The following is a 57,671-nucleotide window of genomic DNA, read 5'->3' as shown; positions in this document are numbered from 1 at the left end:
CGGGCCCACGGGGCTGGCTGGACGAGTATTGCGAGTGGTCGATTGTCCGCGATGCCAATGGCGACATGCGCAAAATCACCTTCACCAGCGAAAACCCGGCGTACTTCCTGGCCATGTGGCGCATCGACCCGAATGCCGTGCTGGGACTGTATCGCGACTACATCGACCCGAACGTCCAACTCGAAGACCTCTACCTGCGCTACGCCACCAACTGCCCGACCGGCAATGCCGGGGATCCGGTGATTGACCCGACCACGGGCCTGCCCGCCTACGACACTGTCAACAAATGGAACGCCGGCACCGCCTGTACGCCCGGCCAGTTCGGCGGCGCGATGCACCTGACGTCCGGCCCCAACACCCTCAGCGCCGAGGTGTACCTGGCGGCGGCGGCCACGATCATGCGGCCCCTGAAAAGCAGCCAGAACCCTCAGTCGCTGATCTGCTGCGCGCAATATGGGCAGAACTATCGCAACTCCGACCCGCATATCGGTTTTGCGGCCAATGAGGCGGCCATCAGCAACCGTATCTCCCTGACCAATCCCATCGCCCTGTACCTGCAGCAACCGACCAACTTCAGCGCGTGGAAAGGCCCGCAGGGGCAGGATGTGAGTCAGTACTGGCGCATTACCCGCGGCACCGCCAAATCGGCGATCAACGGCTCCGACCAGATCCTCCAGGCGGTGTTCGAGGTGCCGCAAAGCGCGGGGTTCTCGATCAATGACATCACCATCAACGGCCAGGCCGTGGACTATGTGTGGGTGATTGCCCAACAACTGCTGGTGGGCCTGAGTGTGACCGTCATGCCGAGCACCACGGCGGCGCCGTCTCCTTGCGTACAAGACCGGGTCAATGGCCTGCAACCCTGGCCGGTGCAGTTATTGCCGCTGGACCTGTTCTACGGCCAGTCGCCTACCGACCTGCCGGCCTGGCTGGCCCCTGGCAGCAGCGGGCAGTTTGTCCTGGTGGTGCAAGGCGCCGATCTGCAGACCACCGCCGCCACGGCGAGGATCCAGTTCAGCAATCCGGGGGTGACGGCACAGGTCACGAAGTTCATGCCCGATGCCTCGGCCATTCCCGGCCAGACCAACGCGGGCGGCACCCAGGGTTACATCATGACCATCAGCGTCGCGGCGAACGCGGCGCCGGGGCTGGTGACGGTACGCGCGCTCAACCCGGGCGAGGCGGATAACGTCAGCGCGGCGGACCACCCGTGGGAATCCGGGCTGGCGCTGGTGCCATCCACCTAAGCCCCCCCTGTGGCGAGGGTGCAAGCCCCTCGCCACAACAAGCCCCCCTCATTTCTGCAAGGAGCGCGATGATGTCCAGGTTTCGCTTGAGTCGTCTGCTGCTGGTCAGCACCCTGCTGTCACTGTTTATCCTGCCCTTGGCCCACGCGTCCGATGCCGATAACTGCGTCCAGCAGCAACTGGTGTTCAACCCCAAGAGCGGCGGGTTTATGCCGGTCAACAACTTCAACACCACCGGCCAGAGCTTTATGAATTGCTTTGGCTGGCAATTGTTCATCGCCCTGAACTGGCCGGTGGACCCCGGCTGGCCGGCCAATGCCAGCCTGGCGGGCGAGCCGGACAGAACCATCACCGTCGCGCAATTCGGCGTGCCCACCACCGCCGGACAGCCCATGAGCGTGGCGCCGGTATGGGCCAGCTACAAAGACGCCAATGAGATTTTCCTGCCCGGCGCACCCAAGCCCAGCGGTTGGGGGGTGCAAACCCTGGTGCCGCCCAATTGCAGCAGCCAGGACAGCCTCCAGGCCCTGTCGGTAGGGGCGCGTAAATTTATGAATGCCACCTCGGAAAGCGCGACCAACGCCAGGCATCGCTTCCACTTGTCCAGCGGCACCCTGGCGTCGATTCCCGACCCGATCATGGAAGCCGCCGGTGGCTGGCTCACGGACCAGACCGGCAACCTGGTGTATTTCGAACGCAAGGTGGGCAAGGCCGAGTTCGACTACATCGTCGACAACGGTCTGTACGATGCCGCCAATCAACTGATCGTCGCGCAAAACAGCGATGGCAAACACCCAGCCGGCCTGTCGCTGCCCGCCGGTGAGCTGATGCGCTCGATGCACCACCCCGCTACCCCAGGAACAACTGGGCGCCCTGGAACTCAAGGCCGCCTGGCGCATCCTCACCGGCCAGCCCCAGCTCTACGGGCGCTACCTGACCACTGTGGCCTGGCTCAAGAACCCCGGCCACCCTGCAATGCACCCAACAGGTGGTGGGCCTGGTGGGCCTGCATATCATCAACAAGACCCAGAGCTCACCGAACTTTATCTGGACTACCTTCGAGCACGTGGACAACGTACCGGAACCGGGCCAGGTGCCCGCGCAACAGCTGCCCCCGGACGGCTACACCTTCAACAATCCCAACTGCACCGGCGGCCCCGATGTGTGTACGCCGAACGTGGCGCGCATCCAGTGCAAACAGCACCACCCGGATCGCGAATGCACCGAACCCTATCCACGGGACCAACCGGTGCAGACCACCCGCGAACACCCACTGTCGTCGGACATGCAGGCGCTCAACGGCGCAGTGCAGGCCAGCTTCGCCCAACAGACCAACGGCCAGTCGGTGTTCCAGTACTACAAGCTGATCAATGTACTGTGGATCACCGCCCCGACGCCGCCCGACCCCGAGCCGGGCCCGAATGCGAAGGTTCCCCTGTCCTACGGTGCTTTTATCAGCGACAGCAACGTACCCGTGGCCAACACCACCCTGGAGACCTACGTCCAGGGCATGAACTGCAATGACTGCCATCAGCAAGCGACCATTGCCGGCAGCGCCACCCTGGCCTCGGACTTCTCGTTCCTGTTCAACAACGCCGATTCGGCCAGGCAAACGAGCCTGATCAAACGCGTACATGCCTTCGAAACCCTCAAGGACGGCCAACCATGAAACGCTCCCTCGCCACCCTGCTGCTCACCCTGTCAATGGCCCTCGCCCCCCAGGCCTTTGCCCATTCGGCCCATGAACTGCACGCCCTGAACAACGGCGCCGATGCCGATGCACCGGGCAACCACGGCATGTTCATGGTCGGATCGCAGACCCTGTTCCTGGTGCACATGCCGATGTTCACCACGGAAAAGCACATGTACCAGATCGTCCTGCAGGCCAGCCTGCCGGCTGACGTAATGGCCAAGTACCAGGCCCTGCGCGCGGCCAACCCGAGCAAGCCGTATAACCTGATCAACGTCGATAACGACACCTTCACCCTGCCCCAACTCAAGGCCGGCGAAGTGACCGCGTTCAAGGCGACGATCTATGACGGCTACTCCAATGATGGCGGCGGCACCCCGGGGCCGGTGCTGTTTGACAACGTGCCGGTGACGGTCGAGGCGGTGGTGATCTACCGGCCGTTCAACCTGGGGATCGAGCGGCCCAAACAGATGGTGTACACCCTGTTTGGCCGGGGTAATGAGGCGCACCTGACGCACTACATCGCCCAGGATCCGGACTTCCAGGAAATCATCACCCTGCCTGGGCCACCGGCGCCGTTTTCGGCGGCGCAATTGGTGTCTACGGTGGATTTGAATTTCACCACGGTGCAGTCGTTGCCGATTGTGTGTCAGTCGCCGCTCAAGCCTGGGGTCTATCCGACCTTGCTGGAGGGGCGTGTGGATGCGCCGGTGGCGCTGGACCTGGGGCCGGCGGCGCAGCGTGTGTGGTATTCGACGGGGAATTTGTTGAACAGGACCGATCCTTGCCAGCCTTGAGTGGGTATAAGGCAGCTTCCACATTTGATGTGTGATGTGGCAGGGGTTTTTCTGCTTCGCCCGGGTCGCGGTGGGAGCGGGCTTGCCCGCGATGGCGGTGGGTCAGCGGCATCGCGGCATAGGTATCTACACAGCTCTTTTCTGGGGTTGTGTACATATCCGTTGCTGCGGTCACGGCCACTTAGGGTTCCGCCCTTACGGCGGCTCACTTTGGAAGAGCGCCAAAGTAAGCAAAGCGCTCTTGCCCCACCACTCGGTGCCTCGCCTAGGCTCGGCATGCCCGCAGTCAGGCATTGCTCCGTGGGCCCGCCGCGATCGGCCATCCATGGCCGTGTCGCGGCTACCCCGGCATCCATGCCGGGGTGCCCACTGCGCAATACCTGCTTGCGGCCAGCGTGGTTTAACGGGGCGCCTGAGATCAAGATCAAAAGCCAGATCAAAAGCAGAGCAACAGCAACAGCAAAGCCGGGGCGCGAAGCTGCATTCCCCCCTGTGGGAGCTGGCTTGCCTGCGATGGCGGTGTATCAGTCGATAAATGTATTGGCTGATGCACCGTCATCGCAGGCAAGCCAGCTCCCACAGGGGTACGCACACGCTTCGACGATCAGGTCGGCTGTCAGGCCGCCTCGCTTTGCTTTTGATCTGAGGCGCCCCGTTAAACCACGCTGGCCGTCATCCGATATTGATTTGGGGGGTAAACCGGCAGGACGCCGGTTTAGCCGCGCTGGGCCATGGATGGCCCATCGCGGCGGCCCCCCAAATCAATGTCGGATGACGGGCACACCGAGCCTGGGCGAGGTGCCGAGTGGTGGGGCAAGAGCCCTTTTGGTTACTTTTGGCTGGGCCGGCACTCCGGGCTCTTTTCCAAAAGTGACCCGCTGTAAGAGCGGAACCAATAGCCGCCGTTACCGCAGCAACGGATATGTACACAAACCTAGAAGGTTGTGTAGCTACCTATGCCCATCGCAGACAAGCCCACCGTGTGAACCTTACAAACTGATCTGCCCCCGCTCCTCATCCGTCAACCGTGCCTTGGCCTGTTCGCTCAACGGCCCCGCCCCCAGCACCTGCACCGGGCTGTCGGGGTTGTAGGTCGGCGCCCGGCGTGCTTCTTCCTCCCGGCGTTGCACCGGCTCGGTGCCAAACCCCAGCACTTCCACCGTGACGATCGACGCCCGGCCCTGGCGCGCTGCAGCCTGTTGGTTGCGGGCCGCGTCTTCGGCGGCCTGGGATGCCGCTGCCCCCGCCGCGCTGGCTGAGCTCATGGCCGCGGTGTTGACCGCCGCCGACACCGGCACCCCCGACGATTTACCCTGGGTCTGGATATTCGCCGCGTTGACCACCCGCAGCGCGGCAATGTTGATATTGCCCGACACACGAATCCCCGCTTCACCGGCGTCGATGGTACCCAACGGCGCAATCAGGTCGATATCCCCTGCCGGCACTTCCGGGATCGGGTTTAGCGTGGCGATCCCCGCACCGGTACTCGGCACCGACGGCGACAGGCTGACGTTGCCCCAGTTGTCATACACACGCCGTGGCGGGGTGTAGACCACGGTGGTCTTGGAACCCCGCCCGGCGTTGATATCGCCTGCGGCGGACCAGCCCATGATCGAGCCGCCAAAGGTGGTCATAATCCGGCTCTGGCCCAGCAGGATGCTGTCCAGGGAATACAGCTGGATATCCCCCGCGCCCTGGGTAATGACCCCGGCGGTGGACGGCGGTGCCGCCCCCTCGATGCCGAATGTCTGGCCACCACCCGGGGTGAGCATCTGGATCGAGCCACCGAAATTGGTGTGCACCCCGGCACCGCCGAACAGGGTGATATCGCCCTTGTAGGCGATGGCATTGCCGGCCACGTCCTTGTCCGGGAACAACCCGGCAATCGCCGCCCGCCCCCGCACATAGCTGCCCTCGCGCACGCCGCCAGCCTGGTTGTATTCGCGACCGGCGGCCTTGAGTTCGGCAAAGTACACCTCACGGGCAAACACCCGCTGCTGCTGCGCCGACAGCGCCGCGTAGTAGGCGCGGGCCTGTTCACTGTCACCGACAAACCCGAAGCGCTCGGCCAGCCACCCGGCCAGTTCGCGTTCGTAGGTCTTGGCGACTTTGCCTCCCAGCAGCGTCAAAGGCTCGCCCGTCTGCAGTTGGTTCTCAGGATTCAGGTAAGTCTCGACAAAGCGCCGGTAGTCCGGACCGTTGGGGCCAACACCCGCCAGCATGACGATGCTCGCGCCGGGACGGCTGTCACCTGCGGCCACGGCGCCAAGGCTGTTGACGCTGACCTTGTCCTCCATAAGGAGGTTGCGCCCTGCCGTCAACTCCAGGGTGCCGGGCCCTGCGACATTGAAGCTGCTGTAGAGCATGTCGCGCCCGGCACTGACAATGGAGATGTCAGTCAGGCCGTTATGCACGAACAGGTTGGCGTCGAAGGCATATTCACCGGTATCCACTTCGCCACCGCTGGCGCCCCCCAGGCGCGTGCCGCTGCTGACGATGTCACGCCCCGCCCGCATCCAGACCGGGCCTGCGCCCTCATAAAACGTTTGCCCCACACGCGGGTCTCCGGCGCTGGTGATGGTCAGGGCACGCCCACTGTTGACGCCCAGCAGGTCACCGCTCAACGCATAAAAACGCGCAGGTTCCAGGGTATCGCCCCACGACGTGCTGGCCGTGTTGGCACCGAAGGTGAACAGCGGGGAAAGCCCCAGGCGTGCAATGTTGCTATCGCCGGAAAGGTTGCCGCTGCCCGCGATGGGCAGGGAGTTGACGAAGCCCAGGAACGCCGGGTTGAGGATCGTCGCCATGCTGTCCGGCGCGGCGCTGGAACGGCTGACGGTGAGGTCGCCGCCATAGATCGAATCCCCAGCCAGCAATTGCAATTGACCGTTGGCCGATGGCGCCAGCACCAGTGCCGCCAGCGGTGGCAGCGAGCCAGGGTTGGCGGTCGCGGCACGCCCGTAATACAGGCTGCCGCTGGCGGCCACCGCACGCAATGTGGCGGGATAGACCGCCGCCATATCCGTCTCCAGCGTTTGCGTCAGCGGCGTAAGGTTGCCACCGGCCGAAAACAGGTCCACTGCCGTGTTGCGGGTCCACAGGCTGAACCAGCTCTGCCCGACGCCGTTGACCCCGTCGTTAACGTAGGCCAAGGCATTTGTCTGTGCGACGCGCCCTGGATCGGCCACATCCTGCAGCACCAGGTCGCCACGGGTGGCCAGGTTGAAGGTGGCATCACCGGGTAACAGGCTCAAGCCACCGGCCGCCGCGGCTGACGTGGCGCGCAGTGGATCATAGGCGCGGACTTCGCCGGGGCTCTGGTCGATCACCCGGCTGCCATAACGCAAGGTCAGGCTGCCCAGGGCGCCGCCGGTCAGTTGCACGTGCCCACGCAGGTTCACCAGCGTGCCGTTGAGGTGGTCCTGGGTAATCTGACTACCTGGATTCACGGCACCGCCGACCCGCAGGTTCAAGTCGCCACCGCCGGTCAGTTGCAGGCTGCCGTCAGCCGCCACGCGCCCGGTGCTGCCCACCGCCAACACCAACCCCTGGCTGCGCAAGTTCACCGCCTGGGGCACATAACCGGCAGCCAATGGCCGGATGATCCCGGCATCGCCGCCCACGTCGACATTCAGGTTGCCCCCGCCCAACGTACCGAAGCCGGTGAAGCCGACCATCTGGTCGGCGCCCCCCGCCAGGGCGAGGTTGCTGGCGTAGGTACCAAAATTGATCCACCAGGCCGTCGCTTGTGCCGCCGAGCCACTCAAACCATTGCCCTGGCGCCATAACCAGTTGCCGACATTCGCCGAATCCTGGCCGCGATCGTTGCGGACCGGACGCCCCGAGGCACTGAGTGACGGGCTGGTGATGTTACCGGTCAGGTTCCCACCCACTTTCAACGACAGGTTGCCGCCTGCCTCCGGATACCAGGCGCGGTACACACTGTCTGCGCCGCCATTGACCAGTTTCTCGTTGCCACCCACGCTATTGCCCAGCACCTTGGCGTTTTCGCCAAGCGCCCGCGGCAGGTTGTAGGGGTCGTTGGCCGAGGTACCCGTGGAAGAACTGCCAGCGGTGTAGACCCCGTACAGCGACTCCATGCTCAGATTGCCAGCGGCCAACAAGTCCAGGTCAGCGGCCCCGGTGCGCACCACACTGAAACGGCTACTGCCCCCCGCCACCAGGCTGTAGGCATCGCCGCCCGACTCACAGGAACCGGGGTAGTCCGTGCAGGTTCCAAGGTTGCCAGGGCTCACGGGCTCGCCGACCATGCTGGTGTCGCCGTAATTGTCGATGGAGCCCTGCTCGGTCCAGACCAGCACGCCCTGGGCGAACATGCCGTAATGGCTGTCGGCCAGACGCAGGTTGCCGGTCACTGGAGAAACTTGCAGCCTGCTACTGTCGGCCGCCTGGGTGTCGGCCCCGGCCACCAGGCGGATCGCCCACGCCTGGGAGCCTTCCGTCAGCATCGGCGCAACGCCCCAGTTCTTGCCCTGGCGGCCGGCCTCCTCGACCCGCAATTTCACCGACTTCGCATTGCCTGCCAACTTCACATTGGTGCCGGCCGGCAACAAGGCGCCACGGGGCAGTGCCTTGCTGCCATTGAGGGTCACGAACGCAGTGCTGCCCAGACGCCCGGGCAATGGCACGCCCTTGGGCCAGATCATCGCCCTGACACTGGTGTTGCTGGTCAACAGGGTACCGGCCCCCAGAACCGTGCCGGCCTCCAGGGTCTGGCTCTGGCTCAGCAGCGTCCCTGCCGCGAACAGCTGCGTGCCCGAGCCGTCGAGTATCGCCGCCGCCAGTACCGTACCGGCAGGCAGTACCAGGGGCTGGCTGAGGGTCACCGGCACCGGCAACCGCGTACCGTTCGCCAGGCTCAGGGCCTTGATCGACACATCGAAGTTGAGGATCGCGCCCGCCGGAAACCTGGTGCCGTCGGCCAGGGTCACGCCCGTGCCCGGCACTACTTGGGTGCCGCCGGTGTAATTGATCCCGGGGAGCAGCACCCAGCCGTTGTCATCGTCGCTCGGCGGTGGCGGGGTAAAGCCGTCGTTGATGCTGCCGTAGATATTCAAGTCGCCGCCGGCGCGCAGGGTCAGGCGGCCGACTTCGCCGGAACCATACACATCCGGGTTTTTCTGGGTATGTGGGTTGAGGCTGGCGTAGCGATAACCGGACAGGTCCAGGTCGCCCTGCACCACCAGGTCACCCTGGGGCGTCTTGCTGACAATCTCTACCCCCGGCCGCAGATGCAAGGCGTCGGCGTACGTGGCGTTATTCAGGCCCGCGAGCTTGTTATTCAGTAGGTCGTGGTTGCTGAGGGCTGCGTTGATAAACAGCACGCTCAGCTCATGTTTTTTGTCCAGGTACTTCTGGTCGATCACCTGGTACGGACGCCCACTGGCCGTGGCATCGGTCTTGGTCGGCGCATCGTCGTAGCTGATCATGCCGTTGAGGGCAATCGAGCGCGCGCCCTGGATATCCAGGCGGCCACGGGCATCAATGGCAATGTCATCACTGTTCAGGCGCGGAGCATTGAGCTCCAGGGTGCCACGGCTGCGACCGTCATGGCCCACGCCCCCATCGGTCCCGTGACGCAGGTCGATACGCGCGCCATCGGCCAGGGTCAACTGGCCCTGGCCCGAACCCAGCACCACCATGGCGCGGTTCGGCGCGTCGATGATCTGGCCATGGCTGTCCACCCGCAACTGGCTGCCATGGGCATCGAGCACGGCGCTGCCGTCCAGGGTCAGGCCGGTCTTGGCCGTCAGGTTGATGCTGCCCACCCGCTCGCCACTGGCATCCACCCGCCCGGTGACGCGCAGGCTGCCGTTGTCCAGCGAGACACTGACGCTGTTGGCCTTGACCTCATTGCCGATGCTCAGGTCGCCCTGCTTGAGCTGGAAGCTGCGCGCCCCAAACACCTGGCCCTGGTTGAGCCGTTGGTTGAGGGCGGCAAACTGTTCGTCCAGGATGCCGCTGGTGCCCAGGCGCTGGGCCTGGATCTCCACCGCACCGGCCAGGTACGGCACCCGAGTGCCACCGGCATCGTAATAACCGCTGCTGCCGGCCAGAAGCTTGCCTGCCAGGTCAACCACACCGCCTGTGTCCCCCACGGCCACTGCCCGCAGCGTGCCCGCCTGGTTATGCTGCGCCGACAGGTCGATGGTTGAGCCGGTGGCCTGCAGCACATTGCCTTCGCGGCTTTGCAGCGATACCTCACCCCCCGCGCCATATTTGGTCAGGTCGTTGAAGACGATGGCGCGACCGGCCACATCAATCAGTGAGTCATCGGTCAACACCACGTCGCCACGGGCGTCGAGGGTGACCTTGCCGCTGGGCAGCACCACCGCGCTGGCCAGGCGAATGCTGTCGCCCTGCAGCGACAGCTCGCCGCCCAGGCCCTCGACCTTGCCCCGGGCCCCCGCCGAGGCGCCGATATCCAGGGTGCCGCCGGCGGTGATGCGGTTTACCGAGCCCGCCTCGCCGGTCAGCAGTGGCGTGAGAATGCTCAAGTCGCCGCCGGTATAGGCAAAACCCTTGAGCGGATCATAGGCCCCCTGGCGCTGATAGACCGACAGGCTGCCCTTGTGGTTGGCGGTGATGCGCTCGCTGGCACTGAGGTTGACGTGGGCAAACCCCAGCGCCAGGCGATCGAAGCGCTTGGTCGTGCTCGGCTGGGCAAAGTCGCCATAGCCGAATTCGATGCGTTCGGCCTGGATATCCAGGCGCCCATTACCGCTGCCAGCGCCGCCGTCGATGGCGGCAACGGCCGGCGTTTCAGCGCCGAGCCAGATCAGGTTGGCGGTGTGGATGCTCGCCACATCACTGGCGCTGCCGGCGCCGTAGATCGCCGGGGCAGACAGCATCAGGCGGCTGAGCAACGACTTGCCGGTCACCGCGTCATAGGTGTCGAGGGCACTGGAGCCATAGAAGTTGAAGCTGTCGCGGGCCGAGAGTTGCAGGGTTTCCAGGGCCGGCGCGCCGAACTGCGTGTCACCACGCAACAAGCGGTCCAGCACCTGCTGGGTCAGGGTCATGCCGGCCGGCAGGCGATTGCCGGCCGCCGCTGCAGCCAGGGCTTCAGGGCTGCCGACGTTAATGCTCGCCAGCCCCAGGTTGAGGTGACGGGTGCCGTAGCGCACCTCATCCCCCATCTGCAATGTCTTGTCGGTCAGGGCGACGATACTGCCCTCGGAATACAGGGCAGTCTGGCCGCTACAGGGCGCGCTGTTGCACGCCCCCAGATTGATCCCGCCACTGGCGGCGCCGCCCGCTTGCACAGCGTTGACCACGTTGAGCAAACCGTTGGAGACCGCCAGCATATTCGCCACCTGGTAGACGAAACCGTCCCGTGCGTCATAACTGGCCTTGCCCCGGCCAAGGGTATTGATCGAGGCGCCCTGCTCCATGACGATCTCGCCGGTGGAACTCACCAGGAACACTTCCGGTGCGGCCAGGCTCGCCCCTTCACGCAAGGTAATAGAGCTACTGTTGGCGCCGACCACGTTGATGTAGTTGCCGCTCTGGCCATACGAAACCTGGGTCATCCCGCCAATCATCAGGCGTGCCGCGCCCAGCGCATTGAGGCTGGCTGCCCCCACGCTGACGCCCTCGAACCCCTCCGTGGCGGCCTTGCCTGGCGCCATTACTTCGATCCCGCCGGTTCCCATGTTCATCACTGCAACAGTGCCGGCAAAACCGTCGGTGGCCGCCTCAAAGCGGCCGATACCGGCGAACGAAAAGGCGTTCGCCCCACCACCGGGGTGCAACGCCAGTTTCAGGGTCTTGGCATCCACCGGCAGCAACGCCCGTGGCACGCCGAGCTTGGCCGCATCAGCCACGGCGAACTGCGCATAGCCGGTTTCGTTGTACTGGGAGTAGCGGCGCAGGGTGTCGGCCGAGGTCAGGATTACCTGGCTGGCGACCCGGTTACTGATCCCGGTGTTGACGATGGACAAGCGCCCGGCAGCCGACCAGGAGCCATTGCGCAGCGCCTGTGGCACCTCTTCGGTGCCGCGCCCCGCGAGGCCGTTGATTTCGACACGGAACGCCCCCGGCATCAGCGCATAGGTGGAGGGCATCAGGGTATAGGTGCCTGCGGCCAGCCCCGGGACGCCAGCGTCCAGGGTGATTTGCTGGCCGAGCAACGGATCGACTGCGCCCCCCTCCGGGGCCACCGGGGCATAACCCGGTTGCGCGCCGGGCACGATGGCGTACACCGGGTTACTGCCCAGGCCCGGCAGGACAAAGCCGCCGTGGGTGCCGACCTGCATCAGTGGGTTATAACGCGCATCGGTGGAGCCGCCACGGCCGGAAATAAACCCGGCACCGAGCAGTTCGCCGCCGCCGGACAGGTCCAGCGTGGCCTCTGGCAGCACCGCCACCGATTGCCCACCGAGGATTACCCCCACGTTGAGATCGCCATTGAGGTTGGCAATCGCCCCCTGGCCGAGGAACGACACGGTCTCGCCGTTGTACTGGTAGACCTGGCCATCCACCGTGCCGCCGTAGGGCAGCACCAGGCCCTTGCCGCTCACCGAAGTCAGGCTGCCGGGCAGCAGTTCGACCTTGTGGGTGCCCAGGATGCCGACCTCGATCAACCCCAGGGGCGCACGCACCACCCCGCCCTGCCTGATGCTCGGGCCGCCCAGTTGCAGGCGACCGAAGGCCGAGTAAGGCACCGCGCCCGTCTCGTTGCCGGCACGGGCGATGGTCAGGGTGCGCGTCGGGTCGTAACCGTCAACCCCATCCAGGTAACCGGCCAGCACCCGCGCGCCGACTTCGGTGGCCGGGTACAACTGCGCGGCCTGCAGGGTCATGTCGCCCCGGGTCATGATCTGCGTACTGATCCCCTGGGCGACCGCATCGGCGCTGGCCCCCGCGAGAAAACGCAGGTCGCCCTGGCTGCTCAGCTGCACGTCATCGAAACCACGGCGGTCGACGCTCAACTGGCTGTTGTCGGCCTGGGTCAGGTTGCTCTTGTTGCCGAACAACACATTGCCGCGCACCTCCAGCAGATTGGCACTGGCAGTGAACTGCGCCTGGCTGGCGCGTTGCGACATGGCGCTGGTCAACACCGGATGCTGGTATTGGTCCTTGGCCTCCAAGGGCGCAAGGATGCCCGCCAGCAGCAGGTGCGGTGCCGACAGATTGACCCGGGCATTCTGCGCAGCCTGCTCACTCAGCCCCAGAGCGCCACTGTACAGACGCAGGCTCTGGCCCATGTGCAGCGACAGATCACCGTCAACACTCAGCAGACCATTGCTCAGCAAGGCCAGGTTGTCGAACCCGCCGGCGCTGACCTGGTCCACGCCCAGGCGAGCATGCCCGTACTCCAGCTCCGCAGCCGCGGCCTCGGCAGTGCCCGCCAGCGTGCTGGGCTGGTGGGTCTGGCTGAGTAACAGCTCCCGCGCCTTGAGCACGCGGTCGCTGACCGCGCTCCTGAGGTAGTAAGGGCTTTCCAGGGCCAGGGCCAGGCTGCCGCCCGAGGCCCCGGCACCACCGGCCCGGGCCACAAAGCGCCCGTCCAGGTACAGGCCATTGTTGGAGGCAAGGCTGATACTGCCGCCATTGCTGGCCACCGGTACCCGGCCCTGGCCCGGCAGGTCCAGGTCCGCCTGGGCCCCGGACGCCTCCAGGCGCGCACCGTCACGCACCACCACAAACACATCACTGGCCTGGGCAATGCCGGTAGCGAGGTTGATCGTGCCACCGAGGCTGATACTGCCGCCATTGCGTACCAGGCCATAGTGGCGGCCACGATTGTCCACGGCGCTTGCCGCCCGCGCCGCCACGTCGATCAGCGCCTGCTCGCCGACCCAGATCGAACGCCCATGACCTGCGGCATTCACCGCCTCGGAACTGGCCACGTTCAGCCCGCCCAGGCTGACGCTACCGCCCCAGGCGTTGAGCGAACCGTTGACGGTCAACTGGCCGACGCTGCGCAAATTGATGGCCTGGCCCGGATCGACCGTGATAACCGCGCCCTGGCCGACGCTCAGCGCGGTGCTGGCCAATTGCGCAGCGCTGGAGTCGAGGTGCCCGGCCGTGAGGCTCAAGCTGGCACCGCGCCGCTGGCTCAGCACGCTCTTGAGCGCGTCCTGCTGATACAACTCAGGTGTCCACACCTGCATCAGACTCGCCGGATCAGTGCCGCTCGGCAGCGTCTGCACCTGCTCGCCAACCCGGTACACCGGCACCTCGACCCCGACCTGGGTGCCGTCAGCAACAATCAACCCTTCGTTGCCGGTGATGTCATACGCCGAGAACCCTTTCTTGAAAAAGTCCCCCGCCAGGTGCAGGGTGCCCGCGTCCAGGCTGCCTGCATCGCCGATCAGTACCTGGCGCGACTGCAACGCCAGAGTGCCGCCACCGCTGACGCCATAACCGCGAATCTCACCGCCCAACACCAGGGCGCCCTGCGCGCCCAACGTCACGCTGCCGCCCTTGCCACCGCTGACCTTGCCATCCTGGCCGACCGTAGCGCCCGAAGACACCTGCACCAGGCTCTGTGCCCCCAGGCTCACATCGCCGGTGCCACGCAGCGCCACCTTGCCGCCATTGGCGTAAGCCACACCCTCGGTGAGCGACGGCTGCAGGGCCAGGTTGTTCCAACGCCCGGACGCATCCAGCACCACCCCGGCGGCCACCGCGACGTGCCCGCTGCCCGCCAGAATCACCTCTTCAACGGCATTCTGCCGATCGAGGTTGACCTGACTGAGCACGTTGCCGGCGTGGAGGCTGCCACCGTGGGCGGTCAGATTGGCGTTGACCGCCACCTGGGGCCCGTACAGGGTGATATCGCCACCGTCGGCCACCGACAACCCACCATTGACCGTAATCTGCTGCTTGGCGCCGACCTTGATCGCGCCCAACTGGAAGCCGTTGAGTTGCGCGCTGTCGAGCACCAGCGTGCCCTGGCGCCCGGCCGGCAGCGCGGTGCCCAGGTCGAGGCCGGCGGCGATTTTTTGTGTGCCGCCTTCGATCAGCACCTGCTCCATACCCGGCGTCAGGGCGTAACGCAGAGTGCCGGTGCTTTTGTTGAAGATCGGCGTGTACTGGCCAATGATCAGTTGCGCACGTTGGGCCTGGGCCTTCTGCGACTGCTGGTAACCGTCGAGGTTGATGTTCGGCGCCTGGGTCTGGCGCTCGCCCTGGAACACATCACTGATCAACTGCCCTTCAAGCACCGCATTGCCGGTACCGATCACCAGCTTGCCGGCATCGCGGCCCACGGTATAACCAGCCTCGAAACGTCGCTGGGGAGCGATCAGCGGGTTGTAGTACAGATCGGTACGGCCCCAGCGTTCGCTGGTGTCTGCAAAGCCTTTGTAAAGCCCGGTGTAGAGAATATCGCCCGGTGCCTTCGACAGCTCATACAAGCGCCCGTCCGGGCCCTTGAGCCAGGTTTGCTGGACATAACCGCCCTGCACATCCACGGTGCCGCCCGACAGATTGATCTGCGCGCCCTGCTGGGTTACCACATCATCCCCCGTGAACGTCACGGTACCGCCCTGGGCCATCCACTCGCCCACCGAGTGCCCTTGCGTGCCCAGATAGCCACCGACTTCCAGCAGGCCGCCGGCGGTGTACCAGCGGTCCGTCGCGTAGCCGTTGGTACCCGCCGGTACAAACACCAACTCGCGCAGATCGACCCACACATCGTTGTTGATCAATTGCCCGCCATCGCGGTTGACCGGCGCATCGCGCTGCTCGTTGCCCTGCACGTTGATCTTGATGTTGTTGGCTTGCATCGCCACCTTGACGCCGATGGCGCCGGACACGTCGATCATCGCCCCCTCGCGCACCAGGCTGCGCTGGCCGGCGCTGACCGCGACCTGGCCACCGGTGGCGAGGGTTATCGAGCCTTTCTGGAAGTCCACGGTGCCGCCGCTGACGATCTCGATGCGCGACTGATCGGTACGGTCGGCCACCCTGCCCAGGTTATTGAACTGCCCGCTGGCCTGGGGGTTCACCAGACCGTCGAGATTGACCAGGCCATTTTCGCGCTGGTTGTTGAGCGCGGTGGTGCCGCTGCTGTCGAGCAGGATCGCAGTGGTGCTGCCTTCGCCCAGGCTGACGCTGCCGGTGGTGTCGCTGGCCGAGTTGAGTAAGTGAAGGGTGCCACGGGTGTCCACCGACGTGCTGGCCAGGGCTACGCCGTTTTGCTGCACGGTGTGCCCGGTCAGGGTGATGTCGCCGGTAGCGGCCATGATCAGCCCGCTGTTGGTCACGCTGCCCGCGCTGCTGCCGGCCTTGAGGCTGCTGGCGACTTCATTGCCGCGTGTGGTGGAACGGGCATTGCCGGCGGTACCCACGCCCTTGCGGATGTAAAAACTGTCGCCGGCGGCCAGGGTCGTCTGGCCTTTGGCGGTGATGAGGGTGCCGGCGTTTTCCACTTCCGTACCCAACAGCAAGGCATAGCCACCGGCATCGGTGGACGTCGCCGCGTCATGGGTCTGGATCAGCGCCCCCCGCTGCACCTGGACCTTGCCCGCGGCATCGGTGAACGTTGGCTGGGTGCCAGTGGCGTCGAAGTAGATCCCGCGCTGGGTGAATTGCTCGTCGGTGATCGCCGCCGCCGCCGCCACCAGGTTGCGCACGTTGACCTGGCTGCTGCCGCTGAACACCACGCCATTGCGGTTGATGATCATCACGGTGCCAGCGCCCTTGATCTGGCCCTGGATTTCACTGGGGCGCGCGTTGGGGTCATTGACGCGGTTGAGCAAGGCCCAGTTGGACTGCTGCTGGAAGTCGACGGTGGTGTTGCGCCCGACGTTAAAGGTCTCCCAATTGAGGATGGCCTTGTCGGCGGTCTGTTCGATGCTCACCGTGGTCTGGCCACCGGCCTGGCTTTGGGTCGGGCCCTTGGCGTTGATCCAGCCTTGGGTCAGGCTGTTATCGACCTGCAAACCGCCCTTGCCCAAGCCGTCGGGAATCGTCGAGACCTGGCCCAACGCGGCCTGGCGCCCGGCCGCCTGGGCAGCCTGCTGGGCAGCAATCGCCGCGACGCTGTTGTTGAGGGTGCTCAGTGAGCGCTGCATCTGCTGGTTGACCCGCGCCTGCTGGGACAACGGCGGCGGCATCCCCGGTACCTGCGCCCCCGGCCGCGCCGCCGTGGCTGCCTGGGACGCGCCCTTGGCGGCAAACCAGCCGGAACTGAACGCCGTAGCCCCCTGGGCACTGCCCGCCACCAGCAACAAGGCAATGGCATGGGCCAGCGGCTTGAGGCGCAAGACAGTCTGGCCGCTCGGGCCGCGGGCATTCAGGTTTACCGGTGGTTTGCAGCGGACCATCTGGAATCATCCTTCTGTGTGGAGATGCACATCACGTATGGGAGGTAGGCGGTTGGCGAGGGGCAGCACTGAACTTCTGTCATGGAAAATTCATCTGAGGCTCGGCAGCGGCTACGGGGTGAGCCAATAAAAAATCAGCAACGGCACAGGCCGTTGCTGATCAGGGGTTGCAGGTCGAGGAACGCGGGCGTTACAGCGGACGACCGATACCGTTGCAGACGTCGGTCTTACCGATGCTCAGCGGGTTGCTGGCGGTCAGGAAGCTGCTGCGGATCGCGCTTTTCCAGGAGTCTGGCAGTGGCACGAAACGGTTGGCGCGGATGGCGTCATCGTTGTTCACGGTCTCGCCGTAGTGCTGGGCAAAGAAGTCACGGACCTGGTTGGACTGGGTGCCGTTGATATAGCACTGGCTGAAGATCAGGTTGGTGAAGCCCAGGATCGGGTAGCCCGACGTTGGGTAAGGCACCACGCCGGCCACGCCGTTTTTACCGAACACAGGTACCCACTTGTCCGGGTTGCCACGGTCAGCCACGGCGGGCACCGAAACGTTATCAATCGCCTCGGAAACGTTATCCGGAGCAGGCGATACACCTTCGGTGTTGCTTGCCACGTCCTTGCCGACGCGAGCGACCTTGGTCGCGTCGTCCAGGCCTTCCAGGGTGGTGGCCGCGTAGTCAGGGCTCATGTAGGTGATACGGCCTTCGGCGACAGTCGTATCGTTCAAGGCATTCATCACGCCCTGGCTGCCGGCAGCCGCAACGGCACCGGCCGGCAGGCCACCGCTGTAGCTGTTGGCAAAGGTGGTGGTAACGGCGAAGCTGCCGGTTTCAGCGCACTTGGCGTTCAGGAAGCGCGTGAACAGTTCGGTGGTGCCGCTGCTTTCGCTGCGGTAAACCACGGTGATTGCACCGCTACGGCCAGCGCCGGTGATCTGGCTCCAGTTGTTGATACGCCCGGAGAACACACCGCACAGCTCGTTGACGCTCAGGTCAACCGCATTGGCACCGCTCTTGCGGAAAGGAATGGCCACCGAAGTGGCCACCGACGGCACCTGGATCAGCTTGCCCCAGCCTGGCTGCTTGGCAGAGGCATAGGTGGACAATTCAGTGGCGCTGAGCTTGGAGTCGCTGCCGGCCCAGTGCACGTTCTTGGTGGTCACGCCGGGTACGAGCTTGTCGTATTTGTTTTCCAGGAACGCGGCCTTGCCGTTGCCGCTGCCGACACCGATGTAGGCGGCGAAACCGGCAGTCAGTACGCCGGGCGTCTGGTACAGCGGCTGTGGCAGGGTTGCGCCACCGCCGTTGACATCAGCGAATGCAGCCTGGGCCGAGCAGAGGGCCGCGAGGGTCATGGATACCGCGAGAACGTTGCGCTTAAACATGAAGAAGCTCCTTTCGTCGTATTCATACGTTGAGGTAGATGGCTCTTGCATGACGCCATGGCACTCGGTTCACACGCCGTGATCCAGCGGGCTTGCGGGGCGAGGCCATGGACACGAAGGTCGCAGTTTCCGATGACAGATAAGGGAAAAAACCTCGGGAGGAACAGCTTGATTTTTAAAAAGATTCTCGGGTGTTTTGGCAATGATTGTGGCTTTTATCGGGGTGGGTGACAGCGAGGTTTCAGGGAGTGTTTCGACGATGGCGGGCGGGCCGTGCGCAGGGGGGCAAAGATGACGCAATGACGAACCCGAGGCGGGGTGATGGGCGGGTCGGGTAATTGACTTGCAGCCAGTCACCACCGATACAAATGTGGGAGCTGGCTTGCCTGCGATAGCGGTGGTTCAGTCACTGTTTCTGCCGGCTGATACGCCGCCATCGCAGGCAAGCCAGCGCCCACATTTGCACCGGCGCAGTCTTCACAGGTCAGGTAACCAATTGGTTGATCTCGATGATCGGCAACAGCACCGCCATCACGATCACCAGCACCACCGCGCCCATCACCACGATCATCAACGGCTCCAGCAATGCAGTCATGCCCATGGCCCGCCGTTCGATATCCCGCGACAGGGTCTGCGCCGCCCGCTCCAGCATCGGCGGCAGGGCGCCGGTTTTTTCGCCGCTGGCGATCAGGTGGATCAGTACCGGCGGGAAGACCTTTTCCACCGCCAGGGCCGGCGCCAGGTTAACCCCTTCGCGAACCTTGGCCGTGGCATCGCTGACACACTGGCTCAGACGGTCGTTGGACAGGGTCTGGCGCGCCGCTTCCAGGGCGCGCAGCAAGGGCACGCCGGCACCGCCGAGGATGGCCAGGGTCGAGGCGAAACGCGCGGTGTTGAGCCCCAGCACAAACCGCCCGAGCAGCGGCAGGCGCAAGACCCGGCTGTGCCAGTTCAAGCGCGCCACGGGGTTGCGCAGGTACAGGCGCCAACTCCAGAAGCCCGCGACCAGCCCGGTAAAACACAGCCAGCCCCAGGCGCGGATAAAGTCACTGGCGTTGAGCATTGCCAGGGTCAGCCCCGGCAGGTCCTGGCGCGCCTGGGAAAAGGCGCTGACCACCTGCGGCACCACGTAGCTCAGGAGGAAAATCACAATGCCGATGGATACCAACCCCACCACCCCTGGATAGATAAAGGCCGTGAGAATCTTGCCCCGCAGGTTGTTGCGCTCTTCGATGTAGTCGGCCAGGCGCTCCATGACCTGGGCCAGGTCGCCGGACTCCTCCCCCGCCGCAATCAACGCCCGGTAAATCGATGGGAAGTCCCGTGGCCGCGCAGCCAATGCATCGGCCAGGCGCATGCCGCTGCGCACATCGGCGCGCACTGCGCTGAGGGTCTGGGCGATATGCTTTTTTTCCGCCTGCTCCACTGTGGCACTCAGCGCCGCCTCCAGGGGCAGGCTAGCACCGAGCAGGCTGGCCAGTTGGCGGGTGGCCCAGGCCAGGTCGTTGTCCGACAGCTTGGCACTGAACAGGCTGCTGCCTGCCACGTTGGCGTTGCCTTCGAGCTGCACCAGCAACGCGGTCAGACCACGACTGCGCAGGCTGGCAAAGGCCGCGCCCTGGCTCTCGGCCTCGAGGTGCCCGGCTTCCAGTTTGCCGCTGGCATCGGCGGCCTCATAGCGATAGCGATTCATCAGGCGTCCCGTGTTACACGCAAGATTTCTTCCGGCGCAGTGGCACCGCTGCGCACCCAACGCTCGCCGTCTTCACGCATGCTGAACATTCCGGCGTGGCGTGCCGCGACGCGTATCTGCTGCTCGCCGGCCCCCTGGTGGATCAGGCCGCGCACCGCGTCATCGACGCAGAACAATTCATGGATGCCGGTGCGGCCGCTGTACCCGACCTGGTTGCACTGGCCACACCCCACCGGGCGCCAGGTGCCGGGGGCCGCCGGGTCAGGCTGTTTGCAGTGCGGGCACAGGCGGCGCACCAGGCGCTGGGCCAATACACCGAGCAGCGACGAGGCCAGCAGGAACGGCTCGACCCCCATGTCGATCAGGCGATTGACCGCCGACACCGCGTCATTGGTGTGCAACGTGGCCAGCACCAGGTGCCCGGTGAGTGAAGCCTGCACGGCGATCTGCGCGGTCTCCAGGTCGCGGATTTCGCCGATCATGATGATGTCCGGGTCCTGGCGCAGGATCGCACGCAGGGCCAGGGCGAAGGTCATGTCGATCTTGGCGTTGACCTGGATCTGGCTGATCCCCGGCAGGTCGTATTCCACCGGGTCTTCCACGGTGAGGATATTGCTCGTGCTGGCGTCCAGGCGCGCCAGGGCGGCGTAGAGGCTGGTGGTCTTGCCGCTGCCAGTGGGCCCAGTGACCAGCACGATGCCGTGGGGCTGGCGAATCAGGCCATCGAGACGCGCCAGCAGCTGCGGGTCCATACCCAGGGTTTCCAGTTGCAGGCGCCCGGCCTGTTTGTCGAGCAGGCGCATCACCACCCGTTCGCCATGGCCGGTGGGCACCGTCGACACCCGTATATCAATCGGCCGCCCGGCAACCCGCAGGGCGATGCGTCCATCCTGGGGCAGGCGTTTTTCGGCGATATCGAGCTGGGCCATGATCTTGATCCGCGACACCAGCGCGCCATGCAGGGCTTTGCGCGGCGACACCACATCGCGCAGGGTGCCGTCGACGCGGTAGCGCACCACGGAGTGGGTTTCGAAGGGTTCGATATGGATGTCACTGGCCTCGTCGCGGGCGGCCTGGGTCAGCAAGGCGTTGATCATGCGAATCACCGGGGCGCCGTCCTGGGTGTCGAGCAGGTCGGTGATTTCCGGGATGTCCTGCATCAGGCGGTCGAGGTCGACTTCGTTTTCGGCGGCGCCGACCACGGCGGCGGCACTGCCGGTATCGGCGTAGGCGCTGGCCAGCAGGCCGTCGAGCTCATCGTCGCGCACCTGCTCGATGGCGGCCTCGCCGAATTGCCGGTGGACCTCGCTGATCGACCAGCCGGGGGTCGAGGGGCAGATGGTCAGGCGTGGGCCTTCGGGGGTGGGCTGCAAGAGGATGCGTTGGGATTTGGCCCAGGCGTAGGGGAGCAGGCTCATAGGGACCCGCCCTTGCGGCGGCTCAGCGCACAGTAAGCCAGGGCTGCGCCCATGCTCGGCAGCCCGATTCTCGAGGCGACCGCATCCCCCTGTGGGAGCTGTCGAGCCCCACAGGGGGAGTGGGTGCGACTCACGGGCGTGTACTCCCCGGCATCGCCTTCTCCACCGCCGGCAACTGCGGCGCCTGCACATCCGGCAGTGCCCAGCTGTGCTGCGGCTGCAAGCCACCCTGGGCGCGGCGCATAAAGTCGTAGCGATTGCGCGTAATGCTGCGCCCCGCGCCGCTGTCGCGAATGATGTAGGGCCGCAGGAACACCATCAGGTTGGTCTTGTTCACACTGCGCGACTCGTTGCGAAACAGTGCGCCCAATCCCGGGATGTCTGATAGCCACGGCACTGCGTCGTTGCTCTGGGTATAGCCATCCTGCAACAGCCCGCCCAGCACCATGATCTGCCCGTCATCCAGCAAGATGCTGGTATCAATCGCGCGCTTGTTGGTCACCGTGCGCGCATCCCCCGACGCCCGGGTATCGACGCTGCTGACTTCCTGGTAGATATCCAGCTTCACCGTACCGCCCTCGGAGATCTGTGGCCGTACGTTCAACTTGAGCCCCACTTCCTCACGCTGCACGGTCTGGAACGGGTTATTGCTGGTGCCGCCCCCGCCGGTCACGTAGCTGCCGGTGATGAAGGGAATGGTCTGGCCGACGAAGATACTCGCCGCCTCATTGTCCAGGGTCAGCAGGTTCGGCGTGGATAACACATTGGTCCCGCCCTTGCTCTTCAACGCCCGCGCCAGGACTTTGAGGTCCAGCACCCGGCCGATCCCTGGAATATCCACGGTGCCGTCCACCAGGCCGATGTTCAGGCCCTTGGGCAGCACGTCGATGCTGGTCTTGCTGGTGGGGGTGCCGTTGATCCCGCTGCCGCCCAGGTTGACACCGCCAAAACCACCCTTGCCCCCCAGGTTGCCGGCCTGCCACTGCACGCCGAATTCGCTGGCATCGTCTTCGTTGACTTCGACGATCAGGCTTTCGATCACCACCTGGGCGCGGCGCTGGTCGAGCATGTCGATGACTTCGCGCAGGTTGCGGTACAGCGGATCCGGGGCGGATATCAGCAGGGTATTGGTGGTCGCATCGGCCTGGATCGTCACACCGCCGGCACTGAAGGCGGTGCTCTGCTCACTGCCGGCAGTGCTTGCGCCGGAGCTGTCCTTGGCATAACCGCTGGATGGCGCCGCGCTGGCGGTCGGCGTGCCGCTGCTGTTCTGGGTGCTGCCCTGGCTGGTGCTACCCGCGCCGCCCATCGCACTCAACTTGGAGCGGGCCTCGTCACTGACGCCACTTTCGCTCTCACCGGTCAGCATGCCGCGCAGGGATTGGGCCAGCTTGCCGGCCTGGGCGTTGCGCAGGTACACCACATGCATGTTGCTGGGGTTGCTCTGGGCATTGTCGAGCTTGTAGATCAGGTTGCGCGCCAGCTCCGTGCGCTCCGGGCTGCCGGCACGGATGATGATCGAGTTGGAACGCGGGTCGCCGATCACGGCGATTTTCTGGGTCTGGTCGTTGCCCTGGGTTTCCAGCAACTCGGCGACCATTGCCGCGATATCCACGGCGATGCCGTTTTGCACCGGCACCACGTCGGTGTCGATGGCGCTTGGGGTGTCGATGCCGTCGATGATTTGCCCTACCCGTGCGAGGTTTTCCGCGTAGTCGGTGATGACGATGCTGTTGTTGCCGGGGTAGGCGTTGATCGGGTTGTTCGGCGAAACGATGGGGCGCAACACCGGAATCAGGTTCACCGCGTTTTCGTATTGCAGGCGGAAGGTGCGGGTCTGCATGCCGTTGCCACTGGGGCTGGCGGCGTTGTAGATCGGCCCGCCCAGCAGTTTGGCGTCGGCTTCCGGGACCACCTGGGCCACGCCCCCCACGTCGACCACGCTGAAGCCCTGCATGCGCAGCGCCGCCAGCAGCATGTCGTAGGCCTGGTGCGCCGGGACCTGGCCTTCGCTGACCAGGGTCAGGTTGCCCTTGACCCGGGGGTCTACCAGGAACTGCTGGCCGGTGGCGCGGGACAAGGCGCGTACCACCGCCTGGATCTCGGCGTCGACGAAGTTCAATTGCACCGGCTGGTCACCCAGCGGGTTGCGCACCTTGGCCGGCGCGGCGACCGGGCCACGGGCGCGGTTGCTCAGCGGGTGCTGGACCCGCGGCTGGGGGCTGATTTCGCGCTGGCGATCGGGCAACGGCACGCCATTGCGCCGGGTGTCGGCCAGGGGCTGGCCGAGTTCGCTGTCCACCAGCAAGGGCGCAGGTGTGGGCGCCGGGGTGTGGCTGCAGGCACTGAGCGCCAGCAACAGCAGCGGCGCCACCTGGCGAAACGGCGCTGAACGGGGAAGTGACCACTTCATGAAGCTTCCTTAGCGCCAGGCGCCTGATCCATGCGAACGGTCCCGGACACGCTGCCGGCCGGGTTTTCTGGGGTATCGCCCACACGCTGCAAGCGCGCGTGGGACACCTCCAGGGAAAATGCGCGCGGGCTGGCGAGCAGCCAACCGACCAGCGCATCCGCCGGCGCGTCGGTAAAAGTCAGGCGCCAACCGGCAGGCGCCACGCCCTGCAACTGATAGCGGTCTTTAAGTCCGGCAGCGTCGAGCGCCTGGCGCAGCGCGCCTTCCAGGTCTTGCCCGGCGCGCGCACCGGCACTGGCGCCCTGCAGCAGCACCTGCAAGGTGGCGGCCTGGGTGCGCAGCTTGGGGGTTTCGGCCTGCCAGAAATCAATCTGCTGCAAGGGCGGCTCAATCAGCAGCAACCACACCAAAAAGCCCGCCAGTACCGCCCCGCTGCCGCCCAGCAGGCGCTTTTCGCGCAGGGCCAGGCCGCTCCAGAATCCCTGGAGCTGGCCGCGCAGGTACGGATAGCCGAACTTACTCATCGGCGCCTCCCGTGTTGTCGAGCGGCCCGAGGGTCCAGCCGTGCTCATCGCGGGTGGCAGCGAAACCCGCCTCGGTCAACGCCGCCTGCCACTCCCCTGGGGCGGCCGGGCTGCGACTGTCGGGCAACAGCTCCAGGTGCAACCGGCCTTGATCAAATGCCAACGCCTGGACGCTGCCGACCATAAACGGCAGGTGGTTGCCCGCCAGTTGCAACAGGCTGCTGAAACGCTGGCCGGGATCGGCGGTGGCGCCTTGACCGGCGGCCAGTTGCTGCCGGGCCTGTTGCAGCGGATTGAGGATCACTGGCAAGTGCGGGAAGGCCTGCTTGACCTGGGCAATCATCCGCGCTTTGAGCTGTTGCCCTTCGTCCACCTGGCGCGCGGCATACAGGTTCAGGCCCAGGGTCCAGACCGCCACCGCCAGGGCACTGAGCCCCAGCGCCCGGCCCCAGCCACCGCTGCTGGCGCGCTTGAGGTGGCCATGCAAGCCCCAGGCGGGGACCACACCCTGCCAGCGCGCGGGCGTGTGTTCATCGACCTGATGCAACTGCGCGCCAGCCTGCACCAGTTCCGCCAGGGCCTGTGGCCCCAGGGGGTGCAAGGCGCTCTGGTGCAGGCTCTGGCGCAGCAGCAGATGCCCGTCGACGCAGGCCACGCTCAAATGCCCCGCCGGCGGCACAGGCAAGGCATAGGGCGCCGGGTACAGGCCGCGCAAACTGATAGGCACCTGGGCCAGGACCCGCTGCAGGTGTTCCAGGCCAGCCGTCGGCAGCCAGCCCACTTGCACCTGGCCGTTGCTCTGCCGTGGGCTGTGGACCACCTGCATTTGCGCGACCGGGCCGAGGATCAGCGCCTGGGCCGCGCAGGCCACGGCTGCCGCCACTTTAGCGGGCGGCAGTTGCGGCAACTCCAGGCTGCTCAGCAAACTGTCCCGGGGATGCAGGAAACACTCGGCTGCCAGGCTCTTGCGCGGTTGCGCCAACTGCCCAAGGCTGGCCTGACCTTGCCGGCTGACCTGCCCGGCGCGGTCCAACCAGGCGTAGTGCACCAGGCTCTCGGCGCTCAGTTGGGCCAGCGGCGGCAAGGCAATGCGCAAGCGCGTCATGCGCCCACCCGCCACCAGATCACTTGGGGTTGCCGGTCTTCAGGGCGATACAACAATGCTTCGACTGCCACCCGCCGCTGCTCGCGCCGCGCGCGGCCGTGCCAGCGGAACCACTCACTGGTGATTCCCACCTGCACCGAGTCCACCAACAACTGCGGCATACGCAAGCGGTTGACGAAATCCCCGCGGTTGATAAACCAGCGCCCGCTGTCCCGCTCGGCCACCAGCCCCTGGGCCTGGGACAGGCTGAGCCCCGGCACCACCGCACTGAGCACTTCGGCGCTGGCCGTATTGCCATTGACCCAGGTGTTGTCGGGCAACACGCTGACATAGGCCGCCAGGCGTTGCTGCACACCCGGCTCAAGGGCAAGGTCGTCAAGACTTCGCAACATCGGCGCCCTGGCCGGCAGCAAAGTCTGCGCGGCCTCAGGCGAGGTGCTACGCAGGCTGCTCACGTCACTGCCACCCGCACGCTGCGCATAGGAGGCAAGCACCCGTTGGCTGATGAGCTGGCTGACGCTGGGGTCGATGCCGAGCAACTGGCACAGACGTTGGAAACTCTGCAACTGCGCCACATCCGGCTGCTGCTGGCTGACCAGATTGCGCAGGTTGAACTTGCCCTGCTCGTCATCCAGGCGCCCTTCGACCACCCCGGCAAAGGGGCGCGCCCAGGGCTGGTCGAGACGGGTCAGCACCTCTTTGCGCCGCGCGTCCCACAACTGTTGCCGGCTGGCCTGCAGCGCGCCCTGCAACAACCAACTGCCCTGGACCCGCAGTTGTTCGGCCTCAAGGCTGCGGGTGAACACGCTCTGGCGGGTGAGCATGGCCCCGGCAAGCACCGCCACCACGGCGGCGATCAGCAACGCGCTGATAATCGCCATGCCGCGCTGCTTCGCCGCTCTGGGCAAATGGCTGTTCATGGCGCGCCTTACAACTGCCAGGAGCCGATATCGGCATTCACGCCCTCACCGTCCGGTTGGCCGTCGGCGCCCAGGGAGAACACATCGACTTCACCGTTGGCGCCAGGGTTGAGGTACTGATACGGGCGGCCCCAGGGGTCGTTGGGCAAGCGTTCGAGGTAGGCGCGCCAATTGCTGTTCTTCCCATCGGCCGGGCGCTCGACCAGGACCTTGAGACCCTGGGTCAGGTTCGGATAGCTGCCGTGGTCCAGGCGGTAGAGTTTCAGCGCCTGCATCAGGCCACCGATGTCTTGCCGGGCAGCCGTGGCCCGCGCCTGGTCGGGGCGGTCGAGCACCTTGGGCACCACCATGGCGGCGAGGATCCCGAGAATGACCACCACCACCATGATCTCGATCAGGGTAAAGCCACGCTGGCCACGAGCGCCTCGCGGGGTGGATGTGAAGTGCGCGATATCCATCTCGACATTCCTTGGCTTGAGTGCTTTTCGTCGCGCAGTGTTGCAAGACAACATGTCAGGCGTATTGAAAATCCTCGGGAGCTTTGGTCGCCAATCGGTCAAGTGCAGGGGCTAGTCTGCGGGCCTGTTTCCCGGCATTGAGCAAGCCATGCGCGCCCGCAATAGGAACCAAGGTTTCACCCTGATCGAGGTGCTGGTGGCCCTGGCGATTATCGCCGTGGCCATGGCGGCGGCTGTGCGGGTGGCGGGGTTGATGACCCAGAGCAATGGCCTGTTGCGCGACAAATCCATCGCCATGCTGGCGGCCCAGAGTCGCCTGGCGCAACTGCGTCTGGAGGGCCGCGCCAGCCCCGGGCGCAAGACGTACGAGTGCGACCAGGGCCGCTTGAAACTGCGCTGTGAACAGGTGGTGGCAGGCGCTGGCGACCTCTGGAGAGTCAGCGTGCAAGTGCTGGACGCCACACTCGAGGCGCCGCCCCTGGCGCGCCTTGAGACCCTGGTGGCCCGCGCGCCGGCGTTAAAGCAGGTTACGGCCGAGTGAGCCGGGGCAAGGCCGGGGCATCGGGCAACTTGTCGAGGTTGACCCGGACCTTTTCAGCGCCGCGCTCGATCACCACCCCGTCGCCCTCGATGGCCGCCAGGCGCACGCCGGGACTGAGGCGTTCACCCGCTAGAAAGCTGCGCGGCGGCCCGTCGTTGAGGCTGAGAATCGCCACCGCGCCCTGGGCGCCGGCCAGCACCCCGGAGACCTTGATCTGCAGGGCCGCCGGCATGTCGGCAAACCATTGCAGCGCCGGGTTATCACTGCGCGCCGCCAATGCCTGGGGGGCAAGCGCCGGGGTATGGGACTCGGCAGACGTCAGCAACAACGGTGTCCATGTAGCGACCCCGGCCAGCGTCGCCAGCACGGCCAGGGCCTGGATGCCGTGGGCGGCAGATACGCGATGGATGAATGCCATGGGCGGGACCTCCTGTTTGTCCGTGCAGACAGCTTACAGGGCAATTCTCACGGTTTTATTTCAGTGGCAGATCCCGTTGAGGGCACACCCATGACGAATCGCCGGCAACAGGGGTTCACCTTGATCGAGTTGATGGTGGTGCTGGTGATCATCGGCATTGCCAGCGCGGCCATCAGCCTGAGCATCAAGCCCGACCCCTTGCACCGCTTGCGCAAGGACGCCGAGCGCCTGAGCCAGGTGCTGCAGATCGCCCAGGCCGAAGCCCGAGCCGATGGCCGCACGATCACTTGGCGCGCCGATGCCAAGGGCTACCGTTTGAGCCGCCGCCGCGACGATGGCCGGGGGCTGGAGGACTTCAAGGATGACCCACAACTGCGCCCACGGGCCTGGGATACCACGCCGATGCTGGTGCGGATCGAACCCCGGCAGACCCTGGTGCTGAATGCCGAATGGATCAATCCGCCGCTGCAGGTGTGGCTCTCGGACGGGCAACACGGCCTCAGCCTGCAACGTGATGCAGCCGGCACCTTGCGCGTGGTGAGCCAGCCATGAACCGCGAGCAGCAAGGCTTTACCCTGATCGAAGTGATGGTGGCGATCATGCTGATGGCGGTGGTCAGCCTGATTGCCTGGCGCGGCCTGGACAGCGTAACCCGCGCCGACGCCCACTTGCAGGCCAGCACCGAACAGACCCAGGGCCTGCTGCGCGCCCTGAACCAGCTGCAACTGGACGTCAGCCTGCGCGCCGGGGTGGAACTGGCTGCGCCACCCACCGAGGACCAGCCTCCCGCCGCCGACGCCTTGCCGGCGGTGACCGTGCGCAGCTCCGACAGCCAGGGCTTTCGTCTGGAGCTGATCCGCAGCGCGCCAACCCCCGGCGACGGCCTGCAACGGGTGCGGTGGTGGCTCAAGGGCGACACCTTGTACCGCGCTGCCGCACCGGCGCGGGATCGCTACCCGCTGCCGGCGCCCAAGGAGGCGGTGGCGGTGTTGAGCCAGGTCAGCGACCTGCAAGTGCGGGTGTGGGACAACGAGAAAGGCTGGCGGCAGTTGAGCGGCAATCGCCAGGACAATCCATTGGGGATGGAAATCACCCTGGTGCGCCAGACGCCCCAGGGGGTGGAGCGCTATCGCCAAGTGCTGGGGCCGTTGGACTGAACCTGTGGCGAGCGGGCCCCCGTCTCCAGGGCTAGCTGAGCAACACCACCCCGCCCGGCAGTTCCGTGCATTTGGCCCCATAGGCATCGCGGATCAGCAACGCCACGCCCGGCAGTTGTTCGAGACTGAAGCGCGCCTGCACCCGGCGCTTGCCCAGTTCGCGGTTGAGCAATACCAACATCCCTGGGCGGTAGCGGTTGATCTCGTCGATCACCGTATCCAGTGTGGCGTTATTAAATACCAGCACCTGTTCCCGCCAGGCGATCACGGCTTCGGTGTCCACCGTCACCACGGGGCCCAGCCCGGCCGCGTCATAGGTCAACTGGCGCCCGCTGTCCAGGCGCACGCTGCGCCCCTGCACTTCAACCGCCAGCCAGCCTTCAATGCAGGTCACGCACACACTGTGGTCGGTGTTGCGCACATTGAAGCGCGCCTGGCTCGCGCTCAGCCAGCCCGCCCCTGCCTGTACGGTCAGCGGCTGTGCCACCTGCACCTCGACCTCGCCTTCAAGCAATTCGATGCCCTGCTCGCGCCGGCTGATGCGGGTCTGGGTGTTGAGCTCCAGGCTGATGCCCTCGCGCAAGTCCACCCGCCGCTGCTCGCCCACTGCGGTGTGGTAGTCGGCGCTCAAGCCGGCAAAACCACCGGGCACGCTGATGTGCACCATCACCAGGGCCGCCGAGGCCGCAAGCGCCCCGCCGAGGAACGCCCGCCGGCCAAAGTGCCGGGGGGCCTGGGCCTCGGTCAGCGCCGGGGTCAATTGTTGCCACAGTCGCTTGGCCTGTTCGAAGGCCTGGGCATGCTCGGGGCTCTGGGCGCACCACTGGCGCAGGGCCTTGGCATCGGCCACGGTTGCCTGGCCCGAGGTCAGGAGGACCAGCCAGTCGCGCGCTTCACCGTGCAATCGGCTGTCGGGCGTGTCCCGGGCAGTGGGAAAGCTAAAAATATTCAAGCGCGCAGGTACTCACGGATTATCAGGGACTCAACACTAAGACGGTTTTCCGGCGCCGGGACCGAACCGCTGGATGACTTTTCTTTCCAGACGCTGGGCGCAATGCCCCAGGGCGGCCTTGATTTCCTTCTCGACCATGCGTGTGGAAATGCCGAAACGCTGGGAGATTTCCAGGTGTGGCGCTTCCTCCAGGCGCGCGGCGATAAGGATCTTGCGGCGCCGGGCAGGCAGTTCGTAGAGGGCTTTGAGCAGGGACTGGATTTCTTTCTGGCCACCCACCACCCGCGAGGGGTCCAGGGCTTCATCGCTGATATTGAGCAACTCCTCGACTTCGCTGCCGGTCAGCAGGCGGGCATCGGCCTGGCGCCGGTCGGCCGCAATGTTCAGGGCCATGCGGTACAGATAGGCATTGGGTTGTTGCAGGTTCGCCGGCATGTCCATGCGGTCGACCCGCAGGTAGGTTTCATGCAGGACGTCATTGGCCAGATCCTCCGACCCCAGGCGCTTGCGCAAACGCACCTTGAAGTCCTCGTAGGAGGCCAGGAACAACCTGACCATTGGCGTGTGCCCGGTATCCTTCATGCCCCGGAAGCTCCTTGCCGTGCTGTGCATTCCATGCGTTTTCCTGTGGTATCGGGCATTAAAAGCAGGGTCAACGGCAACCGCATCGAGCTGGGTGCCGGGCGCTCTATCCAGGTGCTGCCGAGGCTGCGCACCAGCGCTTCATCACGCAGTACATCGCCGGTGGAGCTGACCAGGCGGCTGTGTTCAATCAATCCGTCACGGTTGACCCAGACCTGCACCAGCGCCCGAAAACTGCCGGGGCGGGTCAAGGGTGAACGGCACAGGCTGGCTTCGACGGCCTGCTGCACGGCGCTGGCATAACTGCGGTTGAGCCGTGCGGCGTTACGTGGCGACACCCCGCGACTGGCCAGCGGCTGGCTGACTTCAGGCACCTGCAGGGTGAATGCATCACTGCGTGCGTAACGCGCCATCAGGCCACTCCCTGTCAGTAACAGGCCCAGGGCCTGCTGGGCGCTGTAGTGCCCGTGCACACCCATCGAACGTCGTCCATCGCTCAACTCGCGGTCCACCAGCACAGCCATCCCGGTGGCCCGGCTGAAAGCTTCCAGGGCGGGCGCCAGGTCTTGCGCAGGCAGATCCAGGCGCAACAACGGCGGCTCACCCGCCTGCACCCTGGGCAGTGGCAGCCACATCCAGGCCAACAGCAAGACCAGGCAGCAGTGCGTGCGCCTCCAAGCCCACCGTTCGACCCCTGCTCTGCCTTGTTGCACGGCTGCCGTGTCCTGGGAAAAGCGTCATCCTGAGGCCAATTTATGAACCTGATGTTACGGTGATGGCAAAAAAAACATCACGGTTTCGCCAGCGCCACCGGGCTAGACTGGCAGGCACTAGCGGCCCACTCCCCAGGGCCTGCCAGGAGGCTCTGATGAAGCGGTTGCTGATGCTGTTGTTATGCGCGGGCCTGGCGTCGACCGTGCACGCCGAAGAAACGCCGGGCGGTTGTGTCGAGGCCAGGGTGGATGGGTACAAAGCGCCTGACTATGGATGCCTGAGCCAGCAGATGGGCGCTAAGGCAGCGCAGAAAAACCGCGAGGCGCGGGAAAAACCGGTGCACCAGCGGCCGCCGAACCAGATGGGCTTGTCGACGCCGGCGGCGACCAGTGTGCGGATGGGCAATACGTTCGGTACGGGGGTTAAGCCGCAGCGGCCGTGATCTGGGGGCCTGCTAGAAGCGCCACTCCTCGGCCCTAACCAGTTGGCAGAACGGCCCATCCAGCGTGGCATTGTGATGAGCGACGATATGCTCGGCTTTCATCACGGGAGTGTCCGAACAGGTATGGCCATCGGCGATAAGTACCGCATCGAAGCCAAGGTCACGGGCAGCACGGCAGGTGCTGTCGACGCAGTATTGCGTTTTCATCCCGGTGACCACTACACCGCTAGCGCCGCATGCGCGCAACTGGTCAGCCAGGTCGGTCGACTCAAAGACGTTGGGCCGGCGCTTTTCGAACACCTTTTCGCCACCGAGCAACTTCAGTTGCGGTACCACCTTCGTCAGCGGGCTGCCGGGTTCGATGGGCGAGCCCACGGGCCCGATATGGCGCGCCAGAAAAATCGGCGCACCGGCGTGGCGGGCCTTATCCATCAGGCTATTGAGTGTTTCCAACAACGCTTCGCAGCGCCATGGTTTTTCCGGGCCGTGAACTAGCCCGACTTGCATATCGAGAATCAACAGGGCGTACATGGGTGCATCTCCTTGCGTTTGAGCCAGCGACACAAGGACAAGAAAAAAGGCCCTGTCCATCGCTGGCGGGCCTTTGAAGTTCGTCTGCTATTGGCTCACGAAACCTCGCACGCTCCGCTTGCAGCGGTCGTGGTGGTGGTCGTCGAGGTGAGGCAATAGGCAGTCATGCGTCGACACTAGCAATACCGCAAAGCCCTGACAAGCCAGGATCTTGAAGCGCCCCCCGAGCTGCAAACGTGTTCAGTGCTTAAACCGAAAATGCGGCAATAAAGCGCAATGGATAGGAATATGGCGGGACTTTTGCCAGAATGCGCAACTTAGAAACATTCGCATTCGCAGGAAACTTCCATGCACGCCCCCCACCCGCTCCCCGCTGCGCGCCGCATCCTTGCCGTCGAGGATGACCCGTTGCTCGCCGCCCACTTGCACAGCCACCTGGGCCAGCGTGGCTTCGAGGTCACGTTGCGCCAGGATGGTGGAGGGATTGTCGAGCTGGCGCGCACCCAGGATTTCGACCTGATCCTGATGGACATCATGCTGCCCGGCAGCAGCGGCCTGGAGGTGCTCGCGCAACTGCGGCGGCATCAACGGGTACCGGTGATCCTGATGTCGGCCCTCGGTGCCGAGCAGGACCGCATCACCGGTTTCAGCCAGGGCGCCGACGATTACCTGCCCAAGCCGTTCAGCATGTTGGAGATGGATGTGCGCATCGACGCGATCCTGCGCCGGGTGGCCTATGAACATGAGGTGCCTGGCACGGCGCGCAATGAAGATCCGCAACTGACGTTCGACGAACAGCGCACGGATGTGCACCTGGATGAACAGTGGGCCGACCTGACCACCACCGAATACCGCGTCCTGGAAACCCTGGTGGCCCATGCCGACGAGGTGCTGACCAAGGCATTCCTGTATCAGCAGGTCATGCACCGCGCCTATTCGCGGCATGATCGCAGCCTGGACATGCATGTCAGCCGTATCCGCCGCAAGTTGCAGGCCATCGGCTACACCGCCGGGCGCGTGGAAACGGTCAGGAGCACGGGCTATATGCTGACCCGGCTGGAGCCATGAGGCTGCCCAACCGCCACTCGCTGTTGTGGAAATTGATCGGCTTGCTGGCGGTGTTGTGCCTGCTGGTGGTCAGCCTGCAAGTGGATTTGAGCCAGCGCCTGCGGGAAGCCACCGCCCGGTTGCCCGCCCCTACCCGGCAACTCCTAACCGATTACGCCCGCCAAGCCGAAACGGCCTGGCAAGCCCACGGCGCGGCGGGGGTCGATGAGTTCCTGAAGACGTTGCGGGCCCGCGAGCAGGTGTGGGCAGTGGTGGTGGACGAGCACCATTCGCTGTCTTCCCAGGCATTGACCACGATCGAACGCCGCAAGCTGGATTTCGTGCGCCGCATCGACTGGCCGGTGGGCCGCCCCGGGGGCCGGCCAACGTTCTACATCCCGTTCAGCGACGGGGCTTCGCGCCTGGTGATGGAACTGCCCCTGCACCTGGACCCGCGCAAGGACAATGGCCGCTGGTCCATCCTGCTGCAACAGGGACTGCCGACGGGCCTGGCCCTGCTGTTTGGCGTGCTGTTGTACCGGGTGCTGATTTCGCCGCTGGTGATCCTGCGGCGCCAGGCCAATGCCCTGAGCGCCGGCGACCTGGCGGCGCGGGTCGGGCCCCAGGTGACGCACCGCCGTGACGAACTCGGTGAATTGGCCCGGGCCTTCGACCATATGGCCGAGCGCCTGGAAAATACCGTGGTCCTGCAACGGCGCCTGCTGCGGGACTTGTCCCACGAACTGCGCACGCCCTTGAGCCGGCTGCGGGTGGCCGGGGAGCGCGAGCCCGATCCAAATGCCCTGCGCCAGCGCCTGGAGCGCGAAGTGCAAGGCATGGAACGCTTGATCGGCAGTACCCTGGAGCTGGTCTGGCTGGATACCGAACGCCCGGCGATGCCCGTGGAAGCGGTCGAGATGGAACCGTTGTGGGACTTGCTGCGCGAAGACGCCTGCTTTGAAAGCGGCTGGCCGCGGGAGCGCCTGCCCTGCGAACTGCCCGCCGACTGTTGGGTGCTGGGCAACCTCAATGGCCTGGCCCAGGCCCTGGAAAATATCCTGCGCAATGCCATCCGCCATTCCCCCGAACACGGTGTGGTGCGCTTGACCGGAGCATTGGAGGGCGATTTCTGGCACTTGTGCATCCAGGACCAGGGCCCAGGGATCGAGCCGGACAAGCTGGAGCAGATCTTCCTGCCCTTCACCCGCCTCAACGCCGCCCGCCCCGGCGGTGACGGCTATGGCCTGGGGTTGTCGATTGCGCGCAGCATCGTGCAGTTGCAAGGCGGCCAGTTGTGGGCACAGAACACCACGCCCGGGCTGTGCCTGCACCTGCGGCTCAAAGTGTATAAGTTGTAAATTGCGTTTACTCCCATATGAGAATCACTAGCATTCGAGCCATACGTTTCTTGTGACCCACTCGGTCTATGTGGGAGCTGGCTTGCCTGCGATGCAGACGCCTCGGTCTAGCAGGTCATTCCGAGGAGATGCCATCGCAGGCAAGCCAGCTCCCACACAAACCTGCCCCCCAGGGCAATGGTGTTGCCTGGCCTGATGCTGATGAGCCCTCCATGAAAAGCAAATCCCCTGCCTGGCCGACCCTCTCGCGGGTAGTCGCCGCGCTGATCGGCGGTTACCTGTTTACCTATGCGTTTACCGCCGCCCTGGCGCGCCTGTTGCCCATGGACAAGGTGGATGCCCTGGTGGTCGCCAGCCTGCCGTCCTTCTTGATCTACACCCTGGCGATCCTCTGGGCCTTTGCCTGTCGCAACGCCTGGCGTGCGTGGGCCGGGATGGCCCTGGCGCTGCCCCTGGCTGCCGTCGGTTTCTGGCCACACTGGCGCGAGGTGCTGGGATGAAACGCAAGACCCTGACCCAGGCCATGGCCTGGCTGCATACCTGGAGCGGGCTGGTGTTCGGCTGGCTGCTGTTTGCAATCTTCCTGACCGGCACCCTGGCGGTGTTCGACAAGGAAATCGACGGCTGGATGCGCCCGGAAATCCCCACCGCGACCCTGTCGCAAAGCGCCGCCGCGCAGCAGGCCCTCGACTACCTGGCGCGCCAGCACCCCGAGGCGAAGACCTGGAACATCGGCCTGCCCGGCGAACGCTCCGACACCCTGACGGTATCGGCCGGCGAACAACGACGTGGCGGCGGCACCGCGCTCGACCCACACACCGGCGAGCCCTTGGCCGTGCGCGAAACTGCCGGGGGCGGGTTTTTCTTCCGCTTCCACTTTACCCTCAACCTGCCGCGCGACCTGGGGATCTGGACGGTCGGCCTGGCCGCCATGGCGATGCTGGTCGCGTTGGTCAGCGGGATCGTGATCCACAAGAAATTCTTCAAGGAGTTCTTCACCTTCCGCCCCGCCAAGGGCCAGCGCTCATGGCTGGATGCGCACAACGCGACAGCGGTGCTGGTGCTGCCCTTTCACCTGATGATCACCTATACCGGGCTGGTGATCTTCTATTTGATCTACATGCCGGCGGCGGTGGACGCGCTGTTTGACGGTGACCGCGACAACCTCTTCCGCGCCCTGCGTGGCGCGCCCGCCGAACAACAAGTGCGCGGCGAACGCCCCAAACACAGCGAAGCAGCCGAGCTGACGGCACTGGAACCGCTGCTGGCCGAGGCCGAGCGGGCCATGGGGCCGGTGTCCAGCTTGTCGATCCACAACCCCGGCCGCAGCGACGCACGCATCGAGGTACGGCCGGTACTGGGCAACCGCATCGAGCTGACCAAGGGCCAGAGCATGCTGTTTGACGGGGTCAGCGGTGCCGTCCTGCGCCAGCCTGCGGTCAGTCGGCCCAGCCTGTTGACCCAGAAGGTCATGGCCGGCCTGCACTTTGCGCAGTTCGGCGGCTACTCCATGCGCTGGTTGTACTTTGTCTGCGGCCTGGCCAGTTGCGCAATGCTGGCAACCGGCGTGGTGCTGTTTACCGTCAAACGCCGCCGGCGCCACGATGGCGAAGGCGCTCTAGGCGCCCTGCTCTACCACATCGCCGAACGCCTGAATGTGGCGGTGGTGGCCGGGCTGACGGTGGCGTGCGTGGCCTTGTTGTGGGCCAACCGCTTGCTCCCAGTGGAACTGGCCCAGCGCGGTGGCTGGGAAGTGCGGGTGTTTTTCCTGGTGTGGCTGTTGAGCCTGGGCCATGCGATTGTCCGCCCCTGGCGCAGTGCCTGGCGCGAGCAACTGGGCCTGGCGGCAGTGCTGTGTATCGGCCTGCCGGCCCTGAATCTGCTGGGGGAAAGCCTGGGTGATTACGTCTACCTGGAATTGACCAGCGTCGCCCTCGGCCTGCTGCTGGCCTGGCCGTGCTGGAAGCTGTACCAGGCGCCCAAGGAACGCAGCACCCGGCGCGTGGCCAAGCACGCTGTGGCAGAGGTCAATTGAGATGGCGTTGATAGTCGCGTTGTTGCTGGCCTGCGCAGGGATGGCGGGGTTATGCCTGGGCTTGGAGCGCCATTACAAACAACTTATGCAGCGCCTGCCCTCGCCGGTGCTACGACGTGGCCTGCGAGTGCTGGGCTGGGGGATGCTGGCGGCGAGTTTTGCCGTCAGCGTACTGGGGTGGGGCTGGGCCATGGGGCCGGTGGCGTGGTTCGGCTTGATTTCGCTGGCTGGGCTTGGCGTGGTGTTTCTGTTGCCCTACACCACCCGCTGATGGGCCAAAAAACCTTGTAGGGGCTGGTTTACCGGCGATTGCGCCGGGTTATCCGATACATGCGGCGACTGATACACCGCCATCGCAGCATAGGTATCTACACAACTCTTTTCTGGGGTTTTGTACATATCCGTTGCTGCGGTTACGGCCACTTAGGGTTCCGCCCTTACGGCGGCTCACTTTGGAGAAGCGCCAAAGTAAGCAGAACGCTCTTGCCCCACCACTCGGTGCCTCGCCTAGGCTCGGCATGCCCGCAGTCAGGCATTGCTCCGTGGGCCCGCCGCGATCGGCCATCCATGGCCGTGTCGCGGCTACCCCGGCATCCATGCCGGGGTGCCCACTGCGCAATACCTGCCTGCGGCCAGCGTGGTTTAACGGGGCGCCTCAGATCAAAAGCAGAGCAACAGCAGAGCCAGAGCGCGAAGCTGCATTCCCTGTGGGAGCTGGCTTGCCTGCGATGGCGGTGTATCAGTCGATAAATGTATTGGCTGATGCACCGCCATCGCAGGCAAGCCAGCTTGTATGGTTAGACTTGTAGGGGTGGTGGGACTAAAAGCCAGCATCTGACTCTAGCCAGTACAGACCGTGGGAGACTTCGTCCCACCCCTTCACCAAAGCGCCGATAAGGAATGCATCGGCCATGACCGACGATAGAAGCAAGCCAGCGCAACGGTGAAGCCCCGACAAGCCCGTAAACCCTAACCCGGAGCTTTTCTCATGGCAATGACTGTCTCGCAATCAATCATTGGAGTGGATGTCGCTAAAGCCGAAGTAGTTGTTTATCAAAGTGAAACTGCTGAAACAAAGATCGTATCGAACAAGAAAAGCGAGCTGAAGGCATGGCTGAAGTCTTTGCCTGCGGGCAGCGCCATCGCAATTGAAGCCACCAATATCTATCACGTGGATACCGTCAACTTGGCTCATTCGATGGGCCATATCGTTTACGTGATTGATGGATATCGCCTTAGCCATTACCGCAAAGGCACAGGTGGTCGCGCTAAAACAGACTTCAGTGATGCGCAGTTGCTGGCTCGCTACTTGAAGAATGAACAGGCTGATTTACGCGCCTGGAATCGCCGCCGAAGATTTATCCAAGCTTCAAAGCTTGCTGCGTCGACGCGCAGCGCTGGTGAAAATGCGTGTTGCACTGAATCAGAGCTGGGCGGGCGAGCCATCACTCAAGGCCTCGTCCAAGAGCATTTCAGCGTGTCTTGATAGGCATGAGGGGCTCATTGAGAAAAGGATATTAGATGCTGTTACTGAGGCGGGGCTTTTGCATCAGGTCAAGCGCTGCCAAGCCGTCGAGGGCATTGGGTTTCTGACAGCAGTTGCCCTGGTAATGGCGTTTCAGCGAGGAGAATTTGAAAGTGCTGACGCTTACATCGCGTTCTTGGGAATGGACTTGAGAGTATCCGATTCTGGGCAAATGAGCGGACGCCGCTCATTGAGCAAGAAGGGAGATTCAGAGATACGCAGATTGCTGCATAACGCGGCGTCAGCAGGTATCAGGTCAGAAGCCTGGAAACCTTTATACGAGGGTTATCTGGCCAGGGGCCTGAAAACGACTCAAGCCCTGGTCATCATTGGCCGCAAGCTGGCGCGCATCGCCTTTTCGCTCATGAAAAACCTGAGCGAATACCAGTCAAAAGCGGTTTGGGGGGCTTCCCCAAAACCATAGAATCTCCCACAGGTATATGCGCACGCTTCGACGATCAGGTCGGCTGTCAGGCCGCCTCGCTTTGCTTTTGATCTGAGGCGCCCCGTTAAACCACGCTGGCCGTCATCCGATTTTGATTTGGGGGGTAACCCGGCAGGACGCCGGGTTAGCCGCGCTGGGCCATGGATGGCCCATCGCGGCGGCCCCCAAATCAATGTCGGATGACGGGCACACCGAGCCTAGGCGAGGTGCCGAGTGGTGGGGCAAGAGCGCTTTGCTTACTTTCGCGCTCTTCGAAAGTGACCCGCCGTAAGGGCGGAACCAATAGCCGCCATAACCGCAACAACGGATATGTACACAACCCCAACAACCCAAAAAGAGCGCTGCGTAAAGACTCATGACCATCACAAACAACCCAGCGCCCACCGCCAGATTAAGGTCAGGCCGCCTGGATCTCGCGCTTGAGGCTGTCCATGTCGATCACAAAACGGTACTTCACATCGCCCTTGAGCATGCGCTCGTAGGATTCGTTGATGCCCTGGATATCAATCATCTCGATCTCCGAGACGATCCCGTGCCGGGCGCAGAAGTCCAGCATGTCCTGGGTCTCCTGGATGCCACCAATCAATGACCCCGCCAGGCTGCGGCGTTTGAAGATCAGGTTGAACACCGAAGGCGACGGGTGCGGGCTGTCTGGCGCGCCCACCAGGGTCATGGTGCCGTCGCGCTTGAGCAGGTTGAGGAACGCGTCCAGGTCATGGGGCGCGGCCACGGTGTTGAGGATGAAATCCAGGCTATTGGCGACCTTGGCCATTTCGTCCGGGTTCTTCGACACCACCACCTCGTCAGCCCCCAGGCGCAGGCCGTCTTCGCGTTTGTTCGGCGAGGTGGTGAACAACACCACATGGGCGCCCATGGCATGGGCGATTTTCACCGCCATATGGCCCAGGCCGCCGAGGCCGACCACGCCGACCTTCTGTCCAGGGCCGACCTTCCAATGGTGCAGCGGCGAGTAGGTGGTGATCCCGGCACACAGCAGCGGCGCCACGGCCGCCAATTGCGCCTCATCGTGGGAAATGCGCAGGACGAACTTCTCCTTGACCACGATATTGTCGGAATAGCCGCCAAAGGTGTTTTCACCGCCAAACACCGGGCCGTTGTAAGTGCCGGTAAAGCCGTTCTCGCAGTACTGCTCCTCGCCCTCGGCGCAGGATGCGCAGTGCTGGCAGCTGTCGACCATGCAGCCGACGCCGGCCAGGTCACCGACCTTGAAGCGGCTGACATTGGCCCCCACCGCCGTCACCCGGCCGACGATTTCATGGCCCGGCACCGATGGGTAGAGGGTGTTGTTCCACTCATTGCGCGCCGTGTGCAGGTCGGAGTGGCACACTCCGCAGTAGAGGATGTCGATTTGAACATCGTCGGCCCCGGGGGCGCGGCGCTCGAAGGTAAAGGGTTTGAGGGCGTCCTTGGCGTCACGGGCGGCGTAGCTGTAAGTCTTGGCCATTGCGGTCACCTCTTTGCGTCGACATTGAAGGTCAGTTGACCAGCATAGCCGCCCAACCGTTCAACCCACGTAAATCAGCGGTAATTCAAACAAACACATACCCTCTGTGGGAGCGGGCTTGCCCGCGATAGCGGTGGGTCAGTACCGAACACATCCACTGATACACCGCTATCGCGGGCAAGCCCGCTCCCACACGAGTCCGCACGGACTGCGTCAGTGAACAACCGCCCGGGTCACCAAAAAGCTCAGCAACTGCGGCTCATCATCCAGCTCGATGGCCTGCACCGGGCGCGGCAGGTTGTCCAATACGCTGCGCCAGAACGCCTGGGACGCCTCGTCCTGGTCATAGAACCGCACCAGCCAGTCCGTCTCGCCGCTGGTCAACACCTGGGTGGCCAGGGCGCGGCCTATGCCCTTGCGCCGATAGCGTTTCAAGATAAACAGGTCAGCCAGTTCCAGGGCATTGATCCCCGGCAGCTCGCTGCGCTCGATCAACAGGAAACCGGCGATGTAACCGTCCACCAGCAGCAGATTGGCGCTCCATTGCGGCTCTTGCCAGTAGCGCGCCAGGTGTTCCTCGTGGATATAGAAACGGCCGTCCTGCTCGACGTCTTCCTGCTCCCAATCGGAGGATTCATAGGCATAAAACTGGTAGAGGTTGCAGATCAGTTCGGCCTGTTCAGGGCCGGTCTGGATCAGTTCGACAGTGGTGTCACTCATGGCGGGGCTCACGCAGGCGGGGCGCCACAGTAGCGAAGGCCGGCGCCCCAGGCAAGCCGCTAGGCTTGCTGTTTGACCTGGGGCAGCGCGCTCAACCATTGCTCAAGCTCACGATGAACCTGGGGCGCCAGCAGTTGCCGATCCGCCATCCATTGGTCGTTGAACACCGTGTCGAGGTATTTTTCGCCGCCATCGCACACCAGTGCCACGATCACGCTGTGGGCCGGGGCATGCCAGGCCTCGCGCAGGGCCTGGTAGATCACCCCGCCGGCCGAGCCGCCGAGCAGCAGACCGTAATGCCGCGCCAGGTAGCGCGCGGTTTCGAAGGCCTGGGCGTCGCTGACAGTCAGGCCTTTGTCGATCAACGCGTAGTCGACCACGGCGCCGATTTCTGCGCCCTCCGGGGTGCCGGTGCCGGACTGATGATACGGCGCACCGGGGCCGCCAAAGATCACCGAGCCGCAGGGTTCGACGCCGATCACCTGCAGGCCATGGGCATGGCGTTTCAAGGCACGCGCAGTGCCGCACAACGAGCCGCCGGTGCCCACGGCGCCCACCAGGTAGTGGATTTCATCGCCCAGCACTGCGCGCAATTCCGCTGCCAGCTGCGTGTAGCCATTGGCATTGGCCGGGTTGTGGTGCTGGCGGGTCCAGTAGGCGCCCTGCTCCGTGGCAATACGCTCGGCGGTAGCATCGCGGTCGGCGGTGGACAGCCCGCCACCGGGGTCGCCGACCCGCACCAACTGCGCACCAAAGGCTTGCATCGCCCGCAGTTTGTCGGGGCTGGCGTGTTCGTCGACCACGGCAGTGAAGCGGTAGCCGCGCTCGGCGGCCAGCAGCGCCAGGCCCAATCCGGTGTTGCCCGAGGTCGACTCGACAATCCGCCCACCCGGCTTGAGCTGCCCCGAGGCCTGCGCCTCGTCGAGCATCTGCCGGGCCATACGGATCTTGGCGGTGCCGGTGGGGTTGAATTGTTCCAGCTTGAGCAGCACGCAGCTGCCGTTTTCAGTGACGCACAATTTGAGCAGCGGTGTATCGCCGATCAGTTCGGACAGGCAAGTCTTGATCATGACAACCTCTGGGCAGTATGAAAAACCGGCGCGGCGCTTACCCGGCCAGGGTCGCGACGGCGCGTTGCAGGCTGGCGAGAAACGCCTGGTTTTGCTGGGCCAGGCCCAGGGACACGCGGATAAAACTGGTGTATCCCGGCTCGCGCCAGGCCTTGACGATGATCCCGTCCTTGAGCAATTCGTCGACCACCTCCAGGGCGTTGCAGGCGGTGTCGATGAACAGGAAATTGGCCTGGGACGGTGCCACGCGAAAACCCGCGGCCTGCAACCCCTGGGTCAGGCGTTGGCGCTCGATGGCGACGAACTCGCGGCTGCGAATCACGTGTTGCGGGTCCAGCCAGGCGGCCTTGGCGGCCTCCTGGGCCGGTTGATTGACGTTGTACGGCGTGCGCACCCGGTGCAGCGCATCAATCAGGCTGTGGTGCGAAGCGATGCCATAGCCGATCCGCAGCCCCGCCAGCCCATACGCTTTGGAGAACGTGCGCAGGATGATCCACGGCCGCGACTGCGCGTCGAGGATCGCCAGGGCGTCAGCCGCGTCCTCGACGAATTCGAAATACGCCTCGTCGATCACCAACAAGGTGTCGGGGTGAGCGGCGGCGACCAGCGCCGTCAGTTCAGCGCTGGACAGCGCCGTGCCCACCGGATTGCAGGGGGTGCTCAGCATCAACAGCTTCGCCGGTTGCTCGAGGGCCGTGGCCCAGGCCTGCAGGTTAACGCTGAAATCCGGGTTGAGCGGCACCTTGTCCACCGTCGCGCCCATCATCAATGGCAGGCTTTCATGCAGGCTGAAACAGGGCTGCTGGGTCACCACCCGGTCCTCGGGATCGAGCAGCGCCAGGCACAACAGTTCGAGGATATTTTCCGAGCCGTTGCCGAGGATGACCCGCGCAGGATCCACATCCAACTGGCCGCCGATCAGCTGCCGCAGGGCCCGGCCACTGGGGTCGGGGTAGCGTTCCAGCCCTGCCCCGCCATGATGCGCCAGCATCGCTGCAGCAGCCGGCGACATGCCCAGCGGGTTTTCGCAGTTGGACAGCTTGATCACCGTCGGCGTACCGAGCTGATGTGGATCGGCGCCCGGGTCGTACAGGGGCAAACGTCGCACGCTGGGGCGCACCAACGCCTCGACGCGGTATGCAGGGTCGTCTTGATGCATGGAACACCTCCTTGTTATGACAGTGCGACGGCGCCCGCGCGGTCCAGCGCCTTGAGTTGCCGTTCAAACGAGACAATCAGCAGCAACGCGGTAGCCGCCAGGCCTATCGCCAATCCGGCCCACACGCCGAAGATCCCGTAAGGACTGACGATGCCCAGCAGCCAGGCAGCGGGCAGCCCCACCAGCCAGTAGCCGAACAGGGAAATGCGCAGCGGTCCCGCCGTATCGCCGATGCCGCGCAGGATGCCGTTGCCGATGTTCTGGCTGGCGTCGAACACCTGCAGGACGATGGCAATCAACAAACCGGTGGTGGCCAGGCGCACCGCATCCAGGTTGTTGGCGTGCTCGGTGCTGATAAACAGGCCGATGACCTGTTCGGGTAGCAACGCGTAAGGAATGGCGAACAGCAACATGACCAGCACCCCAAGGCCCAGGCCCAGGCGCCCCAGTTGACGCGCGCGCTGATACTGCCCGGTGCCGCAGGCCTCACTGATGTGGATCGAGGCGGCATGGGAGATGCCCGCAGAGAACATGAACACGATGTAGATGATCTGGTTAAGCACGGTCTGCGCCGCCAGCGCCTCCATGCCCAGGGTGCCGATCAGCAGGGTCAGTACGCTGAAGAACCCGGCCTCGCTGGCATAGGTCCCGGCAATCGGCAGCCCGAGCTTCCACACGGCCTTGATCGCCGCCGGCGAAAAGCGCAAGTGCGCCAGTTTGAAGTAACCGGCCAGGCGCCGATGGGTCAGTACCACCGCGAAGAACATCAGGAACGACAGCAGGAACACCACGGCGCTGGTGATTGCCACCCCCGCCAGCCCGTAGGCCGGGACGCCGAACTTGCCGAACACCAGCACGTAGTTGAGCGCCGCCGTGAGGAAGATCGACACCAGGGTGATCGCCAGCAACGGCCCGGGGAATTTCAGGCCCACGGTAAAGTGGCGCAGCGCCTGGAACCACAGGCAAGGCAGCAGGCCAGGAGCAATGATCATCAGGAAGTCCATGGCATTGGCCACCACGCTGGCATCCTGGCCCAGCCAGGTCAGCGGCTGGCGCAACCCCAGCAACACGCCCATAAACACCAGGCCGCTGACGGTCGCCCAGAACAGCCCCGCCACCAGCAACGCCCGCACCTGGGCTTCATCGCCCCGGGCATTGGCCTGGGCCACCAGGTTGCTGACGCCGGTGACCAGCCCGGTGCCGGTGGTGCGAAACTGGTTGAACAGCGCGATGGCCAGGCCACCGGCTGCCAGCTCCTTGGCACCCAGCATGCCGAGCACCACGATGTCGATGGTGGTCAGGGCCACATAGGCCAGGTTGGTCAGGATCAGGGGTAGCGCCAGCAACAGCAGAGCCCGGCTGTCGGCGCGCCAGGCGCCGGGTTGTGCGGCAGTCAGGCCGACCATAGTTGGACCCTCTGCCCACGGTTCTGCGTCAGGGCGCGGTCGGCCATCAAGCGCCCGAGGGCGACATCGGTCACCACCATGCCGCTGTTGTAGGCGAACACCACATCGTCGGGATGGCGGCGTGCGGGTGCCAGGCCCAGAAGGATGTCCGGCAGCTCGGCGTCCACCGCGGGCAGGCTGCCGTCGGCGGCCGCCAGGTCGGCGCTGGTGACTTGCATCTGCGCGGTGTCGGTAGCAATGCGGTAGTCGGCGCCATGCAATACGTCGGCGTCAATCCCATAACCCACCAGCACCGCCACGGCGCCGGGCTTGAGCCAGGCCCGCTGCACTTGCTGGCGCGCCGAAAGCCCGGCGACGCCAAGGATGATATCGGCCTCGCCAGCCGCCGCCGGCAGGTCATCGACCACCACCACATCGCGCAGCGGGTAGTGTTTGTGCAGGGTGTCTTGCACCGCGCGCAGGCCTTCGGCGTAGTGCCCGTAGACATACAAACGCTCCAGGTCCGGCATGGCCGCGAGCAACATGGGCAACGCCACCTGCCCCTGCACGCCGGTACCGACGACCAGGGCACTGCGGGCATTCGGGCAGGCGGCCCTGGCCATCAACGCCGAGGTGGCCGAGGTGCGCAACGGGCCGAGCTTGACCACGTCCATCAAGGCAATCGGGCGGCCGGTGCGGTCATCACACAGAAAGATAAACGAGTGGAACTGATAGGCATCGCGGGTGCGCTGCGGGTCATGCTCGTACACCACCTTGAAGCCCACGGTGTGGCTGGCGCCATCCCGGCCAACCATCGAGTAGCTGATGGAATGGCGGTCCATCGGTTCGACAATGGTCTTGAGCGGGTTCTGCGAGTCGCCATTGCGCAAGGCCTTGTACGCCTGCTCGACTACCTGCAGCACTTCACGGTAACTCACCCCCAGGTCTTCGAGCGCCGCCTGGGGCAGCACCCATAGGTCGGCGGGGGCAGCGGGTTTATTCAAACTGTTCACTCGAGGCTCCTTGTTGAGTGGCTTTACGATTAAGCCAGGCTGTCCAGCTTCCAGCGCAGGTGTGGGTTACGCAGCTCCAGCACCACTTTGTGTGGCAAGGGCGCTTCGTGAAAAGGCGACTCGTTGGAGTCCATCTGATAGCCGGCGGTATTGAGGTAGATAAGCAAGTCACCCGCCTGGATCGGGTAGTCGAAGGCGACTTTGCGCCAGGTCAGCATGTCCGACTCCAGGCAGGTGGCCCCGCCAATACACGCGACAAACGGCGACCGCGGCCGTGGCGAGGCCGGCAACAGCAGCGGGTCGGGTAGAAATTCGCTGTTGAACCACTGTTCGGAGAGGTTGAAGCTGCTGCCCTGCACAGTGACCTGGGCATAACCATCACTGGCCGTGCGGTCCTTGACGCCCTGCACGCGGAACACGCTGATACCGGCCTGGTCGAGCAAGGCGCGGCCGGGTTCGATAATCAGCCGCACGCCGTGTTCGATGACCTTTTGCGCCAGGCTCAGGCCGGGGCTGACGGGCGTGGCGAGGATATCGTCAAGGGCCTCGGCCCCCGCGCGCAGCGCGCCATAGGGATAGAAGCCGGCGAAGCCCTTGTCGTTGTGATAGCGCTCGGCGCAGTCCTCGGCCAGAAAGGCCTGCCACTGCGCCGGGTCGACATAGCGCACGGCAAAGCCACCGCCCAGGTTGACCGTGCGGCAGTTGTCCAGCTCGCTGGCCCGGCACAGGTCGACCAAGTGGCTGGCGACGTGTGCACGCTGGGCAGTGTCGTAGCCGCCCAGATGAAACGAGAAGCCTTGCAAGTCCAGGTTCGCCACGTGCTGGCGGCAGAACACCAGGGCCTGGTCGCACTCCCGTGGGTTGAGGCCGAAACGACTATGGGCCTGGCTGCTGGGGCAATAGCGCAACAACAGACGCGCACGTTGGCGCAGGGATAGCGCCAATTGCTGGATACGCAGCAGTTCCTCCAACGAGTCCACCGCCAGCAGGCATTGATGACTCAGGCCCAGCCCGAGCAGCTGATCGCTCTTACGTGGCCCGGACACGCCGATATCAGTGCCAGCCACCCCACCCGCCAAGGCCTTTTGCAACTCACCGACACTGGCCACATCCACGCCAATCGCACACTGCGCGCAGGCCTGGATAAAACAGTTGGCCTTGTTGGCCTTTTTCGCAAACAACACGCTGCCGCGCACCTGGGCCTGGGTAAAGCTGTGCTGGAAGGCTTCGACATTGGCGTGAAAGACCTGTGGGCACACCAGATGCAGCGGCGAGCCGAGGCCATCGACCAACTCGGTCAACGTGCCCGCGTGCCGCTCAAGCAGGCGCTCGACCCACAGGTGGCGCAGGCCGGGCAATGAACTGGAATACGTCATGGTTCTAGAACTCGAACTTGGCCGACAGGAACACTTCGCGCTCGCGCCCCACATCCAGCCCGCCCAGGTAATAGGCGCTGGCGTAGTAGTACTTGTTGGTCAGGTTCTTGCCGTGCAGGCGATAGGTCACCGGGGTATCCGCCAGTTTCGAGCGGTAGCTGATACCGGCGTCGAGCAAGGTGTAGCTGGGGATGTAGCCGCTGTTCTGCGCATCCACCGGGCGGCTGCCGACATAGCTGAGGGTGCTGTCCAACGACAGGCCAGGCACAGCGGCCACGGTGTACAGGGCGCCGACCGCGCCTTTCCACTTGGGCACGTTCTCAGTGCGCTTGCCGTCCACGGTGACGTCATCCACATCTTCCATGCGCGTGGTCAGGTAGGCGGCGTTGGCGGTGAGGGTCAGGGCGTCGGTGACGCGATCGGACAGGGTCAGCTCGGCGCCACGGTGGTGGTATTCGCCGTTGCTCACATAGGTATTGCTGGTGTTCAGGTAACTGGCCTTGCGCCGGATATCGAACACCGCCAGGCCCAGGTTCAGGCGATCGTTAAGGTCCAGCTTCAGGCCCACCTCGTATTGCTGGGACTCGATGGCGTCGGTGGGCTGGTTGGCGTTGGTCGCGTGTTGGGGGGCGTAGTCGCCTTTTTCAAAGCCTTTGGAGTAGCTGACGTAGGTCATCACGCTGTCCCAGGGCCGGTAGATCAGCGCAGCGCTGGGCACAAACACGTCGTGGCTCTGCGAAGGTGCGGTGGCTGAGAGTTTATCCGCGCGGTACCAGATGTAACGCCCGCCTACCATCACCTGGAACTGTTCGGTAAGGGAAATCAGGTCGCTGGCGAAAACCGAGGTCTCCTTGATGGAGGACACAAAGTCAGTGGGCTGTTCCGAGCCGAAGTGCCACTTGGGCGGGTTGACCGGGTGACGGATATTACCCACCGAGACATCGCCAATGCCGATGCCTGGAGTGCCACTGTCGACCAAATCCCAGAACGGGCTGACGTCCTTGAACTGCTTGTAGCCGGTGCCGAAGAACACGTCGTGATAGATGTTGCCGGTGGCGAACTTGCCGGCCAGGTACGACTGCAGCGACCAGGTGCTGAACACTTCACCACGGGACACGTAAAAGTCGGCCGAGCCGATATCGCCGTTGGGCTTGATCCCGAACAGGTCGTTATAGCCGCCGTGGCGCTCGACCCGCGAGTAGTTGCCCTGGGTCACGGAGGTCCAGTTGTCATCCAGCTCGTATTCGAACTTGGCGTCGAGGTTGGCGCCTTCGGTCTGGTGACGGAACCAGGAGCCGGTCAATAGATCGCGGCGATTGACCTTGGGTGGCAGCACGTAGCTGGACGGGTCCAGAGGGTTGGCGCGGCCGCTCTGGTCGGCACGCAGCAATGGGTCGGCGACCGTGGACTTGCGCGACCAGTCGGCGTTCAACTGCAACAGGGCGCGGTCGCTCAGACGGAAGTCGGTGGCCAGGCCGATAAACTTGCGTTCCATGTCGCGGGCGTGGTCGAAGTCGCCGTTTTTCTCGTAGCCGGCATTCAGGCGATAACCAAAGGCGCCGTCGTTGAATGAATCGCTGGTATCAATCGCCACGTAGCGGCCGAGCAACGACGAGCCTTGCACGCTGACATTGAGCAGCGGCTCCAGGGTCGGGCGCTTGAGGATGTAGTTGATGGTGCCGCCCGGCGAGTTGAAACCGTAGAGGAAACCCGATGGGCCCTTGAGCACGTCGATGCGCTCGACGTTTTCCAGGGGTACGTCGTGGTGCGGGGCCAGGGTCAGGCCATCGCGGCGGATGGTGTTGAAGTTGTCCATGGCAAAGCCGCGCAGGCGGAAGTTGTCAAAGCCGCTGCCGCCCGACGAACTGAGCACCGAGGGGTCGAGGCTCAGCACATCCACGGCGGTGCGCGCGGAGCTGTCGGCGATGGTCTTGTTGGAATAACTCTGGATGGCCAGGGGGATTTCCATGGCGTCCTTGGCGCCGAAGCCACCGGCATTTACTTCCAGGGCCTTGTTCAGCGGCGCGCTGACTCGTATGGCTTCAAGCTCGGTGACCGATTCTTCGCGATCTTGCGCTGCAGCAGCAGGTAGGCCGGTGAGCGACGACACCAAGCCCACCGCCAAAAATGTGGGAAACCGCGGAGCTATCCCGTGCAACTGGTTCATCTGCAATCCCTTGAGCCGAAAATAAGCGGGGCGATCTCAAGCGCGAAACGCCTGAGAATCGTTATCAAAAGATACAATATAACGTTTCTTTTAAACTCACAATCGCACGATCATTCAATACTTGCTGCCGCGCTGCATTTAAGGTCTGGCCTTTCCCGGATCAACAGAGATAACGGACATGCCCTCCTATACCGCCGTCAACTTTGCGCACAAATACAGCCTGTTCAGCGAGCAATGGACACCCAAGGTCGTCGCGCAGATGAACGACTACCAATTCAAGGTGGTGAAGATCGAAGGGGATTTTGTCTGGCACAGCCACGCGGACACCGACGAGACCTTTATCGTCCTTGAGGGCGCGCTGCGCATTGATTTTCGCGATGGCGCGGTACAGCTCGGGGCTGGCGAGATGTTCGTGGTGCCCAAGGGCATCGAGCACAAACCGTATGCCGAGGGCGAGGTAAAGCTGCTGCTGGTCGAACCCTGCGGCGTGTTGAACACTGGCGATCAGGGCGGCGAACGGACCCAGCGCAATGATGTGTGGATCTAGATCACCACGTTGCGGATAAAGCGCACCGCCACTGGCCCGTCATTGCGATAGGCATGGGGCTGATGGCTGGGGAACATAAAGAACTCGCCAGCGGCGATGGTGGTTTCGACGTCACCCACCACCAGGGTCAGGCTGCCCTCGAACACGAACAACTGTTCGCTCCAGCCTTCCAGGTCGGGATCCGGGCAATAGTGGTCGCCCGGCTCCAGGCGCCACTCCCACAGTTCCACCTCCCGCCGGGCGCTGGCCTTGGCCAGTAACACGGCCTTGCTGCCATCGATTTCACCGGCCCAGGCCAGTTCGTTGATGCGGCTGTGGTCACGGGCATCAGGGGCCTGGATCAGGTCGCTGAAGGCCACGTCCAGGGCTTCGGCCACGCGGTCCAGGGTGGACAGGCTGACGTTCTTTTCACCGGCCTCGATGGCCACCAGCATACGCCGGCTGACTCCGGACTTTTCCGCCAGGGCTGTCTGGCTCAGTTCGGCCGCATGGCGCAGGCGTCGAACGTTCTGGCTGACGTGCTGCAGGACCGAGGCCCGTTGCGGATTTTCTTTGTGCACTATATTGCTCACTCGGTGGGGTTGCGCAGTATACTGCCCAGCTGCGGCGCATTGTGCGTTCCGCGCCCTTCCTGTGCAAGACCAGAGCCGCCATGACCACCTCGACCGCCTCCCCGCTGTTTTCCCGCTTCAGCAAAGCCGAATGCGTGCTGGTGCTGATCACCATGATCTGGGGCGGTACGTTTATCCTGGTGCAACACGCCATGACCGTCAGCGGGCCGATGTTCTTCGTCGGCTTGCGTTTTGCCGCAGCGGCGCTGGTGGTCGGCCTGTTTTCCTGGCGCAACCTGCGCAGCCTGACCCTGTTCGAGCTTAAGGCGGGCGCCTTTATCGGCACGGCGATCATGTTTGGCTACGGTCTGCAAACCATTGGTCTGCAGACCATCCTCAGCAGCCAGTCGGCGTTTATCACCGCGCTCTACGTGCCGTTTGTGCCGCTGCTGCAGTGGCTGGTGCTGGGGCGACGCCCGGGGTTGATGCCAAGCATCGGCATTATGCTGGCCTTCGCCGGCCTGATGCTACTGACCGGCCCGGCCGGCGCATCACTGAATTTCAGCCCCGGGGAAATCGCCACGTTGATCGGCGCGATTGCGATTGCCGCCGAAATCATCCTGATCAGCGCTTATGCGGGCCAGGTGGATGTACGCCGGGTGACCGTGGTGCAACTGGCCACCGCCTCGCTGCTGTCGTTCCTGCTGGTAGTGCCCACCGGCGAGGCATTGCCGGGCTTTTCCTGGGTGTTGCTGTTCAGCGCCGTCGGCCTGGGCTTGACCAGTGCGGTGATCCAATTGGCGATGAACTGGGCGCAGAAAAGCGTCTCGCCGACCCGTGCCACCCTGATTTATGCCGGCGAGCCGGTGTGGGCCGGGGTGATCGGACGGATTGCCGGTGAGCGCTTCCCGCCGATGGCCATGGTGGGGGCGGTGTTGATTGTGGCGGCGGTGATTGTCAGTGAGATCAAGGCGCGAGAGCGAAAGCCCGTCTCCCTGTAGGAGCCCGCACCTACACCACGACAGATAGGCATTTACGGTCCATCTTGTAGGATCCTGCCACAGGTTGCCGTTTGGTAATCCGGTTTCCGGCACGTATGATGCATCCCAAACCACCGCAGATTAGAAGCCTATGTCCCTGATAGTTCTACTGCTTCTGCCTTTTATCGGCAGCTGTCTGGCGGCCTTGCTGCCGCACAACGCACGTAATACTGAATCCCTGCTGGCCGGCCTTGTGGCCCTGGTCGGTACTGTACAAGTCGCCCTGCTCTACCCCCAGATCGCCGACGGTGGCGTGATCCGCGAAGAATTCTCCTGGGTGCCCGGCCTGGGCCTGGACTTCGTGTTGCGCATGGATGGCTTTGCCTGGTTGTTCTCGATGCTGGTGTTGGGCATCGGTAGCCTGGTGTCTTTGTACGCCCGTTATTACATGTCGCCGAATGACCCGGTGCCGCGTTTCTTTGCGTTTTTCCTGGCGTTCATGGGCGCGATGCTCGGGTTGGTGATCTCCGGCAACCTGATCCAGATTGTGTTTTTCTGGGAACTGACCAGCCTGTTCTCGTTCCTGCTGATCGGCTATTGGCACCACCGTTCCGATGCGCGCCGGGGTGCCTACATGGCGCTGATGGTCACCGGTGCGGGTGGTTTGTGCCTGCTGGCGGGGGTCATGCTGCTCGGCCATGTCGTCGGCAGTTACGATCTGGACCAGGTGCTCGCCGCCGGTGACCAGATCCGTGCCCACTCCCTCTACCCCGTCCTGTTGACGCTGATCCTGATCGGCGCCCTGAGCAAAAGCGCGCAATTCCCCTTCCACTTCTGGCTCCCCCACGCCATGGCTGCACCGACCCCCGTGTCGGCCTACCTGCATTCGGCCACGATGGTGAAAGCCGGCGTGTTCCTGCTGGCCCGCCTGTGGCCCTCGCTGTCGGGTAGCGAAGAGTGGTTCTGGATGGTCGGCGGTGCCGGCGCCCTGACCCTGTTGCTCGGCGCGTATTGCGCGATGTTCCAGAACGACCTCAAGGGCCTGTTGGCCTACTCCACCATCAGCCACCTGGGCCTGATCACCCTGCTACTGGGCCTCAACAGCCCGTTGGCCGCCGTCGCGGCCGTGTTCCATATCCTTAACCACGCCACGTTCAAGGCCTCGCTGTTCATGGCCGCCGGCATCATCGACCACGAAAGCGGCACCCGTGATATCCGCAAGCTCAGCGGCCTGGTGCGCCTGATCCCGTTTACCGCGACCCTGGCCATGGTTGCCAGCGCCTCCATGGCCGGGGTGCCGTTGCTCAACGGTTTCCTGTCCAAAGAGATGTTCTTCGCCGAAACCGTGTTTATCTCCTCGACCCAGTGGGTAGAAATCGCCCTGCCGGTGATTGCGACCATCGCCGGCACCTTCAGCGTGGCCTATGCCCTGCGCTTCACCGTGGATGTATTCTTCGGCCCGGCTGCCACCGACCTGCCGCACACGCCCCACGAACCGCCACGCTGGATGCGTGCGCCGGTCGAGCTGCTGGTGTTTACCTGCCTGCTGGTGGGGATCTTCCCGGCCCAGGTGGTGGGCTCGATCCTCGCCGCCGCCGCCCTGCCGGTGGTCGGCGGCGTGTTGCCCGAGTACAGCCTGGCGATCTGGCACGGCTGGAATGCCCCGATGATCATGAGCCTGGTGGCCATGACCGGCGGTGTGGTCCTGTACCTGCTGCTGCGCAAGCAACTCAAGCGCGGGCGCTTCAAGTACCCGCCGATCATCAGCTACTTCAACGGCAAGCGCATGTTCGAGCGCTGCCTGGTGGTGATGATGCGTGGCGTGCGCAAGATCGAGAAACACATCAGCACCAAGCGCCTGCAGACCCAGTTGTTCCTACTGGTGCTGGTGGCGGTGATTGCCGGGATGATCCCCATGCTGGGCAGCAGCCTGAGCTGGGGCGACCGGCCGAAAATCCCGGGTTCCATCGTGTTCGTCACCCTGTGGCTGTTGGCGATCGCCTGCGCCCTGGGCGCCGCCTGGCAAGCCAAGTACCACCGGCTGGCAGCCCTGACCATGGTCAGCGTGTGCGGCCTGATGACCTGCGTGACTTTTGTCTGGTTCTCCGCACCGGACCTGGCATTGACGCAACTGGTGGTCGAGGTGGTGACGACGGTCCTGATCCTCCTGGGCCTGCGCTGGCTGCCACGGCGGATCGAAGAAGTCTCGCCACTCCCGAGTTCGTTGCGCAAGGCGCGCATCCGACGCTTGCGCGACTTGCTGCTGTCGACCGTGGTCGGTGGCGGCATGGCGCTGTTGTCCTACGCGATGCTGACGCGCCAGACCCCCAACGATATTTCCTCGTTCTACCTCAGCCGCGCCCTGCCTGAAGGCGGCGGCAGCAATGTGGTGAATGTGATGCTCGTCGACTTCCGGGGCTTCGATACCCTGGGCGAGATCACTGTGCTGGGCGCCGTAGCCCTGACCGTCTATGCGCTGCTACGCCGCTTCCGTCCGCCCAAGGAAAGCGAGCAACTGCCCGCGCAACAGCGGCTGTTGGCGCCGGACGTGGACACCGATCTGGTCAACCCACGCCAGGCCAGCGACACCGCCCTGGGCTTTATGATGGTGCCCGCGGTGCTGGTGCGCCTGCTGCTGCCGATTGCCCTGGTGGTGTCGTTCTACCTGTTTATGCGCGGCCACAACCAGCCGGGCGGCGGCTTTGTCGCCGGGCTGGTGATGTCGGTGGCGTTTATCCTGCAATACATGGTCGCCGGTACCCAGTGGGTCGAGGCGCAGATGAACCTGCGGCCGATGCGCTGGATGGGCTTTGGCTTGCTGTCGGCGACACTGACCGGACTGGGGGCGCTGTTCTTCGGCTACCCGTTCCTCACCACCCACACCCTGCACTTGAGCTTGCCGGTGCTGGGCGACATCCATATCGCCAGCGCGCTGTTCTTCGACGTCGGCGTGTACGCCATGGTGGTCGGCTCGACCCTGCTGATGCTCACCGCCCTCGGCCACCAATCGGTACGGGCCCATAAACCCGGCAACCAGGCGAAAGCCGCCGCCACGCCACCACAAGGAGCTGCTGCCTGATGGAAGAAGTCATCGCAATTGCCATTGGGGTCCTGGCGGCCTCCGGCGTCTGGCTGGTGCTGCGGCCACGGACGTTCCAGGTGGTGATGGGCCTGTGCCTGTTGTCCTATGGGGTCAACCTGTTCATCTTCAGCATGGGCAGCCTGTTTATCGGCAAGGAGCCGATCATCAAGGACGGTGTGCCCCAGGACCTGCTCAATTACACCGATCCCCTGCCCCAGGCCCTGGTGCTGACGGCGATTGTGATCAGCTTCGCCATGACCGCGCTGTTCCTGGTGGTGCTGCTGGCGTCCCGAGGCCTGACCGGCACTGACCATGTGGACGGCCGGGAGCCCAAGGAATGAGCTGGATGAACCAACTGATCATCGCGCCGATCCTGCTGCCGCTGCTGACCGCTGCGCTGATGATGATGCTGGGCGAGAAACACCGCCCGCTCAAGGCCAAGATCAACCTGCTGTCGAGCATGACCGGCCTGGGCATCGCGATGTTGATGCTGTACTGGACGCAAAAAGGCGGCCCTGCCTCCATTGGCGTGTACCTGCCGGGCAACTGGCAGGTGCCGTTTGGCATCGTGCTGGTGGTGGACCAGTTGTCGGCCCTGATGCTGGTGCTCACCGGGATCATCGGCGTCAGCGCCCTGCTGTTCGCCATGGCCCGTTGGGACCGCGCCGGCACCAGCTTCCATGCGTTGTTCCAGATCCAGTTGATGGGCCTCTACGGGGCCTTCCTCACCGCCGACCTGTTCAACCTGTTCGTGTTCTTCGAGGTGCTGCTGGCTGCGTCCTACGGCCTGATGCTGCACGGTTCGGCCGGGCGCGGGTGTCGTCGGGGCTGCATTACGTCTCGATCAACCTGCTGGCTTCATCGCTGTTCCTGATTGGCGCGGCGCTGATCTACGGGGTCACCGGCACCCTGAATTTCGCTGACCTGGCGCTGAAGATCCCGCTGGTGCCAGAAGCCGATCGCGGTCTGCTGCATGCCGGCGCGGCGATCCTCGCCACGGCGTTCCTGGCCAAGGCCGGGATGTGGCCGCTGAATTTCTGGCTGGCGCCCGGCTTACTCCTCGGCCAGTGCGCCGGTGGCGGCGATGTTTGCGATCATGACCAAGGTCGGCGTGTACACCGTGTTGCGCCTGTGGACCCTGCTGTTTTCCGGGCAGGCCGGCGCCTCGGCGCTGTTTGGCGGTGACTGGCTGGTGTACGGCGGCATGGCCACCATCCTCTGCGCCGCCCTGGCGATGCTTGCCGCCCAACGCCTGGAGCGCATGGCCAGCCTGAGTATCCTGGTCTCGGCCGGCATCCTCCTGTCGGCGGTGGGTTTTGCCCAGCCCAACCTGACCGCCGGCGCGCTGTTTTACCTGGTCAGCTCGACCCTGGCCCTGAGCGCGCTGTTCCTGCTGGCGGAACTGATCGAACGCTCGCGCTCGGCCAATGAGCTACCTCTGGACGATGAAATCGAAGTGTTGCCACCGCCGGTGGAATCCCTGCATCCACCCAGGGGCACCAACCTCGACGATGAGCAAAAGGCCGTAGTCGGCCAGGTCATCCCGTGGACCATGGCCTTCCTCGGCCTGAGCTTTATAGCCTGCGCCCTGCTGATCATCGGCATGCCGCCGCTGTCAGGCTTTATCGGCAAGCTCAGCCTGCTCAGTGCGCTGGTCAACCCCCTGGGCCTGGGCCATGCCGTGACGGAGCCGATCCGCCCGGCAGCCTGGGGCCTGTTCGCGCTGCTGATCTTCTCGGGCCTGGCCTCGCTGATCGCCTTTGCGCGGCTGGGCATCCAGCGCTTCTGGACCCCGGAAGAACGGCCTTCGCCGCTGCTGCGCCGCTTTGAGTGCATACCGATCTTCGTCTTGCTCGGCCTGGCGATTGGCCTGACCTTCAAGGCAGAAATGCTCATGCGCTTTACCCAGGACACCGCCAACAGCCTGAACAACCCCGAGCACTACGTGATGGCCGTCATGGCCACCCGCCCGGTGCCGGGCCCGCAAGCCCAGGCCGCCGCCGTGGAGGTGCAGCCATGAAACGCCTGTTTCCTGCCCCGTGGCTGTCATTGGCACTGTGGGTGCTGTGGCTGATGCTGAACCTGTCGATCAGCCCCGGCAACCTGCTGCTGGGGGCGATCCTTGGCTTCCTCGCACCGCTGATGATGGCGCCGCTGCGCCCGCTGCCGGTACGGATCCGTCGCCCAGGGGTGATCATTCGCCTGTTCTTCCTGGTCGGCCGCGATGTCTTCATCTCCAACCTGCACGTGGCCTGGGGCGTCTTGACCTGCGGCTCGCGGCCGCCGCGCTCGCGCTTTGTAAAAATCCCCCTGGACCTGCGCGACGCCAACGGCCTGGCTGTGCTGTCGATGATCACCAGCGTGACCCCCGGTACCGTGTGGTCGGAACTGGCCCTGGACCGTAGCATCCTGTTGCTGCACGTGTTCGACCTGGATGACGACGCGCAGTTTATCGAGCACTTCAAGCAGGCCTACGAGCGGCCCCTGATGGAGATCTTCGAATGAGTGCCCTGCTCGCCAATGCGATCCTGCTCAGCCTGTTCCTGTTTTCCCTGGCCATGGTCCTGACCCTGGTGCGCCTGTTCAAGGGTCCTTCGGCCCAGGACCGGGTCCTGGCCCTGGATTACCTGTATATCCTGGCCATGTTGATGATGTTGGTGCTGGGCATACGCTATGCCAGTGACACCTACTTCGAAGCGGCACTGTTGATTGCGCTATTCGGCTTTGTCGGCTCGTTTGCCTTGGCCAAATTCCTGCTGCGTGGGGAGGTGATCGAATGATCAATGTCAGTGAACTGCCACTGTGGGTAGAAATCCTCGTGGCGATCCTGCTGGTGCTCAGCAGCCTGTTTGCGCTGATTGGCGCGCTAGGCCTGTTGCGCATGAAGGATTTTTTCCAGCGCATGCACCCGCCTGCACTGGCCTCGACCCTGGGCGCCTGGTGCGTGGCGCTGGCGTCGATTATCTACTTCTCGACCCTCAAGTCCGGGCCGGTGCTGCATGGCTGGCTGATCCCGATCCTGCTGTCGATCACCGTACCGGTGACCACCTTGTTGCTGGCGCGCACGTCGCTGTTCCGCAAGCGCATGGCGGGGGAAAATGTACCGGCCGAGGTCAGCAGCCGCAGGACTGACAGCGGTAGCTGATCCCTCTGAATATACGCGCCAAACAATGTGGGAGCGGGCTTGCTCGCTCCCACATTTGGCCCTGCATACCGTCAATCAGGCCCAGGCCACGACCAACAGCCCAGTCCCCAGCATCAGGCACAGCGGCGAATAGAAAAACGTATCCAGCCGCGCAAACCGCGACCCGCCGACTTTCTTGAAGAACCCCACCAGCTCCGAATCACCAATCGCCCGCGCAAACATGATCAAGGCAATCGCGCTGATCCCCCACTGCAGGGCCTGATGCCCCACTGGCTGGAAAAACAGCCCCGCCCGCAGGCTTACCAACAAGGCAATCA

42 protein-coding genes and 3 pseudogenes (2 of these 45 cut by a window edge) are annotated in these 57,671 nt (G+C 64.3%); 21 read left to right on the top strand and 24 right to left on the bottom strand.

The features are described from left to right. From PSH80_RS10455 to PSH80_RS10440, 3 genes and pseudogenes are all read left to right on the top strand, one after another. On the top strand, positions 1-1,247 hold the 3' portion of the coding sequence (locus tag PSH80_RS10455) for a hypothetical protein (protein ID WP_220172907.1). Its footprint begins 487 nt before the window's first position; 1,247 of the gene's 1,734 nt are visible here — the last part of the coding sequence; its start codon lies off the left edge, out of view; its stop codon occupies positions 1,245-1,247. Positions 1,248-1,318: 71 nt separating this feature from the next. Next, positions 1,319-2,916: pseudogene (locus PSH80_RS27350) on the top strand (hypothetical protein). Continuing rightward, a complete protein-coding gene (locus PSH80_RS10440; protein ID WP_200660185.1) occupies positions 2,913-3,734 on the top strand; it encodes a hypothetical protein in 822 nt (273 codons plus the stop codon). The pseudogene PSH80_RS27350 and the gene PSH80_RS10440 overlap by 4 nt, the downstream one beginning before the upstream one ends. A 989-nt stretch (positions 3,735-4,723) precedes the next feature. On the opposite strand, the gene PSH80_RS10435 is transcribed toward PSH80_RS10440, so the two are convergent. From PSH80_RS10435 to gspG, 9 genes are all read right to left on the bottom strand, one after another. Further along, positions 4,724-17,035 carry a filamentous hemagglutinin family protein gene (locus tag PSH80_RS10435; protein ID WP_305420113.1) on the bottom strand — a complete coding sequence of 4,104 codons (12,312 nt, stop codon included), beginning with the start codon at positions 17,033-17,035 and terminating at the stop codon, positions 4,724-4,726. A 190-nt stretch (positions 17,036-17,225) separates the two neighbouring features. After that, positions 17,226-18,416 carry a substrate-binding domain-containing protein gene (locus tag PSH80_RS10430; RefSeq protein ID WP_186626254.1) on the bottom strand — a complete coding sequence of 397 codons (1,191 nt, stop codon included), beginning with the start codon at positions 18,414-18,416 and terminating at the stop codon, positions 17,226-17,228. A 484-nt stretch (positions 18,417-18,900) separates the two neighbouring features. Continuing rightward, entirely contained in the window at positions 18,901-20,109 is a 1,209-nt protein-coding gene (gene gspF, locus PSH80_RS10425) for a type II secretion system inner membrane protein GspF (RefSeq protein WP_057445154.1), read from the bottom strand. Continuing rightward, complete coding sequence (gspE, locus tag PSH80_RS10420; protein ID WP_057959142.1) at positions 20,109-21,527, bottom strand: type II secretion system ATPase GspE; 1,419 nt, start codon at positions 21,525-21,527, stop codon at positions 20,109-20,111. Before gspE ends, gspF begins: the two co-directional genes overlap by 1 nt. Positions 21,528-21,657: 130 nt before the next feature. Then, positions 21,658-23,940 carry a type II secretion system secretin GspD gene (gene gspD, locus PSH80_RS10415; RefSeq protein ID WP_115127976.1) on the bottom strand — a complete coding sequence of 761 codons (2,283 nt, stop codon included), beginning with the start codon at positions 23,938-23,940 and terminating at the stop codon, positions 21,658-21,660. After that, positions 23,937-24,464: a type II secretion system protein GspM gene (gspM, locus tag PSH80_RS10410; protein WP_170045831.1), complete on the bottom strand. Its 528-nt coding sequence runs from the start codon at positions 24,462-24,464 to the stop codon at positions 23,937-23,939. The genes gspD and gspM overlap by 4 nt, the downstream gene beginning before the upstream one ends. Beyond that, on the bottom strand, positions 24,457-25,569 hold the full coding sequence (gene gspL / locus PSH80_RS10405; protein WP_289142075.1) for a type II secretion system protein GspL: 1,113 nt from the start codon (positions 25,567-25,569) through the stop codon (positions 24,457-24,459). Before gspL ends, gspM begins: the two co-directional genes overlap by 8 nt. Next, a complete protein-coding gene (gspK, locus tag PSH80_RS10400) occupies positions 25,566-26,489 on the bottom strand; it encodes a type II secretion system minor pseudopilin GspK (protein WP_305420107.1) in 924 nt (307 codons plus the stop codon). The genes gspL and gspK overlap by 4 nt, the downstream gene beginning before the upstream one ends. 8 nt (positions 26,490-26,497) lie before the next feature. Further along, positions 26,498-26,947, bottom strand: coding sequence for a type II secretion system major pseudopilin GspG (gspG, locus tag PSH80_RS10395; protein WP_057438719.1), 450 nt, complete (start codon positions 26,945-26,947; stop codon positions 26,498-26,500). Positions 26,948-27,095: 148 nt separating this feature from the next. Here gspG and gspI point away from each other — a divergent pair, with 148 nt between their 5' ends. Then, entirely contained in the window at positions 27,096-27,488 is a 393-nt protein-coding gene (gene gspI, locus PSH80_RS10390) for a type II secretion system minor pseudopilin GspI (protein WP_057438720.1), read from the top strand. On the opposite strand, the gene PSH80_RS10385 is transcribed toward gspI, so the two are convergent. Next, a complete protein-coding gene (locus tag PSH80_RS10385; RefSeq protein ID WP_057438721.1) occupies positions 27,475-27,906 on the bottom strand; it encodes a type II secretion system protein N in 432 nt (143 codons plus the stop codon). The two genes, gspI and PSH80_RS10385, sit on opposite strands and share 14 nt — an antisense overlap. Positions 27,907-27,996: 90 nt before the next feature. Here PSH80_RS10385 and gspH point away from each other — a divergent pair, with 90 nt between their 5' ends. Further along, on the top strand, positions 27,997-28,458 hold the full coding sequence (gspH, locus tag PSH80_RS10380; RefSeq protein WP_057438722.1) for a type II secretion system minor pseudopilin GspH: 462 nt from the start codon (positions 27,997-27,999) through the stop codon (positions 28,456-28,458). After that, positions 28,455-29,063: a type II secretion system protein GspJ gene (locus tag PSH80_RS10375; RefSeq protein WP_057438723.1), complete on the top strand. Its 609-nt coding sequence runs from the start codon at positions 28,455-28,457 to the stop codon at positions 29,061-29,063. The genes gspH and PSH80_RS10375 overlap by 4 nt, the downstream gene beginning before the upstream one ends. A 31-nt stretch (positions 29,064-29,094) precedes the next feature. Here PSH80_RS10375 and PSH80_RS10370 read toward each other — a convergent pair whose 3' ends face one another. Genes PSH80_RS10370 through PSH80_RS10360 form a run of 3 tightly spaced genes read right to left on the bottom strand, consistent with a single transcriptional unit; the run spans position 29,095 to position 31,232 of the window. Continuing rightward, positions 29,095-30,015 carry a DUF4880 domain-containing protein gene (locus PSH80_RS10370; RefSeq protein WP_169990618.1) on the bottom strand — a complete coding sequence of 307 codons (921 nt, stop codon included), beginning with the start codon at positions 30,013-30,015 and terminating at the stop codon, positions 29,095-29,097. 36 nt (positions 30,016-30,051) lie between these two features. After that, positions 30,052-30,597, bottom strand: coding sequence for an RNA polymerase sigma factor (locus PSH80_RS10365; protein ID WP_057438724.1), 546 nt, complete (start codon positions 30,595-30,597; stop codon positions 30,052-30,054). Continuing rightward, on the bottom strand, positions 30,594-31,232 hold the full coding sequence (locus PSH80_RS10360) for a secretin and TonB N-terminal domain-containing protein (protein WP_057438740.1): 639 nt from the start codon (positions 31,230-31,232) through the stop codon (positions 30,594-30,596). Before PSH80_RS10360 ends, PSH80_RS10365 begins: the two co-directional genes overlap by 4 nt. Before the next feature lie 233 nt (positions 31,233-31,465). On the opposite strand from PSH80_RS10360, the gene PSH80_RS10355 reads away from it, so the two are divergent. Then, entirely contained in the window at positions 31,466-31,753 is a 288-nt protein-coding gene (locus PSH80_RS10355) for a hypothetical protein (RefSeq protein ID WP_115127973.1), read from the top strand. 12 nt (positions 31,754-31,765) lie between these two features. Here PSH80_RS10355 and PSH80_RS10350 read toward each other — a convergent pair whose 3' ends face one another. Then, positions 31,766-32,284 (bottom strand): cysteine hydrolase family protein, encoded by a 519-nt coding sequence (locus tag PSH80_RS10350; protein ID WP_305420102.1) that lies wholly within the window; start codon positions 32,282-32,284, stop codon positions 31,766-31,768. A gap of 348 nt (positions 32,285-32,632) precedes the next feature. Between PSH80_RS10350 and PSH80_RS10345 the strand changes: the two genes are divergently transcribed. The 6 genes and pseudogenes from PSH80_RS10345 (at position 32,633) to PSH80_RS10320 (ending at position 38,673) form a co-directional block, all read left to right on the top strand. Next, complete coding sequence (locus PSH80_RS10345; protein ID WP_057959131.1) at positions 32,633-33,352, top strand: response regulator transcription factor; 720 nt, start codon at positions 32,633-32,635, stop codon at positions 33,350-33,352. Beyond that, on the top strand, positions 33,349-34,689 hold the full coding sequence (locus PSH80_RS10340; protein WP_057959130.1) for a sensor histidine kinase: 1,341 nt from the start codon (positions 33,349-33,351) through the stop codon (positions 34,687-34,689). The genes PSH80_RS10345 and PSH80_RS10340 overlap by 4 nt, the downstream gene beginning before the upstream one ends. Positions 34,690-34,901: 212 nt before the next feature. Continuing rightward, positions 34,902-35,189 carry a DUF3649 domain-containing protein gene (locus PSH80_RS10335; protein WP_057445152.1) on the top strand — a complete coding sequence of 96 codons (288 nt, stop codon included), beginning with the start codon at positions 34,902-34,904 and terminating at the stop codon, positions 35,187-35,189. Beyond that, complete coding sequence (locus PSH80_RS10330) at positions 35,186-36,724, top strand: PepSY domain-containing protein (RefSeq protein ID WP_305420099.1); 1,539 nt, start codon at positions 35,186-35,188, stop codon at positions 36,722-36,724. Before PSH80_RS10335 ends, PSH80_RS10330 begins: the two co-directional genes overlap by 4 nt. Position 36,725: 1 nt before the next feature. Continuing rightward, positions 36,726-36,995: a DUF3325 domain-containing protein gene (locus tag PSH80_RS10325; protein ID WP_057438728.1), complete on the top strand. Its 270-nt coding sequence runs from the start codon at positions 36,726-36,728 to the stop codon at positions 36,993-36,995. 717 nt (positions 36,996-37,712) lie between these two features. Then, positions 37,713-38,673 (top strand): annotated as a pseudogene (locus PSH80_RS10320) (IS110 family transposase). Positions 38,674-39,091: 418 nt separating this feature from the next. Here the strand turns inward: PSH80_RS10320 and PSH80_RS10315 are convergent. The 8 genes from PSH80_RS10315 to PSH80_RS10280 all read right to left on the bottom strand — a co-directional run bounded on the left by PSH80_RS10315 (position 39,092) and on the right by PSH80_RS10280 (position 48,992). Next, positions 39,092-40,159: an NAD(P)-dependent alcohol dehydrogenase gene (locus PSH80_RS10315; protein ID WP_057439040.1), complete on the bottom strand. Its 1,068-nt coding sequence runs from the start codon at positions 40,157-40,159 to the stop codon at positions 39,092-39,094. Between the two features lie 213 nt (positions 40,160-40,372). Next, a complete protein-coding gene (locus PSH80_RS10310; protein ID WP_057439041.1) occupies positions 40,373-40,879 on the bottom strand; it encodes a GNAT family N-acetyltransferase in 507 nt (168 codons plus the stop codon). Between the two features lie 59 nt (positions 40,880-40,938). Then, positions 40,939-41,949: a PLP-dependent cysteine synthase family protein gene (locus tag PSH80_RS10305; protein ID WP_057439042.1), complete on the bottom strand. Its 1,011-nt coding sequence runs from the start codon at positions 41,947-41,949 to the stop codon at positions 40,939-40,941. Positions 41,950-41,986: 37 nt separating this feature from the next. Beyond that, positions 41,987-43,108: a histidinol-phosphate transaminase gene (gene hisC, locus PSH80_RS10300; protein WP_115127968.1), complete on the bottom strand. Its 1,122-nt coding sequence runs from the start codon at positions 43,106-43,108 to the stop codon at positions 41,987-41,989. Between the two features lie 14 nt (positions 43,109-43,122). Next, the gene (locus PSH80_RS10295; RefSeq protein ID WP_305420094.1) at positions 43,123-44,514 is read right to left on the bottom strand and encodes an MATE family efflux transporter; all 1,392 of its coding nucleotides are present in this window, start codon (positions 44,512-44,514) and stop codon (positions 43,123-43,125) included. Beyond that, positions 44,502-45,506, bottom strand: coding sequence for a hypothetical protein (locus tag PSH80_RS10290; RefSeq protein WP_198792323.1), 1,005 nt, complete (start codon positions 45,504-45,506; stop codon positions 44,502-44,504). The genes PSH80_RS10295 and PSH80_RS10290 overlap by 13 nt, the downstream gene beginning before the upstream one ends. A gap of 29 nt (positions 45,507-45,535) precedes the next feature. After that, a complete protein-coding gene (locus tag PSH80_RS10285; protein WP_057959215.1) occupies positions 45,536-46,882 on the bottom strand; it encodes an alanine racemase in 1,347 nt (448 codons plus the stop codon). Between the two features lie 4 nt (positions 46,883-46,886). Further along, the gene (locus PSH80_RS10280; RefSeq protein ID WP_159439762.1) at positions 46,887-48,992 is read right to left on the bottom strand and encodes a TonB-dependent siderophore receptor; all 2,106 of its coding nucleotides are present in this window, start codon (positions 48,990-48,992) and stop codon (positions 46,887-46,889) included. 235 nt (positions 48,993-49,227) lie between these two features. On the opposite strand from PSH80_RS10280, the gene PSH80_RS10275 reads away from it, so the two are divergent. After that, positions 49,228-49,596 carry a cupin domain-containing protein gene (locus tag PSH80_RS10275; RefSeq protein ID WP_057959213.1) on the top strand — a complete coding sequence of 123 codons (369 nt, stop codon included), beginning with the start codon at positions 49,228-49,230 and terminating at the stop codon, positions 49,594-49,596. On the opposite strand, the gene PSH80_RS10270 is transcribed toward PSH80_RS10275, so the two are convergent. Continuing rightward, on the bottom strand, positions 49,593-50,156 hold the full coding sequence (locus tag PSH80_RS10270; protein ID WP_057959212.1) for a helix-turn-helix domain-containing protein: 564 nt from the start codon (positions 50,154-50,156) through the stop codon (positions 49,593-49,595). The two genes, PSH80_RS10275 and PSH80_RS10270, sit on opposite strands and share 4 nt — an antisense overlap. A gap of 92 nt (positions 50,157-50,248) precedes the next feature. Here PSH80_RS10270 and PSH80_RS10265 point away from each other — a divergent pair, with 92 nt between their 5' ends. The 7 genes and pseudogenes from PSH80_RS10265 to PSH80_RS10235 all read left to right on the top strand — a co-directional run bounded on the left by PSH80_RS10265 (position 50,249) and on the right by PSH80_RS10235 (position 57,354). Continuing rightward, positions 50,249-51,148, top strand: coding sequence for a DMT family transporter (locus PSH80_RS10265; RefSeq protein ID WP_057959211.1), 900 nt, complete (start codon positions 50,249-50,251; stop codon positions 51,146-51,148). Between the two features lie 130 nt (positions 51,149-51,278). Beyond that, positions 51,279-54,206: a monovalent cation/H+ antiporter subunit A gene (locus PSH80_RS10260; RefSeq protein WP_057959210.1), complete on the top strand. Its 2,928-nt coding sequence runs from the start codon at positions 51,279-51,281 to the stop codon at positions 54,204-54,206. Beyond that, on the top strand, positions 54,206-54,550 hold the full coding sequence (locus PSH80_RS10255; protein WP_005789164.1) for a Na+/H+ antiporter subunit C: 345 nt from the start codon (positions 54,206-54,208) through the stop codon (positions 54,548-54,550). The genes PSH80_RS10260 and PSH80_RS10255 overlap by 1 nt, the downstream gene beginning before the upstream one ends. Then, positions 54,547-56,229 (top strand): annotated as a pseudogene (locus tag PSH80_RS10250) (monovalent cation/H+ antiporter subunit D). The gene PSH80_RS10255 and the pseudogene PSH80_RS10250 overlap by 4 nt, the downstream one beginning before the upstream one ends. After that, a complete protein-coding gene (locus tag PSH80_RS10245) occupies positions 56,226-56,714 on the top strand; it encodes a Na+/H+ antiporter subunit E (RefSeq protein WP_305420086.1) in 489 nt (162 codons plus the stop codon). The pseudogene PSH80_RS10250 and the gene PSH80_RS10245 overlap by 4 nt, the downstream one beginning before the upstream one ends. Then, entirely contained in the window at positions 56,711-56,989 is a 279-nt protein-coding gene (locus PSH80_RS10240) for a K+/H+ antiporter subunit F (protein ID WP_038440496.1), read from the top strand. Before PSH80_RS10245 ends, PSH80_RS10240 begins: the two co-directional genes overlap by 4 nt. Next, a complete protein-coding gene (locus PSH80_RS10235) occupies positions 56,986-57,354 on the top strand; it encodes a Na+/H+ antiporter subunit G (protein ID WP_057959207.1) in 369 nt (122 codons plus the stop codon). The genes PSH80_RS10240 and PSH80_RS10235 overlap by 4 nt, the downstream gene beginning before the upstream one ends. Before the next feature lie 75 nt (positions 57,355-57,429). Here the strand turns inward: PSH80_RS10235 and PSH80_RS10230 are convergent, their stop codons facing one another. Then, a protein-coding gene (locus PSH80_RS10230; RefSeq protein ID WP_305420082.1) for a DUF3995 domain-containing protein crosses the window boundary here: on the bottom strand, positions 57,430-57,671 show its 3' portion. Its footprint extends 196 nt past the window's final position; only the last 242 of its 438 coding nucleotides appear in the window; the start codon falls outside the window, past its right edge — the gene reads right to left on this strand; the stop codon is at positions 57,430-57,432.

The organism is Pseudomonas sp. FP818, from assembly GCF_030687335.1.
Classification (GTDB): Bacteria; Pseudomonadota; Gammaproteobacteria; order Pseudomonadales; family Pseudomonadaceae; genus Aquipseudomonas; species Aquipseudomonas shahriarae.
The sequence above is the reverse complement of the archived record's forward strand: the minus strand, read 5'-3'. Positions and strand labels throughout refer to the sequence as shown.

What these genes read in the sequence shown, in the direction of transcription:
- PSH80_RS10440 (WP_200660185.1), top strand. Translation starts at nt 2,913, where the DNA reads ATGAAACGCTCCCTCGCCACCCTGCTGCTCACCCTGTCAATGGCCCTC.
- gspD (WP_115127976.1), bottom strand. Translation starts at nt 23,940, where the DNA reads ATGAAGTGGTCACTTCCCCGTTCAGCGCCGTTTCGCCAGGTGGCGCCG.
- gspG (WP_057438719.1), bottom strand. Translation starts at nt 26,947, where the DNA reads ATGGATATCGCGCACTTCACATCCACCCCGCGAGGCGCTCGTGGCCAG.
- PSH80_RS10330 (WP_305420099.1), top strand. Translation starts at nt 35,186, where the DNA reads ATGAAACGCAAGACCCTGACCCAGGCCATGGCCTGGCTGCATACCTGG.
- PSH80_RS10360 (WP_057438740.1), bottom strand. Translation starts at nt 31,232, where the DNA reads ATGTGGCTGCCACTGCCCAGGGTGCAGGCGGGTGAGCCGCCGTTGTTG.
- PSH80_RS10265 (WP_057959211.1), top strand. Translation starts at nt 50,249, where the DNA reads ATGACCACCTCGACCGCCTCCCCGCTGTTTTCCCGCTTCAGCAAAGCC.
- PSH80_RS10430 (WP_186626254.1), bottom strand. Translation starts at nt 18,416, where the DNA reads ATGTTTAAGCGCAACGTTCTCGCGGTATCCATGACCCTCGCGGCCCTC.
- PSH80_RS10315 (WP_057439040.1), bottom strand. Translation starts at nt 40,159, where the DNA reads ATGGCCAAGACTTACAGCTACGCCGCCCGTGACGCCAAGGACGCCCTC.
- PSH80_RS10355 (WP_115127973.1), top strand. Translation starts at nt 31,466, where the DNA reads ATGAAGCGGTTGCTGATGCTGTTGTTATGCGCGGGCCTGGCGTCGACC.
- PSH80_RS10335 (WP_057445152.1), top strand. Translation starts at nt 34,902, where the DNA reads ATGAAAAGCAAATCCCCTGCCTGGCCGACCCTCTCGCGGGTAGTCGCC.
- PSH80_RS10275 (WP_057959213.1), top strand. Translation starts at nt 49,228, where the DNA reads ATGCCCTCCTATACCGCCGTCAACTTTGCGCACAAATACAGCCTGTTC.
- PSH80_RS10285 (WP_057959215.1), bottom strand. Translation starts at nt 46,882, where the DNA reads ATGACGTATTCCAGTTCATTGCCCGGCCTGCGCCACCTGTGGGTCGAG.
- PSH80_RS10240 (WP_038440496.1), top strand. Translation starts at nt 56,711, where the DNA reads ATGAGTGCCCTGCTCGCCAATGCGATCCTGCTCAGCCTGTTCCTGTTT.
- gspF (WP_057445154.1), bottom strand. Translation starts at nt 20,109, where the DNA reads ATGAATCGCTATCGCTATGAGGCCGCCGATGCCAGCGGCAAACTGGAA.
- PSH80_RS10435 (WP_305420113.1), bottom strand. Translation starts at nt 17,035, where the DNA reads ATGGTCCGCTGCAAACCACCGGTAAACCTGAATGCCCGCGGCCCGAGC.
- PSH80_RS10325 (WP_057438728.1), top strand. Translation starts at nt 36,726, where the DNA reads ATGGCGTTGATAGTCGCGTTGTTGCTGGCCTGCGCAGGGATGGCGGGG.
- PSH80_RS10340 (WP_057959130.1), top strand. Translation starts at nt 33,349, where the DNA reads ATGAGGCTGCCCAACCGCCACTCGCTGTTGTGGAAATTGATCGGCTTG.
- PSH80_RS10260 (WP_057959210.1), top strand. Translation starts at nt 51,279, where the DNA reads ATGTCCCTGATAGTTCTACTGCTTCTGCCTTTTATCGGCAGCTGTCTG.
- gspL (WP_289142075.1), bottom strand. Translation starts at nt 25,569, where the DNA reads ATGACGCGCTTGCGCATTGCCTTGCCGCCGCTGGCCCAACTGAGCGCC.
- PSH80_RS10385 (WP_057438721.1), bottom strand. Translation starts at nt 27,906, where the DNA reads ATGGCATTCATCCATCGCGTATCTGCCGCCCACGGCATCCAGGCCCTG.
- PSH80_RS10375 (WP_057438723.1), top strand. Translation starts at nt 28,455, where the DNA reads ATGAACCGCGAGCAGCAAGGCTTTACCCTGATCGAAGTGATGGTGGCG.
- gspK (WP_305420107.1), bottom strand. Translation starts at nt 26,489, where the DNA reads ATGAACAGCCATTTGCCCAGAGCGGCGAAGCAGCGCGGCATGGCGATT.
- PSH80_RS10305 (WP_057439042.1), bottom strand. Translation starts at nt 41,949, where the DNA reads ATGATCAAGACTTGCCTGTCCGAACTGATCGGCGATACACCGCTGCTC.
- PSH80_RS10295 (WP_305420094.1), bottom strand. Translation starts at nt 44,514, where the DNA reads ATGGTCGGCCTGACTGCCGCACAACCCGGCGCCTGGCGCGCCGACAGC.
- gspM (WP_170045831.1), bottom strand. Translation starts at nt 24,464, where the DNA reads ATGAGTAAGTTCGGCTATCCGTACCTGCGCGGCCAGCTCCAGGGATTC.
- PSH80_RS10350 (WP_305420102.1), bottom strand. Translation starts at nt 32,284, where the DNA reads ATGTACGCCCTGTTGATTCTCGATATGCAAGTCGGGCTAGTTCACGGC.
- gspI (WP_057438720.1), top strand. Translation starts at nt 27,096, where the DNA reads ATGCGCGCCCGCAATAGGAACCAAGGTTTCACCCTGATCGAGGTGCTG.
- gspE (WP_057959142.1), bottom strand. Translation starts at nt 21,527, where the DNA reads ATGAGCCTGCTCCCCTACGCCTGGGCCAAATCCCAACGCATCCTCTTG.
- gspH (WP_057438722.1), top strand. Translation starts at nt 27,997, where the DNA reads ATGACGAATCGCCGGCAACAGGGGTTCACCTTGATCGAGTTGATGGTG.
- hisC (WP_115127968.1), bottom strand. Translation starts at nt 43,108, where the DNA reads ATGCATCAAGACGACCCTGCATACCGCGTCGAGGCGTTGGTGCGCCCC.
- PSH80_RS10235 (WP_057959207.1), top strand. Translation starts at nt 56,986, where the DNA reads ATGATCAATGTCAGTGAACTGCCACTGTGGGTAGAAATCCTCGTGGCG.
- PSH80_RS10255 (WP_005789164.1), top strand. Translation starts at nt 54,206, where the DNA reads ATGGAAGAAGTCATCGCAATTGCCATTGGGGTCCTGGCGGCCTCCGGC.
- PSH80_RS10245 (WP_305420086.1), top strand. Translation starts at nt 56,226, where the DNA reads ATGAAACGCCTGTTTCCTGCCCCGTGGCTGTCATTGGCACTGTGGGTG.
- PSH80_RS10345 (WP_057959131.1), top strand. Translation starts at nt 32,633, where the DNA reads ATGCACGCCCCCCACCCGCTCCCCGCTGCGCGCCGCATCCTTGCCGTC.
- PSH80_RS10365 (WP_057438724.1), bottom strand. Translation starts at nt 30,597, where the DNA reads ATGAAGGATACCGGGCACACGCCAATGGTCAGGTTGTTCCTGGCCTCC.
- PSH80_RS10310 (WP_057439041.1), bottom strand. Translation starts at nt 40,879, where the DNA reads ATGAGTGACACCACTGTCGAACTGATCCAGACCGGCCCTGAACAGGCC.